We start from the raw sequence: 57,671 nt of genomic DNA on the forward strand, positions 1-57,671 counted from the left end.
AATAGTTTAATTCTATATGTTGATTAGTCTTTCTATTCAGTTTTCAGAGATCTAGGAAAGCCCTTTTTGGGCTTTTTTATTTATCTTTTTAGTACAATATATGAATATGAAACAAATCACTAAACAAAGCAAAAACTATCATATTAAAGACATCACTAAGGCTTTGCAATTGCTACTTTTTTATTTTTTGATTGTAGCTATCTTTGCTTTATTTATGATGATGGGAAAATATATAAACAACGATCTATACTTCAAGAATAAGTTAGTTATTTCGTATTGATTAATTGCTGTAATATTAGTTAGTCTTTGTTGTGCAACTTATGATTTTATAAATTATAAAAAAGGTTGAGTAGCAATTAAAATATTTGCTTGGTTTAGTCTTGTTTTGTATATTTTAGCCTCGGTAATATTTGTCATTATTGTTTAAGAAAAGGCTAAAAAATCGTTTTGTAAAAAAATCGTTTTTTGTTATAATTAATAAGCAACTACGACTGTGATACATAAGGTTGTAATACTCCGAGCTTAGTTGTTCTTCTCGGAGATTAGTTTTTATGTGGAGTCAGTTCAAAATTAATGAACAAGGAGAACAAATGAAATTACAAATCAAAGTTAAATCATTCGAACATGCTTTAGTTGACCAAGCTAGTGTGAAAATTGTTGAATTAGCTAAAAGCGAGAAAGCTAATGTAAGTGGACCAATTCCATTGCCAACAAGAAAAGAAATCATCACTATCTTGCGTTCAGTTCACGTTAACAAAAAATCACGTGAACAGTTCGAATCAAGAACTCACAAACGTTTAATCATTATTGATAACGTAAGTGAAAAACTAGCTGATAGATTCAAATCTTTAGAATTGCCAGCTGGAGTTGAATTAAGTATCAAATCTGTTAAGTAATTAACAGTTTGTTTTTATTTTATATATGCGCCCGTGCGTACATATAAATATCAATTTCAATAACAAAATGAAAGGATCAAGATGAAAGGAATCTTAGGAAGAAAAGTTGGGATGACTCAATTATTCACAGCTGAAGGTAATGCAATTCCTGTTACTGTGATTGAAGTTAAACCAAATGTTGTTACTAAAGTTCTAACAGCTGATAAAGACGGTTATGTTGCTGTGCAATTAGCTGTTGAAGACAAAAAACAATCAAGAATCAAAAAACCTGAAGTTAATAGATTCGCTGCAGCCAACACAACACCTAAGCGCTTCGTAAAAGAAATTCGTAACATGTCAGGTTACGAATTAGGGCAAATGGTTGATGTAACTATTTTTGAAGCAGGAGAAGTCGTTGACGTACAAGCAACTTCTAAAGGAAAAGGGTTTGCAGGAACCATTAAACGTCACAATCAAAAAATCGGACCTAAGTCTCACGGGGGAGGGGGAGGAAGCAAACCTATCCGTCAAACTGGATCAATCGGGGACATTTCTGGAAACCGTGTTGTTAAAGGAATGACCATGCCAGGTCACTTAGGAAACGTTAAAACTACTGTACAAAACTTAGAAGTTGTTGCTACTGATAAAGAAAACAACTTAATCATTATTAAAGGTTCAGTACCAGGACCAAACAAAGGATTTGTAACAGTTAAACAAAATGCAAAACATATTGCTAAAAGACCAGCTATTGAATTAGTTGATCTAAAAGTTGCAATTGCTAAAAATGAACTATTCGAAGAAGCTAAAAAATATGGTGTGGTATTAGAATCATCAATGTCACTAGATGAAATGAAACAACTATTAGAAGAAGCAAAACAAAAAGCTGAAGAAGCTAAAGAACAAGAACAAGAGGTTTAATAATGGCAGAAAACAAAAAAGCTACAACTAAAAAAGAAGCTAAACCAGCTGTTGATGTTGTTAAAACACAATCTCAAAGTCTAAAATTTGCTTCAGATAAATTACCACAAAGATTATTCGGATTAGAAGAAGTTCACGCACAAGCAATTTTCGACACTATTTTAAGTGATCGTGCTTCAAGAAGATTTTCAACTCACAAAGTTAAAAATCGTGGAGAAGTTTCAGGGACAGGTAAAAAACCTTGAAGACAAAAAGGAACTGGTCGTGCACGTGCAGGATCAATGCGTTCACCAATTTGAGTAGGTGGGGGAAGAGCATTTGGACCTACCACAGCTAAAAACTACTCATTAAAAGTAAACAAAAAAGTTCGTGCTCTAGCAGTTAAAAGTGCTTTAAGCCAATTAGCTCAAGCACAACAAGTTTTTGTTCACGAATACAAACTTGCAAAACCTTCAACTAAAGAACTAGTTAGTCAATTAAAGGCAACAGGTCTAGCTGATGTTAAAAACGTTTTATTAGTAACTAGTGATGAAAATGTTTTCCTATCAGCAAGAAACTTACAAAACGTAGTTACTGTTAAAGTAAGCTCACTAAGCGTTGAAAGACTATTAGCAGCTGATGTGATGGTAATTAGTGAAAACGATGTAAAAGTATTAGAAGGGTTGGTTAAATAATGAACGTTAATGATGTAATTAAATATCCAATTTTAACTGAAAAAAGCTACAACCAAATGTCAGACAATATTTACACATTTGCAGTAGATCGTCGTACAAACAAAGTTGAAGTAAGAAAAGCTGTTGAATTCATTTTTGACGTTAAAGTAGCAAGTGTTAACATTCTAACAGTTGCTGCCAAACCAAAAAGACTAGGACGTTTTGCAGGATACACAAACAAATACAAAAAAGCTTTAGTATATCTACAAGATGGATACAGCATCAATTTCTTCCCAGAAGAATCTAAAGCTGAAGAAAAAGAAGAAACTGCAGCACAAACAGAAGTTGCAGAAAACAAAAAAGACGCTAAAGCAGTAGAAGCAAAAGTTGCTGAAAAATTAGCTAAAAAAGCTGCTAAATAATTTATCTTGCTAACCATAAGATAAGTTTTAAAACAGAATTAATCACCTAAAAGACAAAATCTCATTATTTTTAGGTCAATCATTAAAGGAGAATACGATGGCTATTAAACATTACAAGCCAACCTCTAATGGTCGTAGACACATGACATCGTTAGATTACAAGAAAAATCTAACTGGTCATGCTCCTGAAAAATCTCTACTAGTTACTTTAAAAAAACATGCTGGTAGAAATAATCGGGGAGTTATAACAACTCGTCACCACGGAGGTGGAACTAAACGTAAATATCGTATTATCGATTTCAAACGTAACAAAGATGGAATCGAAGGAATTGTTAAAACAATCGAATACGATCCAAACCGTAGTGCAAACATTTCATTAGTTGTTTATCGTGATGGAGAAAAACGTTACATCCTTCACCCTAAAGGACTAAGTGTTGGAAGTGTTGTTGTTTCAGGAGACAGTGCTGACATTAAAGTTGGAAACAGCTTGGCACTAAAAAACATTCCTGAAGGTACATTCGTTCACAACATCGAATTACAGCCTAAACAAGGGGGAATTATTGCCCGTAGTGCTGGAACAAGCGCCCAAATTTTAGGTAAAGATGAAGAAGGTAAATATATTATTCTAAGACTAAAAAGTGGTGAAGTACGTAAAGTTCTTGGAGAATGTCGTGCAACTATTGGAGTTGTCGGAAATGAAGAACACTTATTAGTAAATATCGGAAAAGCAGGACGTAACCGTCACCTTGGAATTCGTCCAACAGTACGTGGGTCAGCAATGAACCCTAACGATCACCCACATGGAGGGGGAGAAGGGCGTCAACCAATCGGACGTAAAGCTCCACTTACACCATGAGGTAAAAAAGCTCTTGGAGTTAAAACTCGTTCAACTAAGAAAGCTTCAAACAAGTTGATTATAAGAAGAAGAAAGGCAAGTAAATAATGGCTAGATCACTAAAAAAAGGTCCATTTGTTGATGACCATTTAATGAAAAAAGTTGTTGCTATTCTAGAAAACAAAGCACCAAAACGTCCAATTAAAACTTGAAGTCGTCGTTCAACAATCTTCCCAGAATTTGTTGGATTAACATTCCAAGTTCACAATGGAAAAGTTTTCAACGATGTTTTCGTAACAGCTGACATGGTCGGACATAAATTAGGAGAATTCTCACCAACCCGTACATACACAGGACATGGTGCAGATAAAGGGAAGAAGAAATAATGAAATCAGCAAACGCAAGTGTTAAAACACAAAGAATTTCTGCTCGTAAAGCCCGTCTAGTTGCTGACTTAATTCGTAACAAATCAACTCAAGAAGCTATCGCTATTCTAAAAACTACTAATAAAAAAGCTACTTACATTCTTTTAAAACTTCTAAAAAGTGCTATCGCTAATGCAACCAACAACCACGGTCTAAATGCTGATAAGTTATACATTTCAAAACTACTTGTAAATGAAGGTCCAACTTTAAAACGTTACCAACCTCACTCACAAGGTAGAGCATATCCAATCTTAAAGAGAACAAGCCACTTCTTTATCGAAGTAAGTGAATATTAATTAAGGAGAGTTTACTATGGGACAAAAAGTTAATCCAAATGGTTTTAGATACGGAATTACTAAAGACCACAACTCAACTTGATATGCTGACAAAGCACAATATGCTGCTAACTTATTACAAGACCAAGCAATTTACCGTTTCTTCAATAAATTAGTTCGTAACTACCAAATTGGAAATGTACAAATTAAAAGAGACAACAAAGAACACATTTCAGTATTATTGCACACAGCAAAACCAGGTGTTGTTTTAGGGACAAACGGAGACAACATTAAACAACTTACTGCTGATTTGAAAAAAGCGTTAAGAAATAAAAATTTAAATGTCAACATTGAAGTTGTTGAACTTAAAAAACCAGATTTAAATGCTAAATTACTAGCAGAACAAATCGCTGTTAAATTAGAAAACCGTGGAAGCTTTAGACTAGCTCAAAAACAAGCTATCAAGGCTGCTATGAAAGCTGGAGCTAAAGGTGTTAAAACTGCAGTTTCAGGACGTCTAAATGGAGTTGACATGGCTCGTAAAGAGGGATACAACGAAGGTGAAATGAAACTTCACACCCTTCGTCAAGATGTTGACTATGCAACAGCAACAGCTCGTACAACATATGGAGCACTAGGAATTAAAGTTTGAGTATCATTGGGAGAAAAATTAGAAAAAGGAGCTAACGATGTTACAACCAAAAAGAACTAAACACCGTAAAATGTTCCGTATCCGTCACGACAAAACCAAAGCATTTCGTGGAAACAAAGTAAGTTTTGGAGAATACGGATTGCAAGCTAAAACTTCTGCTTGAGTTTCAGCTCGTCAAATTGAAGCAGCCCGTATCGCTATTACCCGTAAAATGGGACGTGAAGGACAAGTTTGAATTAGAATTTTCCCACATATGTCAAAAACTTCTAAACCTATTGGAGTTCGTATGGGATCAGGAAAAGGATCTCCAGATCAATGACTAGCAGTTGTTAAAGAAGACACAATGATGTTTGAAGTTAAAGGTGTTAAAGAAGAAATTGCTCTAGAAGCACTACGTCTAGGTGGACACAAACTACCAGTTAAAGTAAAAATTGTTAAACGTGAAGAAACAGAAGGAGAAAACTAATGGAATTCAAAGATTTTCAAGCTAAAAGTGTTGAAGAACTAGAAAAATTAGTAGCTGACTACAAAGCTAACTTATTCACTCTTCGTTTCAAATCAAAAACTGGACAATTAGAACAAAACCACAAAATCAGAGAAGTTAAAAAAGATATCGCAAGAGCACTAACAGCATTAAATGAAAAAAAATCAAAGGAAGTTAAATAATGGAAAGATCAAACAACCGTAAAGTTTTAACTGGAAAAGTTGTTTCAACCAAAAATGATAAAACCATTATCGTTTTAGTAGAAACATATGTAAAACACCCAATTTACCAAAAACGTTTCAAAAAATCAAAACGTTTTGCAGTACATGATGAAAACAACCAAGCAAATTTAAATGATGTAGTTAGAATTCAAGAAACTCGTCCACTTTCAAAAACCAAACATTTCCGTCTAGTTGCAATTAAAGAAAAAGCTCTAGTGGGAGAAAACTAATGTTACAAGAATTATCAAGAGTTGTAGTAGCTGATAACTCAGGTGCTAAAGAAGTCGGAATTATTCGTAACTTAGGAGGAAGTGTTAAGAAATTTGCAAACATTGGTGATGTTGTTATCTGTTCTGTTAAAAAAGCTCTTCCAAACGGAATCGTTAAAGAAGGACAAATCGTTAAAGCTGTTGTTGTAAGAACTAAATACGGAATTCAACGTAAAAACGGTTCAAACATTCGTTTTGATGATAATGCTGTAGTAATCATTAAAGAAGATAAAAACCCACGTGGAACTCGTGTTTTCGGACCAGTAGCGCGTGAACTTCGTGATAAAGGATACTTAAAAATCGTTTCATTAGCACCGGAGGTACTATAATGGCTAGTCAAAAAATTCGTAAAAATGACACAGTTGTAGTTATCAGTGGAGCTCAAAAAGGTAAAGTATCAACCGTTCTAGCAATCGATCCAGTTAAACAATTAGTTACTTTAAAAGACGTTAACAAGAAAACTAAACACCACAAACCAAGCCAACAAAAAAATGAAGGTGGAATTGAAATTAAAGAATTCCCTATCCACATTTCAAATGTTGCTATTCTAGTTAAAAAAGGAACAGCAACAACCCCAGCAACATATTCAAGAGTAGGATTTAAAGTTGATAAAAACGGTAAAAAAGAAAGAATTGTTGTGAAAACTCAAAAAGCTATCTAATTAAGGAGACATTATGAATAAATTACAAAAACACTATAATGATGTAACCAAAGCTGAACTTAAACAACAATTCAACTACAAATCAGATATGCAAATCCCACGTATTGAAAAAATCGTTTTAAACATGACTGCTGGAAATGAAGTTTCAAACTCAAAAGCAATTGAAGAAGTTATGAATGAACTTGCTTTAATCGCAGGACAAAAACCATACCAAACCACAGCTAAAAAATCATTAGCTTCTTGAAAATTACGTGCTGGTATGCCAATGGGAGGAAAAGTTACTTTAAGAAGAGAAAGAATGTGATCATTCTTAGCAAAACTAATTGAAGTAGCACTACCTCGGGTACGTGATTTCCACGGTACAAATCCAAAAAGCTTCGATGGTAATGGAAACTATGCAATCGGAGTTAAAGAAGAAATTATCTTCCCAGAAATTAGTTTCGATAAAATCCGTAAACTAAAAGGACTAGATGTTCTAATCGTTACAAGTGCTAAAAATGACAAAGAAGCTTACGCTTTACTAAAAAGTTTAGGAATGCCTTTTGCGAAGGCTGAATAAGGAGTAATTAATGGCAAAAAAATCATTAAAAGTTAAAGCTAAAAAGACTCCAAAATTCTCAACCCGTTTCTATACACGTTGTGAATTATGTGGACGTCCACATGCAGTTTTAAGAAAATACAAAATCTGTAGAATTTGCTTCCGTACATTAGCTCACGAAGGTAAATTACCAGGAATTAAGAAAGCGAGTTGATAATATATGGCTATTATTATTGATCCAATTGCGGACATGTTTGTTCGTATCAAAAACGCTAATGCTCGTAAACACCGTGAAGTAGTTGTTCCTCACTCAAACAAAAAAGTAAAAATCCTTGAAATCTTTAAAAACGAAGGATACATTGCTGATTTTAAAGAAGTTGAAAAAGATAACCATAAAGCAATTTCAATTTCACTAAAATACAAGGGATACACCGGTTCACAACCAGTTATTAGTGGACTTAAAAAAGTTTCAAAACCAGGACTAAAAGTTTATGCATCAGCTAAAAACTTACCTAAAGTTCTTTCAGGATTTGGAACTGCAATTATTTCAACATCACAAGGACTAATGACCGATAAAGAAGCAAGAAAGGCAAATGTTGGTGGTGAAGTTATCGCCTACATTTGATAGGAATTAAGAATGTCTCGTGTCGGAAAAAGAGTTTTAAATATCCCAGCAAACGTTGAAGTTAAAATCGAAAAATCATTCGTTGAAGTTAAAGGACCAAAAGGAACACTAAGCTTTCAATTCTCAGATTTAATTGAAATTAAAAACGAAAACAACCAAATTACTACACACCGCCTAAACGAAGAAAAAAGCACCAAACAATTACACGGAACAACCAACTCTTTAATTAGTGGAATGCTAAAAGGAGTTAGTGAAGGATTTAAAAAAGAAATCGAAATTAAAGGGGTTGGATATAAAGCAACTCAAAAAGGTAACCAAATTGAAGTTATCGCCGGTTACTCACACCCAGTTTTAGTAGACATTCCTGCTAACTTAAAAGTAAGTCTACCAAAACCAACAAACATTGTTATTGAAGGAATTGATAAACAAGCTGTTGGTCAATTCGCAGCAGTTCTACGTGACATTCGTCGTCCAAGCGTTTACTCAGGAAAAGGAATTATGTACAAAGACGAAGTTATTCGTCGTAAAGAAGGAAAAAAAGCTTCTAAATAATCGAAGCTAGAAAGGTTAGACAAATATGCAAAAATCAAGAAATGACAGACGTAAAGTAAAACACTTAAAAATCCGTCAACACTTAAGTGGAACAGCTTCAGTTCCTCGTGTATCTGTTTACAAATCTTTACATAATTTCTATGCACAATTAATTAATGACGAAAACCACACCACACTAGCAGCTGCTTCAACCAAAGATTTACCACAACATGCTAATAATATTGATGCGGTAAAACAAGTAGCAAAATTATTTGCTAAAAAATTACACGAACTAAAAGTTGAACAAGTTGTTTATGACCGTTCAGGATACATTTACCACGGAAAAGTTGCTGCTTTTGCTGATTCACTAAGAGAAGAAGGGATTAAATTCTAATGGCAAACGAAAATAAAAACGTAAAAGAAATCACCGAAACAAATGCAGAAGCAAGAAAAACTAGAGTAGTTAAAAAAGCACGTCCAAACAACGCTGATGAAACTAAAGCAGTTCGTAAACCAAGAAATACTGAAAATAATCAAGAAGAAAGAAGACGTCCAAATCGTCAAAATTCTAATCGTGAATTAAATTCAGAATTCGAAGAAAAAGTTATTGACATCGCCAGAGTTACTGTCGTTGTTAAAGGGGGGAGAAGATTTAGCTTCTCAGCCTATGTAGTAGTTGGAAACAAAAAAGGAAAAGTGGGATTTGGACACGGTAAAGCAAACGAAGTTCAAGACGCTATTAAAAAAGCTGTTAAAGATGCACACAAAAACATCTTTGAAGTTCCTGTTGTAAACGGAACAGTTCCACATGAAATTCAAGCTAAATTCTTAGCTTCAAAAGTACAACTACGTCCTGCCTCAAAAGGAACAGGATTCAAAGCTTCAAATACCGTTCGTAGTGTTATGGAATTAGCCGGATATACTGATGTTTCAACAAAATCATTAGGATCAAGAACCAAACAAAACGTTGCTCACGCTGTAGTTAAGGCTTTAAAACAACTAAGAACCGCTCAACAAGTAGCTGAGCTTAGAGACATTAAAGTAGAAGATTTACAATAATTAAGGAGATTTTATGAAACAAACATTAAGCAATTTATCATACACTCCTGGTTCTCGTAAAGAAAAACACCGTGTAGGACGTGGACACGCTGCTGGAAAAGGAAAACAAGCAGGACGTGGACAAAGTGGTCAAACTAAACGTAACACAGTAAGACTAGGATTTGAAGGGGGACAAAACCCATTATTCAGAAGAATTCCAAAACGTGGATTCAAAAATGTTAACCACGTGGAATACCAAGTTGTTAACTTAGATCAATTACAAGAATATTACCAAGCAAATGAAGTTGTAAGTTTTGAATCTTTATTCAATAAAGGTCTAATCAAAAAATACGATATGCCAGTTAAAATTCTTGGAAGAGGAGAACTATCAAAAGCTTTAGTAGTTGAAGATGTTCACGCTCTAAGTCAATCAGCTAGCGAAGCAATTGTTGCAGCTGGAGGAAAAATCGAGGTTAAATAATGGCCTTAACAAAGAAAAAAACAAGCACTAACAATCGCAAACAAAACCAAGTGCGTTTCGATGCGAAGTGAGTGAAATTTAAAAATAGTTACACCGAGTTTTGAAAAAACCATGATCTTGTAAAAAAGATTTTGTATACTATTTTTCTTTTAACAATCTTTGTTGCAGCGGGAACTATTACTGTTCCAGGAATTAATTTAGTTAACCGAGATCAACTAAATGGTGGAGACTTTTTAGGAATCTTGAATCTAGTTGGTGGTGGAGGACTAAGAAACTTTAGCATTATGGCTTTAGGAATTAGCCCCTTCATTACTGCTAGTTTGATTATGATGATTTTACAAACTAAGCTCTTTCCACCAATCTATCGTCTAAGTCAAGCAGGACCACAAGGGAGAATAAAAATTAATATTATTACTCGTTTTGTAACGCTTGGCTTTGCAATTATTCAGGCTATTGTTTTAACAAGAGCCTTAAAAAACCCAACAAGTGGGTTCGGAATCAGAATTGTTGATAGTTTGAATACTAATGCTTATGCATTCTTCTTGCTACCTTTAATTCTGATTGCTGGTAGCCTCTTTGCCTTATTTTTAGGTGAAGAAATTACTAACAAGGGTGTAGGAAATGGAACAAGTTTAATCATTTTTGCTGGAATCGCTTCGAATTTGATTCCAACATTCAGAAATGCTTTCGAGTTTTTAGTTCCTTCATTCAAACAATCTAGTGCTACACTAAAAGAATTACTAAACTTTGGTGTTTATGTTCTTGGCTACTTATTAGTTGTAATGATAGTCGGTATCTTCTATCTAGCAGAAAGACACATTCCTATTCAACAAGTTGGAGCAGGGCTTTCAAGAAATGAAAAAGAACTTTCATATTTACCTTTAAAAGCCAATCCAGCTGGAATTATGTCAGTAATTTTTGCTTTAATGTTTCTAAGTTTACCAACTATGATTGCTGGATTATTCAATCCCGCAACGAGTGCTTTTTATCACTGAGTTTATACTAATTTACAACTAACCCAACCAATCGGTTTCTTCTTATTTGTTGTAATAACCTTTGCTTTCACACTTCTATTTGGTTTACAACAATCTAAAATTGACAAAATTAGTGAAGATTTTGCCAAAAATTCAACCTTCATCCCCGGTGTTAGACCAGGGGAACAAACCGAAGATTATTTAATTGCCAAAATTCTTAATTTAAGTTATTTTTCAAGCATTTATTTAATCTTAATTGGGGCTATGCGTTACATCGAAGAAATTTTAGGAATGCCACAATCAATAGCGTTCGGTGGAACTGGATTAATGATTTTAGTTTCAGTAACTATTGAAACAATCCAACAAATTCAAGCGCGTTACAAGTCTCAAGAACTTGCTCGTAAACGTAAAAAAATATTATATTCACAACAAAATGGTGAAGAAGGTGATTTATTGTGATAAAAGACTGAAACAATGTTAACCTAATATTCTTAGGTGCTCCGGGAGCAGGTAAGGGAACCATTGCGGAAAAATTATCCCTTCAAGATAATTTTGCCCACCTATCAACCGGTGCAATGTTTCGTGAAGAAATTAATGCCAAAACGCCATTAGGTTTACAAGTTGTTGAATTGACCAGCAATGGCCTATATGTTAGTGATGAAATTACTAATCAATTAGTTAAAAACAAGTTGGAAAAATTGACACTTGCAAAACGCCACTATATTTTAGACGGTTACCCTCGAACCGTTGACCAGGTCAATTTTCTTGACAATTTAGACTTTACTAAAATTGACTGAGCAATCTTGTTAGAAATCGATTCAGAAAGTGTTATCAAGAGACTAAGCGAAAGAAGAGTATGTCAAAAATGCTCGCGTACTTATCACTTGTCTTACAATCCTTCAAAAGATAACATTCACTGTGACGATGATGGTGAGAAATTAGTTCAAAGAAAAGATGACCAAAGCGATGTTGTTTTAAGAAGATTAAATGTTTATGAACAGCAAACAAAACCACTAATTGATTTCTACGCATCAAAAGGAATTTTAATTAGTATCAATGCCGACCAAGAAATTGAAAAAGTTTATCAAGACGTGGTTGATGCATTGAAACAAAAGGCTGCAAATGAATATTAAAATTAAAAATAAGCAACAAATTGATGATTTAAAAAAATCATGTGCTATCCTGGCAGAAGTTAAATACTTAGTTTATGACTTTATAAGACCAGGTGTTTCTTTAAAAGAAATTGATAGCATCGCTTTTAAAGAAATCATTGCTCGTAAAGCAAAACCTGCCTTTTTAGGCCAATATGGGTTCCCTAATACTTGTTGTATAAGTGTTAACGAAGAATTAATTCATGGAATTCCAAGCGACAGAGTTTTACAAGAGGGAGACTTAGTCAAAGTTGATATGGGTGTTATTTGAAATGGCATGTACAGTGATTCGGCTTTTACTAAGTATGTGGGTTCAAACCCAGGTGAAGAAGATAAAAAACTAATTAAAGTCGCCAAAGATGCTTTTTATGCCGGTTTTAATGAAGTCAAAGTCGGTAATCGAATTGGAGACATTTCAGCTGCTATTTATAAAGTTATCAAAGCAAATGGAATGTTTACTCCAGAAGAATTTAGCGGTCACGGTATAGGTACTGAGTTACACGAAGATCCCTTTGTGCCAAACATCGGCCTAAAAGGAACAGGACCACTAATTCGCAATGGTATGGCAATTTGTATTGAACCCATGATTTTGCAAGGTTCAGCAAATGTTAAAACCTTAAAAGATGATTGAACCATAGTGAGTCGCAATAATAAAAAGACAAGTCACTATGAACAAACAATTCTTATTGAAAATGATCAGGCAATCATTTTAACAGGAGACAAAATTTAAATGGCAAAAGATGCAATTAAAATGACTGGTAAAGTAACCAAAGTCCACTCATCAAAAGCCTATGTTGTAATGCTTGATAATGGTCTAGAAATTCAAGCTACAATTTCTGGAAAAATGGCTTTATACAATATTCGTATTATTCCAGGAGATGGTGTTGACGTGGAAATGAGTCCTTATGATTTAACTAAAGGACGAATCGTTTATCGTCATAAATAGCGAAAGGAAAAACGATGAAAGTTCGTGCTTCAATCAAACGTATTTGCAAAGATTGCAAAGTTATTAAAAGAAATGGTACAAACCGTATTATTTGTATTATTCCAAAACACAAACAAAGACAAGGATAGTAAATTATGGCTAGAGTTTTAAACGTTGAAATTCCTAACAATAAACGTGTAGTTATTTCTTTAACATACATTTATGGAATAGGAAAAAGTTTGGCACAAGAAATTTTACAAAAAGCTGATATCGATGAAAATATCCGGGTAAAAGATCTTTCTGAAGACCAACTTACAAAAATTCGTGACATTGCTAAAGAATACACAACTGAAGGTGATTTACGTCGTGAAGTTTCTTTAAACATCAAACGTTTAATGGAAATTAAATCATACCGTGGAATCAGACACCGTAAAGGATTACCAGTTCGTGGACAATGTACACAAAAGAATGCTCGTACAAGAAAGGGACCTCGTAAAACAGTTGCAGGTAAGAAAGGTAAATAATAATGGCTAAAAAACAAAAAAAAGTTATTACTAGCGGTATCGCCCACATTCACTCAACTTACCAAAACACTATTGTTTCATTTAGTGATGACAAAGGTAATGTTTTCGCGTGATCTTCATCAGGAGCAATTGGTTACAAAGGAACCAAGAAAAAAACCCCTTATGCAGCTGGTTTAGCAGCTGCTGCAGCCCTAGAAAAAGCTAAAGAATTTGGACTTAAAGAAGTAAAAATCTTAGTTAAAGGGGTAGGAGCTGGAAAATCAACAGCTCGTAAACAAATCGAAACTTCTGGTTTAATCATTAAAGAAGTTAAAGATGTAACACCAGTTCCACACAACGGAACCCGTCCACCTAAGAAAATTTTAAAAAGAAAGTAGAGCTTAAGTAATTATGGAAAAAATGGCAAAAATGAATTATTCAGAATTAAACAGTGAAAGAGTTGATGAATTTAGTTCAACATTTAGCTTAAAACCACTTTCAAGAGGTTTCGCTAATACACTGGGTACAGCGCTTCGTCGCACATTGCTATCATCAATTACTTCTTGCACTCCATTCGCAATCAAAATCAATAAAGTCGAACATGAATTTTCTACAATCGACGGTATCAGAGAAGATGTTGTTACACTATTACAAAATTTGACTAAAATTCGTTTCACATACAATGAAGAACTATTTAACAAAAATCAAATTGTTAAAGTAAGCTTCCGTTCAAACAAAATTGGTGAAGTTTATGCTCGTGATATCGAGTTTCCAAGCGGTCTAGAAATTGTTAACAAAGATTGCTACATTGCTGACATCCAAAAAGATGGAGATCTAGAATTTGATATGTTCTTACGTGCCGGAAGAGGATTTGTTGATTTCGAAGACAACAAAGCTTACATCCAAACATTAGAACAACGTCTAGATTCAAAAATCAAATCAGGACAATATTTAGCAGTTGACAGTGATTTCAGTCCTGTTAAAAAAATTAGCTTCCAAACTATTGAACTTAACTCTTCAAGTGCTTTAGTGGAAGAAGAATTACTAATGAGAGTAGAAACTGACGGAACAGTTGAAGCTCGCGAAGCATTAAGTCAAGCATCTAAAATCTTAATTGCTCACTTGCAAGTAATTGGAAATGTCCAAAACATTGAACAAATTGATCTTTTTGAAGATGAAAAAATCGAAAAACCAGTGGACGATAAATTAATTCTTCCAATTGAAAAATTAGACTTAACTATTCGTTCAGTTAATGCTTTACACCGTGCTGGATACAACACCATCGATGATTTAGTTAAATTAAGTGAAGATGAATTAGGTAACATTAAAAATCTAGGTAAAAAATCAGTCGACGATATTATTAAGAAAATTCAAATGTGAAAAGAATCAACCAATAAAGGAGATGAATAATGGCAAATCCTGTTCAAGTTTTTAGACGTAATTCAAAATGAACACGTCACTGACAACGTTCACTAGTAACAGATGTTTTAGTAAACGGAAAAGTTGAAACAACTTTACCACGTGCAAAACAATTACGTCGTAAGGTGGAAAAAGTTATTACCTTGGCTAAGAAAAATACTTTAGCAAGTCGTCGTCAAGCAGCAGCTTACTTAAGAGATGTTCAAATGAAAGATGGACGTGATGCTGTGCAATACTTATTTGAAGTTTTAGGACCTCGTTACGCAGAACGTAATGGTGGATATACTCGTATTATCAAAACTGGACCTCGTCGTGGAGACGGTGCTCCAATGGCAATGATTTCTTTAGTTTAATTACTAGCAAATTAAATTAGAAGCAATAAAGGAGATTAGAATATGGCTATAGTTCCAAAACGTAAAACTTCAAAACAAAGAAAACACCTACGTCGTGCACACCACGCTTTAGATGTTAAAGCACAATCAAGCTGTTCAAACTGTTTAGCACCAGTTTTATCACATACAATCTGTAATGAATGTGGTTTCTACAAAGGTGCTAAAGTAGCAAACTTCAAAGCTAAAGCTGACAAATAATTAATTTAATTAAAACCTTTGCTTCGGCAGAGGTTTTTTTATTTTTGGTTACAATTAAAGTAAAGGATTTATTATGCGTTTAATAATTTTTGCCAATATCAACCAGGACAACATCAGTATTGAAGATTTTATTCATTTCGAAAAATCATTCGCCAAAAAAGATAATCAAGTAGTTAAATTTATCAGTTGTGGAAATAGCGAAATGCCCGATAGTCGAATTAAAAATCATTTTGACTGAGCAGTACGTGGTCCAAAAGATATTAATAGCAAGTTGGATAACTTTTTAACTGTTACTTTAAATTTTGCCAACAATATTCAGAAAAGAGTATACCTAACCTACCAACCATCAGGAGCAAAAGAAGTTGATTACAACTCAGAGCTCTCAGTTGCAACTAAGGTAGAAGAGTATTTAGCCAGCAAAAATCTTGAAATTGACAACAACATTTTTATTCACGGTTTTGGAAGATACCCGTTATTAGTACAAAATGAAAAATTTACCACAATCTGCCCTGGAGCATTTATTGACCCACTTTTTGGTAGCGCCGAAACATATCTAAGTCTAGATTTAGACAACAATAGTGGTAAAATTACAAAATTTGAATTCAAAAAAGCAGGACTTTTAAACCACTATTACGAAATGCATAATCTTCACACTTATACGCTTGAAGATGTTACCAAGAAGCAAAAATAACCATTTTTACATAAATACCTATTATTAAGGTATTTTTTTTATTACTTTTCTTAACCAAAATCAAAATATTTTTGATATAGGTGGAAACAAATGTATTATAATATGGGTGATAGTGGGAGGAAATGGGAATGTATGGTAAATATGACCGAACATTAGACGAAAAAAACCGTTTAGTTGTACCTTCTAAGTTTCGTAATGAGTTAGGAAACACTTTTTTCATAACTTACGGACTAGATAGTTCAATCACTGTTCGTAGTCAAGAACAATTTGAGTTATTACAACAAAAATTGAATCAAACCAATATGCTAGATAAAAATGCCCGTAATTTTGCTCGTTACATATTCGCTAATACCGAAGAAGTAACATTAGACAAGTCAGGTCGTTTAAGTCTACCCCTACGTTTCATTACTCGTGCCGCTATCAAAAAAGATGTTGTGTTCATTGGTATGGGTCAATATTCAGAAATTTTCGCTAAGGAAGTTTATGAAGCGACCGAAGGTTCAATGGATGATGATGAGAACTTTGACAAACTAGCCCAAACATTATTTGAAAGTGGAGTTAGCTTATAACCCACATTCCTGTGCTTCTTTATGAAAGTATTGAAGCTCTTGACATAAAACCAAATGGAATTTATGTTGATGTTACTTTGGGAAGGGGTGGTCATAGTGAAGAAATCTTAAAAAAATTAACAACTGGCCATTTATATTGTTTCGATAAAGATAAACAAGCAATTTTAGAAGCAAACGAGCGCTTGAAAAAAGTATCAAATAAATTCACCTTGATACATAGTGATTTTGCTTCTTTAAAAGAACAATTGCGAACTTATGGCGTTACAAAAATAGATGGATTGATTGCAGACTTAGGAATTTCAAGTCCGCAAATTGATGATGCTAGTCGCGGCTTTAGCTATTCAAAAGATGCTAAATTAGATATGCGAATGAATCAAGAGCAAGAAATAAGTGCTTGAGATATTGTTAACCAAACTAGTGAAGAACAATTGGCAAAGATTTTGCAAAAAAACGCTGATGTTAAGCTTTTTTCAAAAGTTGCGAATGCCATTTGCAAATCTCGTCCAATCGATAGTACTTTGCAATTGTGTGAGGTTATTAAAAATGCTTATCCTGCTGCAATATTGCGTCAAAAAAATCCTTATCGCGCCATTTTTCAGGCAATAAGAATTGAAGTTAATCAGGAATTTGAGGCAATTGAAAAAATGTTGCCACAAGCTGTTGAATTACTAACTAAAAATGGTAAATTGGCAGTTATCAGTTTTCATTCTTTAGAAGACAGAATAGTTAAGAACTACTTTAAATCGTTAAAAATAAATAGCGATACTTACAAACTTCCGGTGCAAATTACCGAAGGTTATAAATTTAAAAAAATTACTGTCACCGAACAAGAAGCGACTGAAAATTATCGCTCACGTTCAGCAACATTACGAGTATTGGAGAAATTAATTTAAGTTATGGAAAGAAAAGTTTTGGTTTTTTTAAAACTGAAAAGCAAAAACTTTGAAGTTAGTGCCTTAGAGTGCATTAACAATAACTTTTATACACTTTTCCAAAAAGATATTGAATTCAAACAGGCTTTAGCGCAAGTTAAAAATGCATTTGAAGAAATTCAAAGAATTGTTAATGTTAAAAAAACAATTAACAATGTTATTTGTGTTTTTGATAAGCCAGAAAGTCTAAAAACTCAAGTTATAAATTACCAAGCAAATTATCACGGCCAAAAATTTGATGCTCTTTGTCTAAAAGAAATCGAAAATCATTTTGCTAACAATTTAGGAAATGATTATCTAATTTCAAAAAGAGACTTAAAAGTAGCTGCTAATGTTGACAACAACTTCCAAGAATATAAAAATTTAAAACAGTTAATCAATAAAAATGTAAACCAATTAATGCTAGAATCTCGTTTAAGTTTTATTGATAGCGAGGCTTTTGAAATGATGCAAGCTTTAGTTAAAAAGTTGAATTTAAAAGTCGAAAAATTCTTGTCGCAAAACGAAGTTAATGCCATTTATTTAGCAAGCAACGTTTATAGTTCTCAAAAACAAATTAGCGTTACTCTAGGAAAAGAACATTTAGAATTAAGCCTTATTCAAAAAGATAATTTAATCAATTACAAAGCAATTAATTTTGGTCTAGCAAATTTAGTAAAACAAATTGCTAAAAAACACAACTTAAGTTTTCAAGAAGCACAAAATATTTTAGTAAGTTATCCAAAAATGGTAAAAGATGCATACCAAAGTTTAACTTATAGAAATAATTTAAAAACGTATCAACTATATTCATTAATTAATAATTTTTGAGAAACAATTTATCAAGAAATCAAAGCTTTTAGTCAAGAAAATGACTTAATTGGTGTTAATGTGGTTATTAACAAATCCAATTTAATCAATTTAGAAAACATGATGCAGTTTTTTAAAACAATTTCCGAAGACTTTACATTTTCTTTAAACAAACAAAGCTTTGTAGACAAAAATCTAAAACTAAACAATTCAGCAATAATCAATTACTTATGCTTTAACGATTACGAACAAGATATTACTAACACCTTTATTATTGATACAAACGTTATTAGAGATGTTAAAATTAAAACTAGTATTTTCAATCGTATTCGCATGTTATTTAATTAATAAATATAAGGAGCATTATGGATCAAAAAGAACTTTCAGCAATTGCCAAAATTAAAGTTATTGGAGTTGGTGGAGCAGGTAATAATTCAATTAAAAGTTTAATCGATGTGGTTAAAATTGAAGGGGTTGAATATATTGCTGTTAACACTGATAAACAAGCTTTAAAAGATATTGCCGATCAATCTATCTGCTTGCAAATCGGGCACGCAAGTGGTAGAGGTGCTGGTGCCAATCCCGAAGTTGGTCGCCAAGCTGCCATTGATAGTAAAGAAGAAATTCGTGAAAGAATTAAAAATGCTGAATTAGTAATTATTGCTGCAGGAATGGGTGGAGGAACCGGAACTGGTGCTTCACCTGAAATAGCAAAATTAGCTAAAGAATCAGGAGCTCTAACTTTAGCAGTTGTTACAACTCCTTTCGGTTTTGAAGGAACCAAAAGAAGACAAACAGCTGACAAAGGTTTAGAAGAACTGAGAAAAAATGTTGATGGTTATGTTGTTGTTTCGAACGAAAAATTGTTAGAAGAATATGGAAATATTCCTATTGATGAATCTTGAAAATATTCAAACAGAGTTTTAAAACAATTAATTCGCTCAATTATTGATATTACAGTTTTACCTTCATACATCAACCTAGACTTTGAAGATTTAAACACCCTAATTCGTTCTAACCCAGGAGAATTTGTGGTTGGAATCGGACAGGCAACTGGAACAGATAAAGCGCAAAAAGCTGTTGCAGCTGCTCTAAAAAGTCCAATTTTAGAATCAAGTATACTAGGTGCAACAGAATGTATAGTTCAAATTTCAATCGGTAAAAAAGGTACTTTAAACGACGTTAACAACGTAAACGAAACAATGAAAGAAATCATTGGAAGTGACGTTAATATGATTTTCGGTTACAATTCACAATCACAAAGTGATAAAGAAACTGATGATTCAATTATTGTTACAATTATTGCTGCCGGTGTCGAAAATAAAAAACAATCAAGTCATGAAATTTCAGAAGAAATTAATGAAAGAATTAAGAGTTCAAATATTCAGTTCGAATCAGATAAAACAAGAGAAATTATTTTAAGTAAAGACTCGCATTCAATGCTAAATGAATTTAACAAAATCGAAGATGAACACAGTTTTGAAAATGAGCTATCAGATGTCTTTGGTGAATAGTGATGTTTCGAAGCTACAAATGCAAAAGATAATCATTTTAACAAGAACCTAACAAGGTTCTTGTTTTTCAATTTATATCTTATTTTGAGTACTTTTTCAGTCTTACTAGCAATTAAGTATAATTTAAGCGATGACAAAGAAATTTATTGATGAATGACTAAAACAAGTTACTCTAGAACCCTATGATGAATATCGACATGGTTCGCTAAAAGGAATTTATTTAATAAGAATTCAAAACTTACTTTATGTTGGTCAAACTGGTGAAAATTTTAAATCACGTTTTGCTTCTCATAGAAGAGAATTTTTAAAAGCCTCAAAGAATTGAAAAAGCATGAAAGAATCAGGAAAAACTAACATGTATACCAAGTGTTTTGAATACTACAGTAGATCACACAAAGATCCTGACTGATTGATTAAAAGAACTAAGTATTTCATTCTTGAGTCTCACGGTGTTGCAATTTTTGAACAATTAAATTGAAGCGAACACCACTACATAAAATTACTGAAAACCCAGATATATGGATTGAATCAACTCTCAATTGTTGCACATGAGAAACATCATCTAAGAAGAAAAGCAACCAATTGAGATGAGAAAGCACAAAAATATTGAGAAAAAGATAAACAAGAATTTCGTGCCTGACAAAGAGAGGTGGTGCAAGAATTGGAACAAAAAGACAAGAAACTACTAAAACTTTTACTCAGAACTAATGAGCGCTCCGCTGAAAGAGTTATTGGCGAGATTGAAGGTCACAAAGCATTTTGATTCATTTTATTAATAGTGCTAGTAGTGGCAGTCGTGTGTTGTATAATATTAGCATTAACTTTGAAAAAATAAAATAAATATTTTATTTAGAAAGGAATTAGATGGCAAAAATTGTAGTAGGAATGAGTGGTGGAGTAGATTCTAGTGTTGCAGCATATTTATTAAAAAAACAAGGCCACGAAGTTGTTGGTCTTTTTATGCGTAATTGGGACAGTATGTTGAACAATGATTTTTTAGGAAATGATGATATTTCACAAGATATTTGTCCCCAAGAACAAGACTATCAGGATGCTCTTGCTGTGGCTAAAAAACTTGATATTCCACTACATAGAGTAGATTTTGTTAAAGAGTATTGAGACAATGTTTTTTCTTACTTAATTCGTGAATATGAAGCAGGAAGAACACCTAATCCAGACATTTTCTGTAACAAATACATTAAATTTAATGCTTTTGCTGAATATGCTTTCCAGACACTAAAATCTGACTATATTGCAATGGGTCATTATGCCAAAAGTGTAGGTGATCAATTGTTTAGAGCCAAGGATAATTCCAAAGATCAAACTTACTTTTTAGCCCAACTTTCTAATTCACAAATTGCTAAGTCATTATTCCCACTGGCAGATTATCTAAAAAGTGAAATTCGCCAAATTGCTCACGATCTAGATTTAATCACTGCTGATAAAAAAGATTCAACCGGAATTTGTTTTATTGGTGAAAGAAGATTCAGTGACTTTTTAGAAAATTATATTCCTGCCCAACCTGGAAATATTATTGATATCGAAACAAAGAAAATTGTCGGTAAACACAAAGGGGCAATGTACTACACAATCGGACAAAGAAAAGGACTGAACCTTGGTGGTTTTGAAAAGCCTTACTTTGTAGTAGGACACAATATTGCTAAAAAAGAAATTTATGTTGCCAATGAAGATAATAAAGAATACTTACTAAGCGACAAAATGATTGCAAATGATTTTAATCAAATTGCTCACGAGTGAAATAGTGATAATTTAACAGCTAAATTTAGGTATCGTCAAGAAGACATTAAATGTCGAATTAAAGTTTTAGCAAACAATCAAATTGAAGTAATTTACGATGCCACTGAAGCAGTAACACCAGGACAGCAAGTTGTTATTTACGACGGTCAAAAAGTTGTTGGTGGTGCAATAATTGATAAGATTTATTATCAAGACAAATTAAAAACATTTTTATATGAGGACTAATTATGTTAACAAGCAAACAAATAAGACAAATGTGATTAGACTTTTTCGCTTCAAAAAACCACATGGTAGTTGAATCAAAAAGCCTTATTCCAGTTAATGATCCTTCACTTTTATGAATTAATAGTGGAGTAGCAACTTTAAAAGATTATTTTAGCGGTAAAAAAATTCCCCCATTCCCAAGACTAACTAATGCGCAAAAATCTATTCGTACTAATGATATTGAAAACGTTGGAATCACAACTCGTCACCACACATTTTTTGAAATGTTAGGTAATTTTAGTATCGGTGATTATTTTAAAAATGAAGCGATAGCTTTTGCATATGAATTTGTATTTGATGTTCTGAAATTTGAAAAAGAACGCATTTATATTACTTTTTACGAAGAAGATATGGATACTTACCGTCGTTGAGTGGAACTGGGTGTGGATCCAAACCACATGATAAAAGGGACAAAAGAAACTAACTTTTGAGATATCGGTCAAGGTCCTTGCGGTCCTTGTACTGAGATTTATTACGATAGAGGTCCTAAATATGACAGTCGTGGTGTGGAATTAATTAAAGATGACATTGAAAATGATAGATTTATTGAAATTTGAAACGTCGTTTTCAGTCAATTTAATAATGATGGAGAAAATAATTACACCGAATTAAAACATAAAAACATTGATACTGGAGCAGGATTCGAACGTTTATGTGCCATTATTCAAGATGTGCCAACTAATTTTGATACTGATTTATTCCAAACAATTATTCATGAAATTGAAAAATACACACCTTACCGTTACGATATAAATAATTACTTCACAAAAGAAAAACAACAAGCAATCATTAACAGTCAATTTAAGATTATTGCAGATCATATGCGGGCAAGTGTTAATGCTATTAACGACGGAGTGAAACCTTCGAATGTTGGAAGAGGTTACATTATTCGTCGTCTAATTCGTCGCTCATATCGTTCAGGATTGAAGCTAAAAATTGAAGGTAGCGCCTTTTTATACAAATTAGTCCAAGCTGTTAAAGATTCATTAATTTACGACATTGATGTTGAAACGGTTTCGAAAGTAATTTACGACGAAGAAATGTTATTTTCAAAAACTATTAATCAAGGTGAAAAATTACTTGAAAAAGAAATAGAAAAAGAAGGAAATATTTCAACCGAAATTGCTTTCAAAATGTTTGATACTTATGGATTCCCAATTGAATTAACTAGCGAAATTTTGGCTGAAAAAGGTTTAAAAATTGATATTAGAGAATTCAATAAATACCTAGAAATGCACCGGGAAAAATCTCGTTCACAAGTAGCAAGCGGGATGCAAAAAGTTATTGCTTCATTAGATTTAATAACAAAATTAGAATCTGAATTCACAGGATATAGCGAAACTCAACATAACAAAGCTAAAATTCTTTACTTACTAAATGAATTTGAAGAAATCGAGCAAACCAATAACAGTGAAGATGTAAGTTATGTAATTTTAGATAAAACTCCATTCTACGCAACCAGTGGAGGACAATTCCACGACTGAGGAAAAATAGTTCAAGATGGTGAAGAAATTGAAATTTTGGACGTTTTCAAAGATAAACACTGAAACCATGTTCACAAAGTTAAAGGAAAAATTCAAAAAGACTTGCCTGTCGACTGTTTTGTCGATGTAGAAAAAAGACAAGGATACATGCGTGGGCACTCAGCAACACACATTATGTTCCATGCTTTAAGAGAAACATTTAATGATGAAAAGATCGAACAACTAGGTTCAAGCATTATGCCTGAATACTTCACATTCGATTTCCCTGCTGATAAAAAACCAACTAAAGAGCAAATTCAAAGTATCGAAGCTAAAATGAAAGCATACATTGCTCGTGATGTTAAACGTGAATATAAGATTATGTCAGTCAAAGAAGCAGAAGCATTCGGTGCATACATGACTATTGAAGAAAGTGATTATCATGACCAAAGCCATGTTCGTGTAGTTGTTTTTGATGGAATTACTAAAGATTTATGTGGTGGAACACATGCTCCAAGCACTGGATTTTTAGAAGATTTTAAAATTATTTCTGTTGACTCAAAAGGAACTGGAATTTATCGTTTAAGAGTTATAACATCAACTAAATTAGTTAAAGAATACTATGAACAAAAAATTCAAGAACAAATTGAATTACTAAATGCATTAAAAGCAAAAAACATTGAACTTGATGCAAATTATCAATATGAGTTGAGTCTTTTTGATACAACTAGTTACACAAACGATCAATTACATGCTTACTTAGAACAATTGGAAAACGAAGAAGATAAACTAAGAAATGACTTCAAAGAACTACACAAACAAAAGCAAAATGCGAGTCTTGACTTGAGTGGTGTTGAACTTAAAGTTTCTTCAAATGGAACTCAATATCTAATCTTGCAAGCAGATGAAGCAAGCCTAGTTAAAAAGACAGCTATCGAATTAAGAGAAAAATACCAGGAAGCACTAATTATTGCCTACAGTCTAAATGAAGGTAAAGTATTTGTAACTGTTGCATCTAAACAAAAACCTTCAAATTTAATCCTTAAAACCATTCTTGACAAAAATAATGGTAAAGGTGGTGGAAATGCAATAGCAGCGCAAGGAAGTTTTGAAACCGAAAAAGATAGCACACAACTAGAAGAAATGTTTTTATCAATTATTAACAATGCGTAAATTAGCTTTCGATTTAGGAACAAAAACTTGTGGTTTTGCAATTACTGATTCGGATTGCATCATTGCTAGTGGTTTGGAAAATTTTCGCTTTGAAGAAAATAATTTTCAAGCAGTTATAAAACGCGTGCAATTGTATTTAGAGCAATATAAAAACGATATTGATGTTTTTGTATTGGGTTATCCATTAAGAAAAGACAATTCTAAATCAGAACGAAGTATTATGGTTGAAGAATTTAAAACATTACTAGAACAAAATTTCAGTCAAAAAGTTATTTTAGTAAACGAGCACTCATCAACAATCGGAGCTGAATCAATCTTAATCAATGCCGGTTATTCAAGAAAAAAACGCAAAGGAGTTAAAGATAAATTAGCAGCTCAGTTAATTTTAGAAGATTATCTGACCTACTATTTTAAAAATTAATATGGCCAAAATTTATTTAAGTGACCCAGAAAGAAAAATTACTATCATGAGTGATGATAATCAAAGTCAGGATGCTATAGTTTTATTTGAATATAGTGAAAATGGAGACGAATATCTATTTGTTGTTACTGATGATGAAAAAAACGAAGCAATAGTGTTTAAACGTTCAGAAGGAAAATTGGTAGCTTTACCAGATGATGAATTTGCCATCATGGAAGAAGTTTTAAACCAATTTTTAGAAGAAAACGAAATTTATGAATAAAGAATGAGCTTCTTGAAAAACTCCACTTTTAATTAGTGTTTTTGTTGTTATTGTAATTGCCGCTGTTGCTTACTTCATTTTGCATCGTTCAGTAATAAAACTTAGAAAAAAATACGAAACCAAAATGCGTGAGGAAGCATTTGCTGAAGCTGCTACCTTCAGTCCAGATTTCGAAAAACATTTGATTGCTTTACAACAAAAAACTGAAAATTGAAAAGCTAATGATCTATTGAGTGCGTTCTTAGTTAACACAACCTTTATTAATCAATTTAAAGACGTTTATCTTGAAGATAATGTGGATGATTTTGTAGCACAAATATTGTTACGTAACAATCCTGGCTTGAATGTTGATATGCTTAAACCAAAATCTGAAGGTTTTGTTGATATTGACTCACAAAATACAGTAAACAAAGTGGACTCATTGCAAAAAGACTATGATTTATTACTCTTGTTGAGTAGTCTTGATGATGATTATGAAAAACAATTGCTAAAATTAAATTATGCAAAACAAAGTGGTATGACAGTTTTAATTTATAATTCTTATACCAAGAGACAAGTTAAGCATATTTGTGAACTTTTAGAACAACGCCACTACCGCTTTGAAAAAGTTGGTTATCGTTCTGTTTCACTATTGTTGATAGTAAAAGATGACAAAAGCAAAACTACTTTAAAAAAATAAAGAGGATAAAATGGAAGAAAAAGATATTATTTACTTATCAAAAGAACGTTTAGACGAATATGTTGCTGAATTAGATTATTTACGTAATGTAGTTCGTCCACAAGTTATTGACGAAATTAAAGAAGCACGTGGACAAGGTGACCTTTCAGAAAATGCTGAATATGATGCAGCCCGTGATAAACAAGCCCAAATTGAATCAAGAATTAACGAAATTCAACACATTATAGAAAATCACGTTTTAATTGACACAAAAAACAAAAAAACCACTGTTTCAATTGGTTCTACAGTAACAATCGAAAACAAAAAAAATGGTGAAAGAAAAGTTTTAACCATTGTAGGTTCTCTTGATGCTGATCCTTTTGCAAAGAAAATTTCAAACCAAAGCCCACTAGCAAAAGCAGTTTTAGGTAAAAAAGTTAACGAAGAAACTGAAGTTGACGCGCCCGAAAAATACATCGTAAAAATCATTAATATCGAATAAAAAAACAAATCACTTCGGTGATTTTTTTGTCAAAATTTTGACAAAAGTGGTAGTCAAAAATTATTCATTTTTTTATTTCAAAGTCCCAATTTTTACTCTAAAATAGAAACATAAAAAACGGGAGGACACATTATGATTATTGGTATCAGTGGAATGATTTCAAGTGGAAAATCATCACTATCGGACAAACTACAAAAACACTATGAAAACGCCAAATTACTACACGAATTTGACGAGAATGATGAAGTATTCAACACATTTTTAAAATGACTATACGAGAAAAAACCAGATTTAACGATTGGTTTTCAATCTTACATAGTTGAAAGTCACTCAACAAAATTCAATCAAATGATGAAGGATTATTTAGCAAGTAATCCTAATATGCAAAAAGATCACATTTTCTTAGACCGTTTTAGTCTAGAACATTACATTTTTGCAAAAATCATTTTGCAACAAAAAGGTGAAAGATATCTAAAAGCATATGATGCTTTATTCGAACACTTAATTACTGAAGATGAACTACCTGATATAGCAATTTATTTAGACATCAACTTTGATACATTCCAAAAAAGAATTTTTCAAAGAGGTCGGGCAAGTGAAGTTGATAACTGAGAAGCAAACTATGACTATTTCAAACACTTGCATGCTAATTACTACTCAACATTTTTGGAATTATGTAAAAAATACAATCTAAAACATGTTGTTATTGATACAAATAATATGACTGAAGAACAAGTCATGCAAAAAGCAATCGAAATTATTGACAATTACGCCAAGGATTTTAAAAAATAATGATTGATAAACGCATTGAAAAAGTTCTTTTTACTCAAAGTCAACTTGAAACGCGAATTACTGAATTGAGTGATTGAGTAAATAGTCAGTATCAAGATTCCAAAGACTTGATTATTGTGTCAATTTTAAAGGGTGCAATACCTTTTGTTGCTCAGTTAATCAAAACTATTAGTGTTGATTTTATTCTCGATTTTATGACAATTTCTTCATATCATGGTTCAACTAAGAGTTCAGGTAGTGTAAAAGTAGTTTTAGACTTGGCTTTTGATATTGAAAACAAAGACGTTTTGATTGTTGAAGATATTGTTGACACAGGACGTACAATTTCAAAAGTAGTTGCTATGCTAAAACAACGTAATCCTAAGAGTTTAAAAGTTTTAAGCTTACTTGATAAACCAATTGGTCGTGAAAGTGAATTTAAAGTCGATAAAAGTGGTTTTGAAATAGGCAATGAATTTGTTGTTGGATTTGGTTTTGACTATCAAGAAAAAATGCGTAACCTTCCATATATTGGAACTCTCAAAAAAGAATTAATAAAATAAAAAGCTCACTTGTTTAATGCAAGGAGCTTTTTGATTATTTTAAGTATTTGTTTAAGTAGATAACTCCACTAATTAGGGCAATAATTGCTCCTATTATTAACGGAATATTGAATAATAAAATATTTAAGCCTGTTGGTGCAAATATTGCAAATGATAATACAATCAATGCTAAAGAAATAACAATAGTTTTAACTTTGCCTCAAACTGAAGCAGATACTTCTTTATTTTTACTAATAGCTCAAATTCTTGCGCCGTCTACAAAAATGTCACGAACAATAATAACAAGTACTAAAGGAATATATGTAAGCCCTGCTGATGCTAAAAATAGAAGCATACACACTGTTATTGCTTTATCGGCTATAGGATCAAAAATCTTTCCGAACGTTGATACAACTTTTCATTTTCTTGCTAAAAAACCATCTAGAAAATCTGTGATCATACAGAAAATAAAGATAGCAACGTTGGTGAAGTAAATTGGTATTCATTTCGTTGAATGCATGGCGTTAGCGTATCTAAGAACAATCATTAAAACTATGAAAGGAACTATTAAAAACAAACGACAAAGGGTTAAAAAATTAGGAATTTTTGTTTTTATATTATTGTTTTCCATCATTTGCCTCTTCAAGTTCTAAATCTTCATCGTCATAAAATTTTTCTCTAATACTTTGTTTAGCATTTTGACGATATGTTTTCAGCACATCATCATCAATCAGTTCAGTCTGCAATTGTTTAAAATAGTTCATTTCTTCCTGACATTTTTTGTGTCAAGTATTCAATGAAGTGTTATTTAGAGTAACCAAAGCTTTTACAAAATATTGATATTTTTCACTTTCTTTAAAATCTTTAAAGTCTTCTCTTTCATATAAAACTTGTAAAAGTTTAGCAGCTCCATTTTTTAGTTCAGACATTTTTCTTTGTCCAACACTAACTTGGAATTTGTCTAATTCTTCAAGTGAGTAATCAATAATTTCATTGATAGTTACAACATATTCACGATAAACTTCTTTGTTTACTTCGATTCTTTTGATACGTTTTCTTACTTCCCGTTTTTTATCAACAAAGTGCTTAATAATTTTGAAAATAATGTAACCTACCAAAATAACTAGAATACCACCCAAAATTGCATAAGTCACTCATGACATTGCGCTAGTTGGTCGTTGCTGAGTGTTTGTTGCTTCAGCAAAATTGATTAGTAATTGATTGTTCTGCATGTTAGTTCCTTTTATTAATGAATTAATAACTTCTAAAATTATAACATAAGCAATCTTAGTCTTTTTTAGCCTAAGCTAGCTTGATTCCCACATTTTTCTCATCCCTTGACTCAACAAAATCGATATAGTAAAATTAAAGTGAGTAGATAAAATAAAAGCACCCGAAGGTGCCTGCTCTTAAACCCGGTTTTGTATCAATGTAAATTGATGTCGATTATTTATCTAAGAATATTGATATTCTTCTCGGTTTTGGTTCAATTCCCTTAACCAAGCTCCCTTACCATAATTTAGGTTTCTAGCTTGCGGAGTTTAACCTTTGCACTCTTACCCTAACGGGCAGACTTAGTTTCTGTGTCACTAGTCGTCAGCATCAAATGCTGCCTGAATTTATTAGATTCAGCACAAACACTACTTTCATCGCAGAAAGTGCTAGCCGGGATTTTCCTCTACATTTTTTACAAATGCAGCAATCGACGAGCCATTAAGAATTATAAATTAATTTTTGAAAAAAAGAATATCTACTCGATTTAAAAACTCGCAGCAAAATTTACTTAAATAAGTAGATGAAAAAGTTTAAAAAGATTAAAAACGTTCTAATTTTCATTGCCCTAGGCAGTGTTTTGGTTGCTTCCTTATTGAGTATTAATCATTTGAAAAACCAGTCAACTCTAAAATCTAAGAAAAGGAACAATGACAAGCATTACAACGAATTTTTTCAAATCACTGTCAGTGGCGCAATAGAATTACCTGGAACATACTACTTCGAAAAAGATGCAACTTTGAGAACCGTTTTGAAAAAAGTCGGAATAATGAAGCAAGCTGATTGATCAAAAATTGATCTAAGTATGCATCTAAAAGACAAAATGAATGTTGAAATCCCTTTTAAGCCGGACTTTAAATTGCCTGTGAGTTTTTTTAATACAATCGAGAAGTTTAAAATCCTTAACATTGCACCTAAACAAGCTAAGAGTCTTTTCAATTATTTCAAAGAAAACACTTATTATCAATGAGAAGATATTGCCAAACTTGATCAAATTGGTGAAATTACTATTGCCAAATTGCGCGAGCATTTAATTTTGTAAAGCATGGTTGAGTAAGTCTCTTGACTGTGATTTTAGGTTATTATTTTTTTCAAAATTACAACTTTTATTTACTTCCAATTATTATTCTTTTAATAGCATCAAAAATAGCAAGTTTAGGTTTTTGAAAATCCATTTTGATATTATCTTGTTTGTTATTGTTAGCACTATTAATTTCTAATCTCGCGTGACAAAATGCCCAGCACTTTAGTGTTATTGTCAGGCCAAAAATAATATTCAGAAGAGGTCTTGTTTTCCAGTTTTTAAACAAAACTTTTTTAGTTCAAAACGTAAATTATATTAAGCCTCAAAACTATTATTTTATACAAGGTTGTATTGAAAAAAATTTGAATGAAAACACTCAATCTTTTCTAGACCAACTAAAAATTGATTTTGTACTTAAAACCAGTACTTTTTCAGTCTTTAATAATAATAAAATTTACAATTTTTTAATTCACAACATTGAAAGAAACGATGTTGTTTCCCAAACGTTTCTTAAGCTTTTATTACTTGGTATTAAAGATAAAAATGACATTGTGGTTCAGCACATTTATAAGTTGAATATTAGTCATATTTTTGTGGTTAGCGGATTTCATTTTGGACTAGTAGGATTTGGTTTAATGACAATGTTTAAAAAGTTAAAAATCAATAACCACATTTGTTACTTTTCAACATTTGTAATTTTGTTTTTATTGTTGTGTTTACTGAATTTTTCAATCAGTGGTTTAAGGTGCTTTGTTTACTTTGTAATTCTTTATCTTTTGGATTGCAAAAAACCAAACAAATCAAATAAAGTTTTAGCTTTTTATTTAACGCTCTTTATTAATTTTGTTTACATGCCTACTCTTTTTTACAACATTGGTGCAATAGCTAGTTATAGCTTAACTTTTATGTGTTTGAATGTCGCAACAAAAGACACACGATTGAAGTTTATTCAAATTAATCTACTTGCTTATATTCTCAGTCTCGTTTTATTTTCATCAATAATGAAACGAATAAATGTTTTGGCTTTATTTTATCAATTGCTCTTTAGCGCAATAATTCCATTCATTTATCTGAATTCACTTCTTTTCTTTTGGTCACCATATACTAATTATTTGATCTTTAATTCTTTGAATTGAATTTTGAATTTCTTAACATCATTACCTTCCACTATTCCTATCCTTAGTTTTGGTACAACGTCGTTTCTATATTTCTACTTATTTTGCCTACCTTGATTTTATTTTCAAAAGCAACAAAAAGTAAAATCAAAATGAGAATTCACAACTCTTAAATACACTTAATCAATATTGGTGAAAATCTGTGCATTTTTTCGACTGGATAACCTTTCTTTCTATAAGAAAAAGTCGACTTTTTACAATATCACTTTTCAGCAAAAAAGTTAATGGGTATAATTAGAATTATGAATTTTGTTTATGGTGACGAAAAATTTTTCGTCGAATTTTATATTAAAAAGTTTATAAAGGCAAACAAGGATGTTTTTGACCGTCGTAAGTTTGATGAATCTTCTGATTTGGAAGATATTTTTGATGCACTTTCTTCAGTTGATATTTTCGATGAAAAAAGATTGGTAATTATTGAAAATTTAGTGCTATTTAAAGACTTAAAAAATCAAAAAAAAGACATCGACAAATTTATTGAGGTTCTTGATAATTTATCGCCAACAGTTGAAGTTTTGATTTCTTTATATAGTGAACAAGAAGCTAAAATTAGTCAATCAAAAATATTCAAATATCTAACAAAAAAAGCAAATGTCAAAAAAGTTAATAAACTAAAAGCATATGAAATGAATGCTTTTATCAAGAAATATGTCGAAGATAACAAGGGTTCTATTACTCCTGATGCAATAAACGATATCGTTGCTCGTTATGGTTCGAATTTATTCTTAATTTGCCAAGATTTAGATAAATACTTAGTTAACAAAGAACAACCAATAACTCTTAAAACAATGGAAAATGATGAAATAATGTTTTCTGAAAATCCTGAATTTGCATTTGGTGATGCCTTTCTAAAATGTGTAAGCAATGAAAAACTATACGAAAAATTTGAAGAGCAAATGCTTATGGGGACTCCTTTTGCATTACTTAACACTTGAGTAGTAAATATCTTAGAACAAGCAATAAAAATCCACGTTTTAAGGCAAAATAAGCTGTCAGATTCAGAAATTATAATGATTCTGAAATTACATGCCTTTCGTTTCAAATTAATCAATAACTTTTTAAATTTTCATAAAATCGAACAAATTCAAAGCTGAATGTCACAAGTAAGCCAACTTGATTTAGATTTAAAAGAAGGTTTTTTATCTGAAGAAGTTTGTTTAAGCAAGTTTATAACTGTTTTAATGGAGTAAAAATGAATAATGATTTTTTGAATAAAAAATACCCAAAATTAAATTTCTATGAGCTAAAAGTTGACAAATTTTTAGACACAAATAATTCTGGTTTTGGAGATTATCAAGGAGTAGAAAGAAAAATTGAATATTTTGAAAAAATGAATTTTAATGTCATTTTGTTCAACAATATCCTTGACTACTACCAGGAATTAGACAACATCAATGAAATCCATAATCGCTATGGATCTCTTTATGACTTGCGAAGAATGGTGAAATTATTAGCAGAGAAAAATATTGCTTCAGCTGTCACAATAGACATTAAAAAAATTCAACAAACTTACACGAACTTTAAACGTGCTAATCAATTTTATGACAACAACAAAACACTTGAAGAACAAAAAGAATTATCAAGTTTAGAACGTTATGTATCTTTCGAACATGTTCGTGAAAACAAAATTGATCTAAACTCGAACATCTTAAGCTATTATGAAACAATCCTGAAATTCTATGGACGTTTAGGATTTAAGTATATTTTTATTGAAAATGCTGAAGTTTTACAAGTACAAAAAAGCGACACTTTTTCTTCTGAATTGATTCAAAAATTGAAAGAAATTTACATCATGACAAAACGTTATGATGGTGAGATTAAATTAGTCTTATCAGCCGACAATGTATCTCATAAATTCATAAAAAAACTTCTTTCAGCTGATGCTACTATTTGCGATTATGTGTTTCTAAATTACTTTGCTTTAATTGGAAGAGACAAAAATTATAAAAACTACCTGATGCGAACTTTCCGGCCAGCAAAATTATTTAAAGAAATCAAAAAATACTCAAAATTGCATCAATTTATTATTTCACTTGCATCAGATAAAACAGGAAGAATTAATTCACGTTGGGGTGATGAAAATGCTTACAAATTTGAGTCTGCTAAGTCACTGGCCTTGTTGTTGTTCTCTAGTGCTAACTCAACATCAACTTATTATGGTGATGAACTTGGAATGTTAAAAGCAAAGATTTCTGATAATTCACAGTACAAAATTGCTAATTTTAATGAAATTAAACGTAATCTTGAATCAAAAAATATTAGTAACGAAAAGTTTTTAAAATCAATATCCTATCAACACCCAATTAGTACTAATGGGGTAATGAGCTGATCTAATCAACTTAATGCTGGATTTTCACAACAAAGAGAAATTAGTTTTACAAAACCAGAAAACTTTAAGGAAATTAACTTTACTTCAGAAGCAAACAATAAAAATTCACCGCTTAATTTCTATCGCTTCTTACTAAGTCTTGTTAATGATGATGATTGAGGTGATTTAATGAAGTATGGTTCAACTCATTTTAGAATCTCACTAAATCGCAAAATTTTAAAAGTTATCCGTAAACACCAAAATCAAAAAATGATATTTGTTGTTAATTTAAGCAAAAAACCTCGTCACTACAAGGTAGGTAAAAAATGACAAATTTTTGCTTCTAGCTACTCAGATAAAACCTACACCACAATACCAGAGCAACTAGATGCTTTCGAAAGTTTAATCCTAGTTAAAAAAGACGATGACATTGAGAAATTTAATGCTGAAAAATAAGCTAAAAACTTATGTTAATTATTAATTAAAATGTGATAAAATTGAAAAGCAATATATGAAGACAATAACTGCGAAAGCTTAATTTGTTATCGAGTATAGAAGTTTTGATGTATTGTATCCAAATCTTAAAAGGAGACAAAATGAGCGACTTAAGAAATGCTAAAGTTTTGGTAGTTGACGAAATTACTAATGCTTTAAAAAATTCTCATGCTCTAGTTGTTGCACGTTACCAAGGATTAAACGTTGAACAATTACAAACATTGAGAAAAGAAGCTAAAGCTCTAGGTGTAACTTTAAAAGTTTACAAAAACCGTTTAGTAAAACAAGCTACTCCTGCTTTAGGTCACGAAGCTCTTAACGACTACTTAACAGGTGCTAACATTTATGCATTTTCAAATAACGATGATATGTCAGCAGCTAAAGTTATCGCTAAGTTTGCTAAAGAATTCCCTCAACTAGAAGTTGTGGCTGGAATTTATGAAAACCGGGTAATTGATGCCCAAGAAGTTCAAGTAGTTGCTTCTCTACCAAGCTACGAAGAAGCACTTATGTTACTTGGAAACTCACTACTTGCACCATTGAGAAATCTTTCAATTGGTCTAGATATGTTAGTAAAAGAAAACAAATTACAAGGATAGGATAGGTAAAAACTATGGCAAAATTAACAAAAGAAGAATTTATCTCTGCATTAAAAGAAATGAACATTAAAGAAGTTATGGAACTAGTTGAAGGACTAAAAGAAGAATTCGGAATTGACCCTTCAGCAGTTGCAGTAGCAGCAGCCGCTCCAGCAGCTGGTGCAGCAGAAGAAAAAACAGAATTCAATGTTACTCTAAAATCAGCTGGAGACCAAAAAGTTAACGTTATTAAAGCTGTTAAAGAAGCAACAGGATTAGGACTAATGGAAGCTAAAAAATTAGTTGAATCAGCTCCTGCAGTTGTTAAAGAAAACGTTAAAAAAGATGAAGCTGAAGAAATCAAAGCTAAACTTGTTGCTGCTGGTGCAGAAGTTTCAATCGATTAATAATTTTCTATAAACATTAAATGGCTCTATGCCATTTTTGTTGTTTTATTAAGGCACTTTTATTTTTCGCCTAAAAACACCAAAACCACTCAAAACTGAATAAATTTTGTATACAAAAAACATTTTTTAAACAAAAAATTTGGCTTAAGCCAAGCATTATTTCTGAGGAGTTAAATATGGAACAAAACCACCAAAAATTTATTGAAAGAAAATTCGGGCCGATTACCACTCGGCGTGATTATTCAAAATCTCCTAAAGTTTTTAAAACCCCAGACTTTTTAAAAATGCAACGTGATTCTTTTGAACAATTCATTGACCAAGGAATTGAAGAAGAACTAAACTCAGTTTACCCTATCGAAGTTCCTAACAAAGTAAGAATTGAATATAAGAAAAACTCACGTGTTTTTGAAAAACCAAGTAAATCAGAATTCGAATCAATAAAAACCGCTAAGCAAAAAGGTTCTTCATACGTTGGAAAATTAAAAGCAACTCTTCGTCAAACTAACACAACAACTGGTGAGACTGAAGACTATGAAGTTGTTTTTGGAGAAATTCCAATTATGACTGATGGTGGAACATTCATTATCAACGGAAGTGAAAAAGTTATTGTTAGCCAATTAATTCGTTCAACCGGAGCATATTTCGGAGTAGGAGTTCGGAACAAACAAGCTAACGACCTGTTCAACAAACTTGAAATCTTCCCACACGTTGGTTCATGATTAGAAATTAGCCACAAAGTTACTGGAGTTAGTGTTGACTCAGTAAAAATTAAGATTGACAAAAACAAAGGAATTTACTTAACTACATTTTTAAAAGCATTAGGATTAACTGAAGCATCAATTACTAATTTGTTTGGTACAAATGATGTTTTAGCTGAAACTTTAAGAAAAGACAAGGTAAAAGAGGATGACCGTGAAGAAGCTATAAGACTTTCACAGGAACAAATTTACCGTATCATCCGTCGTGGGGATAGAATGACTGATGATAGTGTTAGAAATCTATTACCAAATGTACTATTCAACGAAAAACGTTATGATCTAGCAATCACTGGACGTTTTACTATTAACCGTAAACTAAGTGTTATCGATCGTATCGTAAACTCATATTTAGCTCAAGATTTAATCAAAACTGATGAAGACGGAGTAGTAAGTGTAGTTTATAAAAAGGGAACATTCATTACTCCTGATCTAGCAACCAAAATTAATGATGATTTTAAAAATGGAAACATTGATTTAACAAGATTACCAGATATTAGTGAAACAATCTATGCAAATCAATTAAGTACCCCAACAAAATCATTAGCAAACAAACTAAATGTTTCAATGGTTCGTATTTGACCTACTGAAAAAGCAATGGAATTAAATAGTGAACCTGTTTTAGTTATCGGAAATGATCAAAGTTCAGAAGATAAACACTTAATCATTCCTGACATTATTGCTGCTGTTTCATACTACTTTAATTTATTAGAAGGAGTAGGAACTAGTGATGATAATGACTCGCTTGTAAATAAGAGAATTGTTACAATTGGAGAATTATTACAAAACCAATTCAGAATTGGATTACTAAGACTTGAAAAAGTTTCACGTGAAAAGATTTCTGGAAAAGACATTGAAAAAATTACTGCTAAAAATGTAACAAACAACAAGCCTATTTACAACCAAATGAAGACATTCTTCAACTCATCAAAACTTTCACAATTCATGGATCAAGTTAACCCACTAGGAGAAATTTCGAATAAACGTCGGGTAACCAGTTTGGGACCTAGAGGACTTAACCGTGATACAGCACAATTCGATGTTCGTGACGTTCACTCAACTCACTATGGACGTATTTGTCCGATTGAAACACCTGAAGGACCAAACATCGGACTTATCTTAAATATGGCTTCATATGCCAACATTGATAAACACGGATTCATTCAAACTCCATACTTTAAAGTAAATAACGGAGTTGTTGATTTTAACGATGTTCGTTACTTATCAGCAATTGAAGAAGTAAATTACTCATTTGCCCAATCATCAATTAATATCGATGAAAATGGAAAAATTTTAGATCCTAAAGTTGTTGTTCGTAAAAACAATGACTATATTGAAGTTGATGCTAAAGATGTTAACTACCTAGGAGTTAGTTCACGTCAAATGACATCAATCGCTGCTTCAGCTATTCCATTCTTGGAAAATGACGATGCTAACCGGGCACTAATGGGATCAAACATGCAACGTCAAGCAGTTCCATTAATTAAACCTGAAGCGCCATTAGTTGCAACTGGAGTTGAAGCAGATATTGCTAAATACTCAGCTGCTAACATTCGTTCAAACCACGATGGAGTTGTAACTTTCGTTGATGCTTCAAGAATTGACATCAAACCAAACGGACAAAAACAAGCAATCAAATACTGATTACGTACTTTTGAGCGTTCAAACCAAGGAACAGTTATTCACCAAAGACCAATCGTTAAAGTTGGACAAGAAATTGCTAAAGGTGATTTACTAACTGATGGACCAAGTATGGAAAATGGGGAATTAGCTCTAGGTAAAAACGTACTTGTTGGATTCAGTACCTGATTTGGATACAACTATGAAGATGCTGTTATTCTTAACGAAAGATTAGTTAAAGATGACGTTTATACATCAATTCATATTGAAGAACAAACCATTCAATTCCGTCGTTCAAAAGCTGGAGACGACATTCTAACCAGTGAAATCCCTAACGTTTCTAACCGTTCAAAACGTTTCTTGACTGAAGAAGGAATTGTTAGAGTTGGATCAGAAGTTAGTGCTGGAGACATTCTTGTAGGACGTGTTTCACCAAAAGCTGAAGAAAACCCAAGTCCTGAAGAAAAACTAATGGCTGCTATCTTTGGGCAAAAAACATCAACTCACAAAGATACATCACTAAAAGTTAAACACGGACACGCAGGAACAGTTGTTGCTGTTGATGTTCTAAGTCGCGAAAATGGTGATTCGCTAGAAGATGGAATCGAAAAAATCGTTAAGGTCTCAATTGCACAAAAACGTAAAATCAAAGTCGGGGACAAAATGGCCGGACGGCACGGAAATAAAGGGGTTGTTTCAATCGTTTTACCAGAAGAAGATATGCCATATCTAGAAGACGGAACACCACTTGATATTCTTCTTAACCCACAAGGGGTTCCTTCACGGATGAACATTGGACAAGTTCTTGAATTGCACTTAGGACTGGCTGCAAGAAAATTGAATACTAAATTTGTTTCACCAATTTTTGATGGAATTAGTTACCAAGAAATCAAGAAAATCCAGCAAGAAGCAGGAATTGATCCAAGTGGAAAGATGACTGTCTACAGCGGACAAACCGGAGAACCATTTGATAACCCTATTTCAGTTGGAATCATGTACTACTTGAAGCTATACCACATGGTTGATGACAAGATGCATGCTCGTAGTGTTGGTCCTTACTCATTAATTACTCAACAACCTCTTGGAGGAAAGAGTCAAAATGGGGGACAACGTTTCGGAGAAATGGAAACTTGAGCTATCGAATCGTATGGAGCAACAAACGTATTGCAAGAATTATTGACATACAAATCAGATAACATTATTGGACGTAACCAACTTTACAATGCTCTTGCTACAGGTTCAAAACTACCACAACCAGGTACTCCAGAATCATTCAGCGTTCTAAGTTATGAACTAAGAGGATTAGGAATTAAATTAGAAGTTAGTGAGCAAGAAAAAAATAAACATGTTGGTGAACAATTACCACTAGAAGCGCAAGGAGAATACTAATTATGGCAAAAAATTACAAAGGTAATCATGACTCAATTTCACATATTTCACTTGCACTTGCAACTAGTGAAGATGTTCGAAACTGAAGTAATGGTGAAGTAACAAAACCTGAAACTATTAACTATAAAAGTTACAAACCAGAACGCCACGGATTATTTGATGAATTAATTTTCGGACCAATGATTGACTTCCGTTGTCCAATCTGTGGTCACAAATACAAAAAAATTAATGAAGGACAAAACTGTTCAAAAACTGACTTGTGTAAACTAGAAAAACCAGTCATCTTGCAAAAAATGGCTCGTCGTAACCACATGGGTCACATTGAACTATCCGCTCCTGTTGTTCACTTTTGATACTACAAAGTTGACCACTCAATTTTGGCAAAATTGTTAGGTTTAAGAGTTGAAAATACTAGTGAATATGTTCGTCGTGCGGATTATGAAAACTTAATTTACTACAAATCACACATTGTTTTAGAATCAGACGGACTGAAAAGCCTACCAAAAAACAAAATCATTGAAGTTAATAACGCTGGACCTATCTACCGTGATGCTTTACAAGAATTAGCATATCGTTTTGAAGAAGGTAGTGAAGAACGTTTAGATATTGAAGAAGCAATCGAAAACTTGATTGAAAAAGGGGAATCAAAAATCGGTCAAGACTATGGGATTGACTTCTATGAATTCAATGACATTATTCAAGAGTACTCAAATGCTAAAATCACTACCGGTTCAAAAGCTATTGAGTATTTACTAAAAAACATTAATCTAGAACAAGAACAAAGTGAAGTTGAAGCAGCAATTAGAGAAATCAATCACGAAGAATACACAAATGGAGTAATTTCTTCAACTCAAAAAACTAATCGTGAAAAACTTTACAAACGTTTACAAGTAATTAATTCATTCATTGAAAGTGGTCAATCACCAACCTCAATGTTGATTTACAATCTACCAGTTATCCCTGTTGACTTGCGTCCATTGATTCAATTAGATGGAGGACGTCACTCAACTAGTGACGTTAACGAACTATATCGTCGTATTATCATCAGAAATAACCGTTTAAAACAATGAATTGAAAAAGAAGCACCTAACTTGATTATCCAAAACGAATTACGGATGATTCAAGAAGCAGTTGATGCTTTAATTGACAATGCTCGCCGTAGCCCGAGCCCAGTCCTTTCAAAAGATAACCGTCCATTTAAGTCAATTAGTGATGCGCTAACTGGTAAAAAAGGACGTTTTAGACAAAACTTGTTGGGAAAACGTGTTGACTACTCGGGTCGTAGTGTTATTGTTGTTGGTCCGAATCTAAAAATGCACCAATGTGGTATCCCACGTGAAATGGCTGCGAAACTATTTGAACCATGAATTATTAACGTTTTAATTGAAAAAGAAATCGCTTCAACCATTAAACAAGCCAAAAAAATGATTGAAGATCAAAACCCAGTAATCTGACCACATGTTGCTGAAGTAATTAAAGGAAGATTAGTGCTTCTTAACCGGGCACCAACCCTTCACCGTCTAAGTATTCAAGCATTTGAGCCAGTTTTAGTTCGGGGGAAAGCTATTAGATTACACCCACTAGTATGTACTGCCTTCAATGCTGACTTCGACGGGGACCAAATGGCTGTCCATGTTCCAGTTAGTGATGAAGCATTACTAGAAGCTCGTGAACTAATGCTTGCTAATAAAAACATTCTAGGTCCTAAAGATGGAGAACCTATCATCAACCCTTCACAAGATATGATTTTAGGTCTTTACTACTTAACTTTAGAAAAGCCAGGATCTAAAGGAGAAGGAAGAATTTTCCGTGACTTTGAACACATGATGCGTGCTTATGAAGCTAAAAGAGTAGACTTACATGCTCGTGTTGCTATGCCAATCGAAGCAATTAAAGATAAATCTGAATCAATTTACAATCCTGAAGACAAATACATCATTTCTTCAGTTGGAAAATTCATCTTTAACTCAGTATTCCCACGCTCATTCCCATTCATTCACCACGCTGATTTTGGAACAACAAATGAAGAAATCAAACAAAACTCAAGACGTTTTGTTCTAAGAAGTGGTCAAGATATTGAAAGTTACATTAAATATGAGTTAGGAATTCAAAAAGCATTTACCAAGAAAAACATTGCCAAAATTGTTCGTTTAGTATTCGATCGTTATGTTTCAGTTGTTTCAATTAAAGATATTGCAACAGTGATTGATAAATTAACTCCTGAAAATTACAAACAAACCTTATCAGAATACATTCAATTGCTAGATTACAATGGTAAAAACATTAATGCTTTACACGCTAATGAATTAGCACAACTAACAGAAAAACACTTTGAACACTGCTTTAATAAAGCAAAAACAGACGCAAACGGTAACTACTACAGCTATTTATCAAGTGCTGAAAAAGCTCGTATTTTAGATGGTGTTTGATTTGATTACACAAACAAAGTAGCTTCAATTCTAGACAAAATTAAAGCTCTAGGATTTGAGTACTCAACAAAGAGTGGTATTAGTATTGCTATTAGTGACATCATCGGAACTGACAAAAAATCGGATTTCATTGATGAAGGGGATAAATATATCAACGAACTAAAAGAATTCTATAACTCTGGAGAATTAACTGATGACGACCGTTATAACTTAACTATCCGTAAATGAACTGAAGTTAAGGATAAAATTCAAAGTCAACTAAGTGAAGTTATTAAACAAAATACTTATAACCCAGTTATTATGATGATTGACTCAGGGGCTCGGGGAACAATTAATAACTACGTTCAATTAGCAGGTATGCGGGGACTAATGGCAAACAACACCAAAACCCTAAAAGCCGATGCTAAAAACGACCGGGTAGTTCGTTCAACTGTTGAAGTTCCTGTTAAATCTTCATTCCTTGAAGGACTAACAGCATACGAATTCTATTCATCAACTCACGGGGCTCGTAAAGGACTAACCGATACTGCTCTTAACACCTCAAAATCTGGATATCTAACCCGTCGTTTAGTTGACGTTGCACAAAACATTGTTGTTAAAGAAGAAGACTGTGGATCAGATTACGGATTCTTAATTAGAGACATTACTGACACAAAAACAAAGCAAACAATCGTGTCAATGTTAGACCGTATTGAAGGTCGTTTCTCTAACCAAGATGTTTATGATAATAACAACAAATTATTAATTGCTAAAAACCAACTTATTACTCCTGCTGATGTAGCTAAATTACGTAAAGCTGAAATTAAAGAAATTGAAATTCGTTCAATTTTTGGATGTAATACACGTAATGGTGTATGTAAACACTGTTTTGGAAAAGACTTAGCAACAAACCGTCTTGTAAACATCGGAGAAGCAGTTGGAATTATTGCTGCTCAAAGTATCGGGGAACCAGGAACTCAGCTAACCATGCGTACCTTCCACTCTGGAGGGGTTGCTGGGGTTGAAGATATTACTGGTGGATTTACCCGTCTAACTGAATTAATCGATGCTTATGAACAACCTTGAGGAACTCCGGCTGTTATTTCTCCTATTGAAGGACAAGTAGTTGGAATTGAAACTCAAGAAGGAAAAGAAGGACACTATCTAGTTAAAATTGAATACACTAACAGTAACAAAGAATCACAAATTCTTACTCAACACGTTGAAACTAAGAAAAAACTACGTGTTGAAGTTGGTGACAATGTTCGTATCGGGCAAAAAATCTCAGAAGGTCCAATTATTCTTAAAGACTTACTACAAATTGCCGATGCTCATGCCGTACAGAATTACTTGCTAAAAGAAATTCAAAGAATTTATCGTTCACAAGGAATTGCAATTAGTGATAAATATATCGAAATCATTGTTCGTCAAATGATGTCTAAAGTTGTAATTACTGATCCAGGAGATTCTAAATTCTTTGCTGGAGCAATTGTTGACATTTTTGACTACCAAAGTGAAAGTGGAAAATTATTATCACAAAACAAACGTCCTCCATATGGAAATATCATCATTAAAGGAGCAAAACAAACTCCTTTACTAAGTGATTCATTCTTAGCAGCTGCTTCATACCAAGAAACTACAAAGATTTTAGTTCATGCAGCAATTTCTAACCAAGTAGATCCATTAGAAGGACTAAAAGAAAACATCATTGTTGGTAAGAAAATTCCTGCTGGAACAAACTTCTTACCAGTAGAAGAAAATTCAAAATACAACATTCGTTCATTTGCTAGCTATTTCAAAAACGATGACGAAATGAATTTAGATTTACAAACAGTAAATAAAGATTTAGAAGAAGAATTAACTCAAATTCACCAAGAAAGAGAAATTGAAAATATTTACGAATATTTCGATGATTCAAGTACTGATGAAGATAGCTATGAAATCGATGAAGAATAATTAAATAGCCCAATTTTTGGGCTGTTTTTTTATCTTTTTTGCCCCAAACACCAAAGCACTAAAAGCAAAACATTTTAAACTTGTCTAAGACTGAAAAAGTACTCAAAATAAGCATTTTTTTGGATTTTAAAAATTCAGCAAAATCTCATTTTTATATTGACTAAAAACCTTTAAAAGTTGAATAATGTATAATTATTTAACAATGAATACAAATTACGAATCAAAAGACTTAAAAGTACTTAGAGGTTTAGAACCAGTCAGAAAAAGACCAGGAATGTATATTGGTTCTACAGATATCAATGGACTACATCACTTAGTTTGAGAAATTATTGATAACTCAATTGACGAGGCTTTAGCGGGTTTTGCGACCGAAATTACCGTTACTCTTCATAAAGATCAATCAATCAGTGTTGAAGATAATGGAAGAGGAATTCCTGTTGATTATCGTGAAGAGTTCAAAAAGACTGGAGTTGAGTTGGTTTTCACAGAACTTCATGCCGGAGGAAAATTTGACGACTCAGTCTATAAAACCAGTGGAGGACTACACGGAGTAGGTTCAACTGTAGTTAATGCCCTTAGTTCACGCTTGGTTGCAACCATTTATAAAAACAAAAATATTTATCAAACTGAATTTAAACAAGACGAAATAGTTCAAAGAACAAAAATCATTGGCCCAACCACAAAACAAGGAACCCTTGTTCATTTTTGACCTGATCCTACAATTTTCAAAAAAGTTAAGTTTAATCCCCAAACAATCATTGAAAAAATTCGTGAATCGTGTTTTTTGATTTCAAAATTACAAATTACGTTCATTGATGAAAATACTGAAACCAGTGAAACTTTTAAATATGAGGATGGTTTAAAAGAATATGTTCGCTTTGTTAATGAAAACAAAGACTTAATAACTGACATCATCTTTTTTAAATCACAATTTAAAGGAATTGACGTTGAAATTGCTATCCAATATACTGATAGCTACTCGGAAACTATTGTTTCATTTGTTAATAACATTAAAACTAAAGATGGAGGAACCCACGAAACTGCTTTCAAAACTGCATTAACTAAAACAATTAACGAATATGCACAAGAAAAAGGTTTTGCTAAAGGTAAAACTAGTTATGATGGAAGTGATGTTCGTGAAGGTTTAACGGCAATTATTAGTCTAAAAGTTCCTGAAGCTATTTTGGAATTCGTGGGACAAACTAAAGATAAATTAGGAACTCCAGAAGGACGTGAAGCAGTAGATGAAGCATTAAGTTCTAATTTAAAAATTTTCCTAAACGAAAATAAGCAAGAATCAGAAAAAATTCTTAACAAAATCAAGAAAGCATTCGACGCCAGAACTGCTGCCCGTAACGCTCGTAATGAAGTAAGAAAAGTAAAAGATAAATTACAAAACAAAAAGATTATCAGCGGAAAATTAACTCCTGCCCAATCAAAAAATTCGACTGAAAAAGAACTGTTCTTAGTCGAAGGAGATTCGGCTGGTGGGAGTGCTAAACAAGGTCGTGATGCTAAAATTCAAGCTATTTTGCCACTAAAAGGTAAAGTTGTTAACTCAGAAAAAGAAAAATTACTTGACATTCTAAAAAATGAAGAACTAGCCACAATAATTAACATTTTAGGAGCTGGAATTGGAGAAGATTTCAATCTTAAAAATCTCCAATATAACAAAATAATCATTATGACTGACGCCGACACTGATGGAGCACATATCCAAATTCTTTTACTCACATTCTTCTTTAGACACATGAAACCATTAATTGAAAATGGTCATGTCTACATCGCTTTACCACCTTTATACAAAATTAGTGGAAAATCTAAAACATACGATCCAGTAACTTATGCCTGAAGTGATGAAGAATTGCGTCAAATACTAGCTGAATTTTCTTCTTATACAGTGCAACGCTATAAAGGGTTAGGGGAAATGAATGCTGATCAGTTATGGGAAACTACTATGAATCCAAAAACAAGAACTTTAATTCAAGTAAGTTTAGAAGATGTAGTTTTAGCTGAAAAAAGAGTTTCAACTTTTATGGGTAAAAATGCTGAAGCAAGAAAACGCTGAATTGAAAATAACATTGACTTTTCTCTAGAAGATGACTATAAAATCGATTAAGGAGTTTTATGGCTAAAAATCGTGATGAAATTATTGAAAAAATCATCAATGAAAGCTTAGACATCATCATGTCTAATGGTTTTAATCGTTATTCAAAATATGTTATTCAACAAAGAGCATTGCCCGATGCAAGAGACGGATTAAAACCAGTTCAAAGAAGAATTCTTTATTCAATGTGAGAAATGTCACTAACAAATGACAAACCTTTCAAAAAATCAGCCAGAGTAGTAGGAGATGTTATTGGTCGTTTTCATCCACACGGAGATAGTTCAATTTATGAAGCACTAATCAGGATGTCACAAGAGTGAAAAATGGCTTTACCATTAATTGAAATGCATGGTAATAAAGGTTCGATTGATGATGATCCAGCCGCTGCTATGCGTTATACTGAAACAAGACTGGAAAAAATCGCCAATCCTTTAATGGGCGAAATCGATAAAAAAATTGTTTCTTTTGCACCTAACTTTGATGACACTGAATATGAACCAACTGTTTTGCCGACTTATTTTCCTAATTTACTAGCCAACGGAGCTAAAGGAATTGCTGAAGGGTATGCAACCGAAATACCGCCTCACAATTTAAATGAATTACTTGATGCTTGTGTCAAAATCATTCAAAATCCACACATTTCAAATGAAAAATTGTTACAAATCATTCAAGGTCCTGATTTTCCAACTGGTGGAATTATTAGTGATATTGATGGCTTCAAAGAAGCATTTGAAACCGGAAAAGGAAGAGTTGAAATTTATGCTAAACATCGTTTAGTTTATGACAAAAATAATAATGTTGAAGCAATTGAAATTCTAGAAATTCCTTATGGAGTAGTTAAGGTTGAATTAATTAAGCAAATTGATAATCTTATTTTTAATAAAACTATCAATGGAATCAAAGAAGTTCGTGACCAGTCTTCAAGAAATGGAATTAGTATCTATATTGAGTTAGAAACCGAATCAAATGCACAAGCAATTCTTAACTATTTGTTTGAAAAGACTGATCTTAAAAAATATTTCAATTACAACATGGTGGCAATTTGCGATAATGCGCCAAAACTTTTAGGTATTAGACAACTTCTTGATATCTTCTTAAAACACTTATTTAGCTGTAAAACAGACGCTTTAAAATATGATTTTGAAAAAATTTCGCGTCGTCTAGAAATTGTTGAAGGATTGATTAGAGTTAGTGAAATAAGTGATGCAGTAATCAAGCTGATTCGTGAGTCAGACAACAGCAAAAAAGGTGTAATTGAAGCCTTGATGCGTGAGTTTAAATTTACTGAATTACAAGCAACAGCTATTGCCGAATTGCGTTTATATAAATTGTCTAGAATGGATCAATTAGAGTATCAAAAAGAACGCCAGGAACTTCAAGAACAAATTAATCGCCTAGACTTACTTCTAACTAATGAGCAAGAATTCAAAAAATTCTTAATTGATCTTTTACAAGACATTAAGAAAACATATGCTTTACCACGAAGAAGTGAAATTTCGCATGTCAAGATTGAAACAGAAATAAACACAAAAGCACTGGCAAAAAATGAAGATTTCTATGTTTTTGTATCAAATGATGGTTATATAAAACGTTTAAGCAGCAAAATTTTTAATGCTAACTCTTTTGATACTTACAATTTAAAAGAAAACGATTTTGTTATTTTTGGACAAGAAATTAACTCACTATCACAATTATTATTTTTCACATCACAAGGTAATTATTTTGTTATCAATGGTTTCGACCTAAAAGAAAACGGTTGAAAAGAACTAGGTACCCACGCAAGTGACTATGCTCGTTTAGAAGGTAGCGAAAAAATTGTTGCTATTTATAATCTCAAAAATGCCCGTCAAAATAATAATGTCTTACTAGTTTCAAAATATGGAGTAGCAAAGCAAATTAACCTTGAAGAATTGAGTCAACAAACTAATCGTAAATTCCTTGCTATCAAACTAAAAGATGAAAGTGATGAATTAGTTGCAGCTCAAATTGTGAGTCCACAAAGCAATATTTTTGTCTTGCTTTCCGACGGACTATACCAATATTTTGAAAATAGTCAAATACCTCTATATAGTCTTAAAGCAAGTGGAGTGCAAATGACTAAACTAAACGATAATTATGTTGCCAAAGTGCTAGTAATGAACGAAAATGACAAGTTATTGTTAGCAACTTCACAAGGACAATTCAAAAAAGTATTGGCTAAAAATATTGTCGATGTTAAAAGAGTCAATGTACCAAAAGTTTTCTACTACATCCTAAAAAACAAACCAATTGTAATTCAAGATATTGCTACTTATGAATCAGGAATTGAGTTCTGATACACATCGCAAGAAAATAAATTGCAAAGATGATTAGTTGAAGATATTCCCGCTTCACAGCCAAAAGAAAGTTTTGGTGCTGTCAAAATTAATGATTTAAACGTTGGTAGATTTATTAAAAATGTATTTATTAGTCCAGATAAAAATTCCCAAACTAAAATTCTTGATGAATCTGAAAATGATAATTTAGATGTAGATGTTATGGAAACATTCATTTTTGATGAGCCTTTATCAAGTGAAGAAATAGCAAGTGAACAAAAAGAAGAAAACGAGCCAAAACACCAAAAATCAAATCAGGATAATGTCGGAATAATAGATTGATTTAATGTTGATGCCTTAATTGAAAAAGCCAACAATCTCGAAAAAAACAACAAAAAAAATTAGTATAATTTTTAAATAAATTAACAACATTAGGAGGAAAAATGCGTATTGAAATCAGACAAAGAAACAAAGTTAGAGCTGAAAAAAGAGCTAAAAAACTAGCTAAAGAACGTGCTCGTGACCAAAGAAGAGCTGCACGTGCTGCTGAAAATAAATAGATAAATGCACACTACAAAAATTGATCTAAGTAAGATATTTAAAGTTAATTGAATTAGTATCTTAGCTATCAATATCAGCTTGTTTTTTATATTAATATTCGAACCAATGGCTGTTTTGGGAATTTTTGCACCAATAATCGCAATTTTTGCGTACTCGGTGTTAGGTTCATTTCTAGCCTTTGAAACACTAAAAGTGAAAAAAACTACCGTTTGAAGAAAAACGGAATCACTTATCGCTAATTTATTCTTAGTATTTTTAATTAGCTTTTTCGTTATCAAACTTGTTAACTTAGTATTACAAGCCATACTTTTTGACAAACTAGATAAATGACTTTTAGCAACACAAATTTTTAGTACCTTTGCTTTTGTCGTAATGATCTTAGTATTGGCAATTTTGATTTGATACTTTGTTAAAAAAGTGCGCGAAAATCGTCGTCCAACAGTTTGAGATGTAACAGATAAGTTAAAAATTATCGATCTTATTTACTATCCAACTACATTCTTGATGTTATTCTTAGCAGTAATCTTGAAACCAATAATGTTTTTTACTAATGGTTTTTGATTATCATATCAGATTGTAATTTTACCAGTTTTGTTAAGTTTAATTGTTGCTAATAATGTTTGATACGCAATAGTAAATTACAAAAATTTTCATTCAAAGAATAAATCAAAATTGGATGTAAAAACCTTTTTAAAATAGGCACAAAAAGCCTATTTTTTATATCCTGGCTAGTTTATAAACTAGCGTTTTAATCTATAATTAAAAGAATATGGAGAAAGCAATGAAAAACAAGACATTTTACATTACAACACCTATTTATTATCCTAATGGAAATTTACATATCGGTCATTTTTACACAACAACGATTGCTAAAACCTTGGCAAATTACAAAAAAATGCAAGGATATGACACATTTTTTGTAACTGGTATCGATGAACACGGTCAAAAAATTCAAAAAAGTGCTCAAGCTCAAGGTATTGAGCCTCAAGCCTTTGTTGATTTACAAGCTGAACAATTCAAAAAGTTATGAAAAGATAGTCAAATCGAATACGATTTTTTCTCAAGAACTACTGCCCCAAATCACCAAAACGCAATTCGTAAGATTTTTGCAAAAATGCTAGAAAAAGGTTTAATACGTTTAGGAAAATATAAAGGGTTATATTCAATAAGTGATGAAGAATACCTTACACCTTCACAAGCACTTGAAATTGATGGTAAATTCTATCACCCATCTTCAAAACATGAATTAGTTGAAATCGAAGAAGAAACTTACTTTTTTGAAATGTCAAAATTCAGTACTTGAATCGAGGCTTTTTACCAAGAAAATCCTAACTTTATGACTTCAAATAAGGTTAAAAATGAACTTTTAAATAATTTCATTCAAAAAGGTTTAGAAGACTTGAGCGTAACAAGAATTACTTTTGATTGAGGAATAAGTGTTGTTACTCCTTCACAGTTTAAACACGTTATCTATGTGTGATTAGATGCTTTATTTAACTATTTAACTGCACTTGGATATTTAACAGATGATGAGACAAACTATGTTAAATACTGACAAAACGGTAATGAAATTGTCCATGTTGTAGGTAAAGAAATTACTCGTTTTCACTGCATTTATTGACCTATCTTTTTGAAAAGTTTAGATTTAAGATTGCCAACTTGCATCTTGACTCATGGTTGAATTGTTACTCCTGAAGGAAAAATGTCAAAATCTAAAGGTAACACTGTAGATCCTTACTTTTTAATTGAAAACTATGGTGTCGAAGAAACAAAATATTTCTTCATGTCGCAAATTAATATCAATAACGATGGAGTGTTTGAACTAAACAACTTCATTAATACACTAAATGCTGATCTTGCTAACAACTTTGGTAACTTATTAAACCGTACAGTAGCAATGCTAAATCAGTCTTTTGACAATGGTATTGTTTACAAAAAGCAATCATTAGAGTCTATTGATTTAGAAATGTATGAACAAATTGCATCAAGTTTTGTTGAATACCAAGAACATTTTGATAATTTTGAGTCTGATAAAGCACTAAAAGCTGCAATTGCACTTTCAAAAGAATTAAATTTATATATTGACAAGACTACACCTTGAAAACTAAAAGACAATTTAGAACGTTTAAATGATGTGTTGTGTGCACTTTTAAATGGAGTGTATGCAGTTAATGTTATGTTGAGTGTTGTTTTAAACAATAAAAGTCAGAAAATCAACAAATTTTTAGCTCAGAACGAGTTAAGTTTTGAAAAAATATATGATTTTAGCAAGTTTGACAACAAAAAATGCTTAGTTAGCGAAATCTTGTTCACTAGAATCAAAACTAACTAAGTTGTTGCTAGCAAGTCTAGCAACTTTTTTATTGCTTGTATACTCTTAAAAAGAGTATAACTTGTATAATATTAATCATGATAAAAATTAAAGACTTGTATTATAAATATCCTGAAAGTGATTCTTTCGCTTTACAAGGAGTAAATTTAGAAATTAAAACTGGCCACTATGTGGGTATTTTAGGACACAATGGAAGTGGAAAGAGTACTCTTTCGAAACTAATAAGTGCAATTTATAAAGCTACTGAAGGTCAAATTTACATTGACGATATTTTGTACTCAAAAGAAAACTTGCAAAAGATTCGTTCAAAAATCGGAATTGTTTTTCAAAACCCAGACAACCAATTTATTGGAGCGACAGTTGAAGATGATATTGCTTTTGGTTTAGAAAACAAACTAGTTCCGCGTGAACAAATGAAAGAAAAGATTGAAAAATACACAACTTTGGTTTCAATGCAGGATAGTTTAGATCGTGAGCCACAAAATTTAAGTGGTGGACAAAAACAAAGAGTTGCCATTGCTTCAACTCTTGCTCTTGATCCTGATGTTATTATTTTTGACGAAGTAACTTCAATGCTTGATCCTAAAGGAAAACATGAAATTTTGAAAATTATTCATAATTTGCATCGTGAAACTAATAAAACTTTAATTTCTGTTACTCATGATATGGATGAAGCGATATTGTGCGATGAATTGTTAGTTTTTAGCGGTGGAAAACTAATTGCCTCAGGAAGTCCAAAAGATATCTTAAATAACAAAGAAATTGTGGAAATTGCAAAAATTGACTCACCTTTTATCTACAAGCTTAGTGAGTTAGTTGATGGCGTAGAACCAACTTATAACGAACAGGAGTTAATTGAAGCAATATGCAAATAAAAGTTGACAATATTTCAAAAGAATTTGATAAAAAATTACCTACTCACATTCAAGTTTTAAAAGATATTAGCGTAGATATTTCTGAAGGTGAAATTATTTCTATCATCGGACATACAGGAAGTGGAAAAACTACTTTTATCGAACACCTTAATGCATTACTAATTCCAGATAGTGGAAAAATTACTTTTAAAGATGTTACAAGTCTTAAAAAATCAAAAAAGAATTTGTTTGCTAAATTTAGAAAAACAAAAACAAGTCCTGAACCAGAAGATGTTGAACTGGTAACAATGGATATTGAAATTGTTAATACTAAACGCAAAATTAAAAACATTAAAGCACTGAGAAAACAAGTTGGAGTAGTGTTCCAATTTGCTGAATATCAATTGTTCGAAAAAACTATTGAAAAAGATATTATTTTTGGCTCTGTTTCAATGGGTATGGATGTTAATAAAGCAAAAGAATTAGCGAAAAAATACATCAAAATTGTTGGACTGCCTGAAAGTTATTTGACTCGTTCACCTTTTAATTTAAGTGGTGGACAAAAACGTCGTGTTGCCCTTGCTGGAATTTTGGCAATGGAACCGAAATTCTTAATTCTTGATGAACCAACTGCTGGACTAGATCCAGCTGGGGTTGAACAAATGTTGCAACTTTTCTATGACTTACATGTTAAAGAAAACAAAACAATCATTATTGTTACTCATGATTTAGATAATGCTTTACGTTGAACTAAAAGAACCATTTTGTTTAAGAATGGTGAAATTATTCGTGATGGTGACACCTACAGCATTCTAAATGATGAACAATGTTTAGTTGAAAACAATTTGCGTTCAACACAATTGCTAACTTTTGTTCGTAAATTAGAACAAAGAGGAGTAAGAGTTGGAAAAGTAACTAATGTTAATGAATTAGCTCAAGCAATTAACAACTGAAAACAAAGACAAAGACAATTGAAAGGAGAATAAATGAATGCCATTATAGGAAAATATGTCAATCTTAATACTCCTATCCACAAAATGGATCCGAGATTGAAATTTATTGCAAACATTTTATTCATCATTTTATTCTTCTTAGTCGATCATTTTGTTACTCTTGGGATTTTGTTAGTTTTCATTGCTTGTGTTTATTTACTGGCTACTCATTCAGTACGCTCATTAATTAAAAAGATTCGTTTACCAATTTATATCGGTCTAGTCTTAGCGCTAATCAACTTTTTTACCATTAAAGGGGCAGGTATAAATTATGTTCCTTTGAGTGGTGAGAGTAATGTTGATGCTTATGTAAATTACAATGGTTTGATTTTGGTAAATGACACATATTGAGCACCAGGTGGACCTAATAGTGCTTTCCAAATTACTCGTTTCTCACTAATGCGAGCAGCAAGTATCACAGCAAGAATTTATGGAATCATTCTTTCAACTACAATCCTAACTTTTACAACTAAACCAGTCCTACTTACAAAGGCAATTAATGACTTACTTTATCCTTTGAAGTTATTAAAATTTCCAAGTGAAATTATTACAATGATAATTAACATCGCTTTACGTTTTATTCCTACTTTATTAGATGAAGCGGGCAGAATCATGAAAGCTCAATCTTCACGGGGAGTTGACTTTAAAAACGGAAGAACAAAAGAGAAAATTAAGTCAATGTTAACCTTAATTATTCCTTTATTCGTTTCTTCTTTTGCCAAAGCAAACGACTTGAGTGATGCGATGACAGTTAGAGGTTATAATCCTTACCAAAAAAGAACACACTATCGTTTGATTAAACCAGTTTGAATTGACTTTTTAGCAGTTGTAATTTTAATGGGTATTTCAACTATGGTTATTTTCTTCCAAGTACAGTCGCAATCATTACCACATTGATGATTACAAACTTTTGTTAAGGTATAATGATGACAAAAAAAGAAAAAGATATTCGCCTGGAAATATTAGAATTACAACAACAAATTCAAATTTGAAACAACGCCTATTTTGATAATGATGATCCATTAGTAAGCGATGCTGAGTATGATGTTGCTTTAGTTAAACTTAAAGAACTGGAAACTCAGTTCGCTTATTTATTAACTGAACAAGAACTAAAAAACAGTCCCACAAATCGCATTGGGGCTTCAGTATCAAATGCTTTTACTAAATTTCAGCATGCAAAACCTATGCTTTCATTGCAAAAAGCGTATGAAAAAGATGAACTAAAGCGTTGAATTGAAAATGTTGAAAAGGCTAATTCGCAATCAACTTTTTTCATTGAACCTAAAATTGATGGTCTTTCGATTTCTTTACATTATGAAAATGGAAAATTAATTCGAGCAGTAACTCGTGGAGATGGAACAGTTGGTGAAGATGTTACTCACAATTTATTGGTAAACGAAGAAATTCCTTTACAAATTGATTACTTACAGCCATTAGAAGTTCGTGGTGAAGTTTACTTAAAACTTTCACAATTCGAACAAATCAATAAACAATTAGCACAAGAAAATAAAAAGCTTCTTGTTAACCCTAGAAATGGGGCAAGTGGAACACTGCGTCAATTAGATAGTCAAATTACGAAACAAAGAAAATTATCAGTATATTGCTATGCTATAAATGATGCAACCAAGCACAATCTTCATACCATTGATGAAGTTCGTGATTTTTTACACACACACAACTTTCCAGTCACAAAAGAAGGTAAAAAAGTTTACAATCTGGAAGAAATTTTGGCTTGAATTAATGAATTTAAAGAAGTCAAAAAGACTTTAGATTATGAAACTGATGGTGTAGTTATAAAGGTAAATGAGTTTAATGTGTACGACTTATTAGGTCAAACTCAAAAATTCCCTCGCTGAGCGATTGCTTTTAAGTATGAACCTGATGTTGCCACAACTGTTATTTTAGATATCTTCACTACAGTAGGAAGAACCGGTTTTATTACCTATAATGCTAAACTTGAACCAGTCTTTTTATCAGGATCGACTATCAGTGCTGCAACTTTACATAACTATGATTACATTAATAAGTTAAAAATTGACATCGGTGACTTAGTTTATATTAAAAAAGCTGGTGAAATTATTCCTAAAGTCATTGGAACAGTGAAGCAAAAAGGTTCGACCAGTTACAAAAAACAAAAATATTGTCCTAAGTGTGGTTCGCCACTAGAAGATAGCGAAACCTTAATCGATCAATTTTGTACTAATGATATGTGTCCTGAGGTTAGACTAAGAAAATTGATTCATTTTGCTTCAAAAGGAGCAATGAATATTGACTTTTTAGGTGAAAAAACAGTCGAAATGTTATTTAATAAAAATCTTGTTACTGATTATCATGATTTTTACTCTTTAAAAGATCATTACGATGAATTGATTCAAATTGAAGGATATGGGAAAAAGAGTGTTGACCAAATTCTAGCAAGTATCGAAAATAGTCGCCAAAATTCTTTAGCAAGACTGTTGCATGGTATTTCTATTAAACACATTGGTGAAAAAAATGCTTACTTTATTGCTTCAGAAGTGCAAAAATTCAGTAACTTTTTGACTTTTGATTTTGATAAGCTGATTAATTTTGATGAAATTGGACAAAAAACGGTTGATTCGTTAAAGAATTTTGTTGCTAATGAAAAAAATGTTGCAATGGTTAACAATTTACTTGCCTGCGGACTAGATTTAGAACATCAAAAAAATATTAAGTCTTTAGAATTAGCGAATTTAGTTTTTGTTATTACTGGAACTCTAAGTCAAAGTAGGAAAGAAATTGAAAAAATGCTAATTAGTAGGGGAGCTAAAGTAACAAATACTGTAACAAAATCAACATCATATTTAGTCGTTGGTGAGAATCCAGGTTCTAAGTACGAAAAAGCTCAGCAATTAGGTACTAAAATCATTTCCGAACAAGATCTAATAAATGAATTTCTAAACTAATAAAAATTACTGATTTTAAGCAACCAGTGGGTTGCTTTTTTGTCATTTTTTTTCAAAAACAGAGGATCGCATAGCAACAAGACGTTGCTATTTTGCCGAACACAAAAACACTTAAAATGTAGTTTTTTTAACCTATAGGTTAATTTTTTTTGAAAAAAGTCAAAAAAATAGACCTTTTCCAAAAAAAAAAAAAAAAAAGTGGTAACTTTTTTGTGACTAATTTTTTACAAAAAATTAGCCTACAAAACTAGGAGTACACTATGGATAACAAGAAAGAAATAGAAAGAGCTGAATTACATAAAGCGATCTGAAAAATTGCCAATGACTTGCGCGGTCAATTAGATGGATGAGAATTCAAAAACTTTGTATTTGGAACAATGTTTTATCGTTACATTTCAGAGCACATCACAAACTGATGGAATAAAAATGAACAAGACAGCGATCCAAATTTTGATTATGCTAACTATGATGATAAACTTGCAGATGAAGAATTTAAAGAAGCATCTATTGAAGAAATTGGTTTTTACATAAAACCTTCGCATCTTTTTGCAAATGTTCGTAAAAACGAAAGACAAAATGAAAATTTAAATACCTTAATTGAAAACATTTTCAGAAGTATTGAGGATTCATCAAAGGGAACAAGCAGCGAAGAAGATTTCAAAGGTCTTTTTGATGATTTTACTGTTAACATCCCAAGACTCGGTAAAACAGTTGTAGAAAAAAATGCCAAGATCATCAAGTTGTTAGATGGTATTGGAGACATGAGACTCGGAGAATTTTCGGAAAATACCATCGATGCATTTGGGGATGCATATGAATTTTTAATGGGAATGTATGCATCACAAGCAGGAAAAAGTGGTGGTGAATACTATACACCACAAGAAGTTAGTCAACTTCTAGTAAAACTAGCAATCAAGAACAAAAAGAAAATCAACAAAATATATGACATGTGTTGTGGTTCTGGTTCACTTTTATTACAAGCAATTAAATTGCTAGGTATTGACAAAGTTAATGGCTTCTACGGTCAGGAAGTCAATCTAACAACATACAACTTATGTAGAATCAATATGTTTTTACACGATGTTCCATTCAACCAATTCCACATTGCATTAGGAGACACACTTAAAGGGTCTGCATTAAAAGATAAAGGTCCCTTTGATGTTATCGTTTCTAATCCCCCTTACTCAATTAAATGAGATGGAGATAAAGATATAACACTAATCCAGGATGAACGTTATGCCCCTGCTGGAGTACTTGCTCCTAAATCAAAAGCTGACTTAGCATTCGTAATGCATGCGGTTCACTACTTATCTTCTGATGGAGTAGCAGCACTAGTTTCATTTCCTGGAATTTTGCATCGTTCTGGAGCAGAACAAAAAATCAGAAAATATTTAGTAGAAGAAAACTTGGTTGATGCAGTCATTCAATTACCACAAAACCTATTTTTTGGAACATCTATTACTACATCAATCTTAGTTTTGAATAAGGCTAAAAGGGATACAAATATTCAGTTTATTGATGCAACCAATGAATTTGTAAAAGTTACAACTAAAAACAAGTTGAGTCAAGCAAATATTGACAAAATTTTCAATACTTATTCAAATAAAGAAGTTATAGAACACTTTTCGAATATTGTTCCACAATCTCAAGTTATAGATAAAAAGTACAATCTTTCAGTTTCTAATTATGTTGAACCAAGAGACACAAAAGAACCGATCAATATACAAGTTTTAAACAAAGAAATAGCTGAAATTGTTGCTAAACAAGAAAAGTTGAGAGAAGAAATCAACAAAATCATTGACGAAATAGAAAGATTTAGCTAATTTTATCAAGTATGAACAAAGATTTTTTAGAGACAACATACGGCAACATTATTCAGCATGAATATCCTGAACCATACATGTTAAAAAGTAAAAAAGCAGAAAAAAATGGAACTACTCCTGTTCTAACGCCGGGAAAAACTTTTTTGCTTGGTTACACAAATGAGGACTTTGGTATTTATCAAGCGTCAAAAGATGATCCTGTAATAATTTTCGATGAGTTTACTACTAATACACAGTGAGTTGATTTTGATTTTAAGGTAATATCGTCGGCTATTAAAATTTTAAAATTGCGTGAAGATTTCAAAGAAAAAGTGATATTAAAGTTTATTTACTACATGATGAAGAGCAAAGTTTTTATTCCAGAAGGACATTCTAGGCATTGAAAAAACAAATTTTCAATCCAAAAAATTAAGATACCATCAATTGACGTACAAAAAATCATAGTAGAAAAGTTAGATGTATTTCAATCATCTACAGCGGAGCTGACAGCGGAGCTGACAGCGGAGCTGAATAAGAGATTAAAACAATATGATTACTATAGAGATTTACTATTATCTAATGATAATGGTGTTTTTAGCGTTGTAAATCAATACAATCTTGATGAAATCTGTGATTTTAAAAAA

64 protein-coding genes, 1 other RNA gene and 1 pseudogene (1 of these 66 running past the window's edge) are annotated in these 57,671 nt (G+C 32.1%); 63 read left to right on the forward strand and 3 right to left on the reverse strand.

Annotation, left to right across the window (positions count from 1 at the left end):
- Window positions 1-100 precede the first annotated feature (100 nt).
- The 45 genes and pseudogenes from ACWXVV_RS01545 (at window position 101) to hpt (ending at window position 27,795) form a co-directional block, all read left to right on the forward strand.
- The gene (locus ACWXVV_RS01545) at window positions 101-427 is read left to right on the forward strand and encodes a hypothetical protein (RefSeq protein WP_455984736.1); all 327 of its coding nucleotides are present in this window, start codon (window positions 101-103) and stop codon (window positions 425-427) included.
- Between the two features lie 124 nt (window positions 428-551).
- The gene (gene rpsJ / locus ACWXVV_RS01550; protein ID WP_456012461.1) at window positions 552-896 is read left to right on the forward strand and encodes a 30S ribosomal protein S10; all 345 of its coding nucleotides are present in this window, start codon (window positions 552-554) and stop codon (window positions 894-896) included.
- An 81-nt stretch (window positions 897-977) separates the two neighbouring features.
- Window positions 978-1,652: pseudogene (rplC, locus tag ACWXVV_RS01555) on the forward strand (50S ribosomal protein L3); the annotation flags it as partial.
- Between the two features lie 143 nt (window positions 1,653-1,795).
- The gene (gene rplD / locus ACWXVV_RS01560; protein ID WP_438341309.1) at window positions 1,796-2,467 is read left to right on the forward strand and encodes a 50S ribosomal protein L4; all 672 of its coding nucleotides are present in this window, start codon (window positions 1,796-1,798) and stop codon (window positions 2,465-2,467) included.
- On the forward strand, window positions 2,467-2,868 hold the full coding sequence (gene rplW, locus ACWXVV_RS01565; protein ID WP_438341308.1) for a 50S ribosomal protein L23: 402 nt from the start codon (window positions 2,467-2,469) through the stop codon (window positions 2,866-2,868). Before rplD ends, rplW begins: the two co-directional genes overlap by 1 nt.
- A 97-nt stretch (window positions 2,869-2,965) precedes the next feature.
- Window positions 2,966-3,811 carry a 50S ribosomal protein L2 gene (rplB, locus tag ACWXVV_RS01570; RefSeq protein ID WP_438341307.1) on the forward strand — a complete coding sequence of 282 codons (846 nt, stop codon included), beginning with the start codon at window positions 2,966-2,968 and terminating at the stop codon, window positions 3,809-3,811.
- Window positions 3,811-4,089, forward strand: coding sequence for a 30S ribosomal protein S19 (gene rpsS, locus ACWXVV_RS01575; protein ID WP_455967809.1), 279 nt, complete (start codon window positions 3,811-3,813; stop codon window positions 4,087-4,089). The genes rplB and rpsS overlap by 1 nt, the downstream gene beginning before the upstream one ends.
- Window positions 4,089-4,424, forward strand: coding sequence for a 50S ribosomal protein L22 (gene rplV, locus ACWXVV_RS01580; protein WP_438341305.1), 336 nt, complete (start codon window positions 4,089-4,091; stop codon window positions 4,422-4,424). The genes rpsS and rplV overlap by 1 nt, the downstream gene beginning before the upstream one ends.
- Before the next feature lie 16 nt (window positions 4,425-4,440).
- Window positions 4,441-5,115: a 30S ribosomal protein S3 gene (gene rpsC / locus ACWXVV_RS01585; protein WP_438341304.1), complete on the forward strand. Its 675-nt coding sequence runs from the start codon at window positions 4,441-4,443 to the stop codon at window positions 5,113-5,115.
- Window positions 5,093-5,521, forward strand: coding sequence for a 50S ribosomal protein L16 (gene rplP, locus ACWXVV_RS01590; protein WP_438341303.1), 429 nt, complete (start codon window positions 5,093-5,095; stop codon window positions 5,519-5,521). The genes rpsC and rplP overlap by 23 nt, the downstream gene beginning before the upstream one ends.
- On the forward strand, window positions 5,521-5,721 hold the full coding sequence (gene rpmC / locus ACWXVV_RS01595) for a 50S ribosomal protein L29 (protein ID WP_438341302.1): 201 nt from the start codon (window positions 5,521-5,523) through the stop codon (window positions 5,719-5,721). The genes rplP and rpmC overlap by 1 nt, the downstream gene beginning before the upstream one ends.
- Window positions 5,721-5,990 (forward strand): 30S ribosomal protein S17, encoded by a 270-nt coding sequence (gene rpsQ / locus ACWXVV_RS01600; RefSeq protein ID WP_438341301.1) that lies wholly within the window; start codon window positions 5,721-5,723, stop codon window positions 5,988-5,990. The genes rpmC and rpsQ overlap by 1 nt, the downstream gene beginning before the upstream one ends.
- The gene (gene rplN / locus ACWXVV_RS01605; RefSeq protein ID WP_438341300.1) at window positions 5,990-6,358 is read left to right on the forward strand and encodes a 50S ribosomal protein L14; all 369 of its coding nucleotides are present in this window, start codon (window positions 5,990-5,992) and stop codon (window positions 6,356-6,358) included. Before rpsQ ends, rplN begins: the two co-directional genes overlap by 1 nt.
- On the forward strand, window positions 6,358-6,690 hold the full coding sequence (rplX, locus tag ACWXVV_RS01610; protein ID WP_438341299.1) for a 50S ribosomal protein L24: 333 nt from the start codon (window positions 6,358-6,360) through the stop codon (window positions 6,688-6,690). Before rplN ends, rplX begins: the two co-directional genes overlap by 1 nt.
- A gap of 10 nt (window positions 6,691-6,700) precedes the next feature.
- Complete coding sequence (gene rplE / locus ACWXVV_RS01615; RefSeq protein ID WP_438341801.1) at window positions 6,701-7,249, forward strand: 50S ribosomal protein L5; 549 nt, start codon at window positions 6,701-6,703, stop codon at window positions 7,247-7,249.
- Between the two features lie 10 nt (window positions 7,250-7,259).
- Entirely contained in the window at window positions 7,260-7,445 is a 186-nt protein-coding gene (locus ACWXVV_RS01620) for a type Z 30S ribosomal protein S14 (RefSeq protein WP_438341298.1), read from the forward strand.
- A gap of 9 nt (window positions 7,446-7,454) precedes the next feature.
- Complete coding sequence (rpsH, locus tag ACWXVV_RS01625; protein WP_438341800.1) at window positions 7,455-7,856, forward strand: 30S ribosomal protein S8; 402 nt, start codon at window positions 7,455-7,457, stop codon at window positions 7,854-7,856.
- Window positions 7,857-7,865: 9 nt separating this feature from the next.
- Entirely contained in the window at window positions 7,866-8,405 is a 540-nt protein-coding gene (gene rplF / locus ACWXVV_RS01630; RefSeq protein ID WP_438341297.1) for a 50S ribosomal protein L6, read from the forward strand.
- A gap of 25 nt (window positions 8,406-8,430) precedes the next feature.
- Window positions 8,431-8,778 carry a 50S ribosomal protein L18 gene (gene rplR / locus ACWXVV_RS01635; RefSeq protein WP_438341296.1) on the forward strand — a complete coding sequence of 116 codons (348 nt, stop codon included), beginning with the start codon at window positions 8,431-8,433 and terminating at the stop codon, window positions 8,776-8,778.
- Entirely contained in the window at window positions 8,778-9,443 is a 666-nt protein-coding gene (gene rpsE / locus ACWXVV_RS01640; RefSeq protein ID WP_455967815.1) for a 30S ribosomal protein S5, read from the forward strand. Before rplR ends, rpsE begins: the two co-directional genes overlap by 1 nt.
- A 13-nt stretch (window positions 9,444-9,456) precedes the next feature.
- A complete protein-coding gene (gene rplO / locus ACWXVV_RS01645; protein ID WP_438341294.1) occupies window positions 9,457-9,903 on the forward strand; it encodes a 50S ribosomal protein L15 in 447 nt (148 codons plus the stop codon).
- Complete coding sequence (gene secY / locus ACWXVV_RS01650) at window positions 9,903-11,339, forward strand: preprotein translocase subunit SecY (RefSeq protein WP_455979020.1); 1,437 nt, start codon at window positions 9,903-9,905, stop codon at window positions 11,337-11,339. The genes rplO and secY overlap by 1 nt, the downstream gene beginning before the upstream one ends.
- Window positions 11,333-12,010 (forward strand): adenylate kinase family protein, encoded by a 678-nt coding sequence (locus ACWXVV_RS01655; protein WP_455979019.1) that lies wholly within the window; start codon window positions 11,333-11,335, stop codon window positions 12,008-12,010. The genes secY and ACWXVV_RS01655 overlap by 7 nt, the downstream gene beginning before the upstream one ends.
- Window positions 12,000-12,758, forward strand: a complete 759-nt coding sequence (gene map, locus ACWXVV_RS01660; RefSeq protein ID WP_455979018.1) for a type I methionyl aminopeptidase — start codon at window positions 12,000-12,002, stop codon at window positions 12,756-12,758. The genes ACWXVV_RS01655 and map overlap by 11 nt, the downstream gene beginning before the upstream one ends.
- On the forward strand, window positions 12,759-12,974 hold the full coding sequence (infA, locus tag ACWXVV_RS01665) for a translation initiation factor IF-1 (RefSeq protein WP_438341290.1): 216 nt from the start codon (window positions 12,759-12,761) through the stop codon (window positions 12,972-12,974).
- Between the two features lie 14 nt (window positions 12,975-12,988).
- Window positions 12,989-13,102, forward strand: a complete 114-nt coding sequence (rpmJ, locus tag ACWXVV_RS01670) for a 50S ribosomal protein L36 (RefSeq protein WP_438341289.1) — start codon at window positions 12,989-12,991, stop codon at window positions 13,100-13,102.
- Window positions 13,103-13,108: 6 nt separating this feature from the next.
- Entirely contained in the window at window positions 13,109-13,477 is a 369-nt protein-coding gene (rpsM, locus tag ACWXVV_RS01675; RefSeq protein WP_438341288.1) for a 30S ribosomal protein S13, read from the forward strand.
- Between the two features lie 2 nt (window positions 13,478-13,479).
- Complete coding sequence (gene rpsK, locus ACWXVV_RS01680; protein WP_438341287.1) at window positions 13,480-13,854, forward strand: 30S ribosomal protein S11; 375 nt, start codon at window positions 13,480-13,482, stop codon at window positions 13,852-13,854.
- 13 nt (window positions 13,855-13,867) lie between these two features.
- Window positions 13,868-14,866 (forward strand): DNA-directed RNA polymerase subunit alpha, encoded by a 999-nt coding sequence (locus ACWXVV_RS01685; protein WP_456012462.1) that lies wholly within the window; start codon window positions 13,868-13,870, stop codon window positions 14,864-14,866.
- The gene (gene rplQ, locus ACWXVV_RS01690; RefSeq protein ID WP_438341285.1) at window positions 14,866-15,228 is read left to right on the forward strand and encodes a 50S ribosomal protein L17; all 363 of its coding nucleotides are present in this window, start codon (window positions 14,866-14,868) and stop codon (window positions 15,226-15,228) included. Before ACWXVV_RS01685 ends, rplQ begins: the two co-directional genes overlap by 1 nt.
- A gap of 42 nt (window positions 15,229-15,270) precedes the next feature.
- Window positions 15,271-15,465 carry a 50S ribosomal protein L32 gene (gene rpmF / locus ACWXVV_RS01695; protein WP_438341284.1) on the forward strand — a complete coding sequence of 65 codons (195 nt, stop codon included), beginning with the start codon at window positions 15,271-15,273 and terminating at the stop codon, window positions 15,463-15,465.
- Between the two features lie 73 nt (window positions 15,466-15,538).
- Window positions 15,539-16,156, forward strand: a complete 618-nt coding sequence (locus ACWXVV_RS01700) for a hypothetical protein (protein ID WP_455967820.1) — start codon at window positions 15,539-15,541, stop codon at window positions 16,154-16,156.
- Window positions 16,157-16,284: 128 nt separating this feature from the next.
- Window positions 16,285-16,725 (forward strand): division/cell wall cluster transcriptional repressor MraZ, encoded by a 441-nt coding sequence (locus ACWXVV_RS01705; RefSeq protein WP_438341282.1) that lies wholly within the window; start codon window positions 16,285-16,287, stop codon window positions 16,723-16,725.
- A gap of 11 nt (window positions 16,726-16,736) precedes the next feature.
- Window positions 16,737-17,618, forward strand: a complete 882-nt coding sequence (gene rsmH, locus ACWXVV_RS01710; RefSeq protein ID WP_455984733.1) for a 16S rRNA (cytosine(1402)-N(4))-methyltransferase RsmH — start codon at window positions 16,737-16,739, stop codon at window positions 17,616-17,618.
- Between the two features lie 3 nt (window positions 17,619-17,621).
- Window positions 17,622-18,794 (forward strand): hypothetical protein, encoded by a 1,173-nt coding sequence (locus ACWXVV_RS01715; RefSeq protein WP_455979016.1) that lies wholly within the window; start codon window positions 17,622-17,624, stop codon window positions 18,792-18,794.
- Between the two features lie 17 nt (window positions 18,795-18,811).
- Window positions 18,812-19,960, forward strand: a complete 1,149-nt coding sequence (ftsZ, locus tag ACWXVV_RS01720) for a cell division protein FtsZ (protein ID WP_438341279.1) — start codon at window positions 18,812-18,814, stop codon at window positions 19,958-19,960.
- 130 nt (window positions 19,961-20,090) lie between these two features.
- Entirely contained in the window at window positions 20,091-20,795 is a 705-nt protein-coding gene (locus ACWXVV_RS01725; RefSeq protein ID WP_455984732.1) for a hypothetical protein, read from the forward strand.
- A 29-nt stretch (window positions 20,796-20,824) separates the two neighbouring features.
- Window positions 20,825-21,943 (forward strand): tRNA 2-thiouridine(34) synthase MnmA, encoded by a 1,119-nt coding sequence (gene mnmA, locus ACWXVV_RS01730; RefSeq protein WP_438341277.1) that lies wholly within the window; start codon window positions 20,825-20,827, stop codon window positions 21,941-21,943.
- Window positions 21,944-21,945: 2 nt separating this feature from the next.
- On the forward strand, window positions 21,946-24,618 hold the full coding sequence (gene alaS / locus ACWXVV_RS01735) for an alanine--tRNA ligase (RefSeq protein ID WP_438341276.1): 2,673 nt from the start codon (window positions 21,946-21,948) through the stop codon (window positions 24,616-24,618).
- Window positions 24,611-25,039, forward strand: coding sequence for a Holliday junction resolvase RuvX (ruvX, locus tag ACWXVV_RS01740; protein ID WP_438341275.1), 429 nt, complete (start codon window positions 24,611-24,613; stop codon window positions 25,037-25,039). Before alaS ends, ruvX begins: the two co-directional genes overlap by 8 nt.
- 1 nt (window position 25,040) lies before the next feature.
- The gene (locus ACWXVV_RS01745) at window positions 25,041-25,301 is read left to right on the forward strand and encodes a hypothetical protein (protein WP_438341274.1); all 261 of its coding nucleotides are present in this window, start codon (window positions 25,041-25,043) and stop codon (window positions 25,299-25,301) included.
- The gene (locus ACWXVV_RS01750; RefSeq protein WP_438341273.1) at window positions 25,294-25,980 is read left to right on the forward strand and encodes a BC85_0335 family putative methyltransferase; all 687 of its coding nucleotides are present in this window, start codon (window positions 25,294-25,296) and stop codon (window positions 25,978-25,980) included. The genes ACWXVV_RS01745 and ACWXVV_RS01750 overlap by 8 nt, the downstream gene beginning before the upstream one ends.
- Window positions 25,981-25,990: 10 nt before the next feature.
- On the forward strand, window positions 25,991-26,461 hold the full coding sequence (greA, locus tag ACWXVV_RS01755; protein ID WP_438341272.1) for a transcription elongation factor GreA: 471 nt from the start codon (window positions 25,991-25,993) through the stop codon (window positions 26,459-26,461).
- A 132-nt stretch (window positions 26,462-26,593) separates the two neighbouring features.
- Window positions 26,594-27,253, forward strand: coding sequence for a deoxynucleoside kinase (locus tag ACWXVV_RS01760; RefSeq protein ID WP_438341271.1), 660 nt, complete (start codon window positions 26,594-26,596; stop codon window positions 27,251-27,253).
- Window positions 27,253-27,795, forward strand: a complete 543-nt coding sequence (gene hpt / locus ACWXVV_RS01765; protein ID WP_438341270.1) for a hypoxanthine phosphoribosyltransferase — start codon at window positions 27,253-27,255, stop codon at window positions 27,793-27,795. Before ACWXVV_RS01760 ends, hpt begins: the two co-directional genes overlap by 1 nt.
- A gap of 34 nt (window positions 27,796-27,829) precedes the next feature.
- On the opposite strand, the gene pgsA is transcribed toward hpt, so the two are convergent.
- From pgsA to rnpB, 3 genes are all read right to left on the reverse strand, one after another.
- Window positions 27,830-28,405 carry a CDP-diacylglycerol--glycerol-3-phosphate 3-phosphatidyltransferase gene (pgsA, locus tag ACWXVV_RS01770; protein ID WP_455967829.1) on the reverse strand — a complete coding sequence of 192 codons (576 nt, stop codon included), beginning with the start codon at window positions 28,403-28,405 and terminating at the stop codon, window positions 27,830-27,832.
- On the reverse strand, window positions 28,392-29,006 hold the full coding sequence (locus tag ACWXVV_RS01775; RefSeq protein ID WP_438341268.1) for an MHJ_0274 family protein: 615 nt from the start codon (window positions 29,004-29,006) through the stop codon (window positions 28,392-28,394). Before ACWXVV_RS01775 ends, pgsA begins: the two co-directional genes overlap by 14 nt.
- 173 nt (window positions 29,007-29,179) lie before the next feature.
- Window positions 29,180-29,488: RNase P RNA component class B (gene rnpB, locus ACWXVV_RS01780), an RNA gene on the reverse strand.
- Window positions 29,489-29,569: 81 nt separating this feature from the next.
- On the opposite strand from rnpB, the gene ACWXVV_RS01785 reads away from it, so the two are divergent.
- The 18 genes from ACWXVV_RS01785 to ACWXVV_RS01870 all read left to right on the forward strand — a co-directional run.
- Window positions 29,570-30,088, forward strand: coding sequence for an MAG0490 family ComEA-like DNA-binding protein (locus ACWXVV_RS01785; RefSeq protein ID WP_438341267.1), 519 nt, complete (start codon window positions 29,570-29,572; stop codon window positions 30,086-30,088).
- A 344-nt stretch (window positions 30,089-30,432) separates the two neighbouring features.
- Window positions 30,433-31,368, forward strand: a complete 936-nt coding sequence (locus ACWXVV_RS01790) for a ComEC/Rec2 family competence protein (RefSeq protein ID WP_438341266.1) — start codon at window positions 30,433-30,435, stop codon at window positions 31,366-31,368.
- 119 nt (window positions 31,369-31,487) lie between these two features.
- The gene (gene holA / locus ACWXVV_RS01795) at window positions 31,488-32,435 is read left to right on the forward strand and encodes a DNA polymerase III subunit delta (protein ID WP_438341265.1); all 948 of its coding nucleotides are present in this window, start codon (window positions 31,488-31,490) and stop codon (window positions 32,433-32,435) included.
- Window positions 32,436-32,437: 2 nt separating this feature from the next.
- Window positions 32,438-34,009 carry an alpha-amylase family glycosyl hydrolase gene (locus tag ACWXVV_RS01800; protein WP_456012463.1) on the forward strand — a complete coding sequence of 524 codons (1,572 nt, stop codon included), beginning with the start codon at window positions 32,438-32,440 and terminating at the stop codon, window positions 34,007-34,009.
- A gap of 140 nt (window positions 34,010-34,149) precedes the next feature.
- Window positions 34,150-34,647 (forward strand): 50S ribosomal protein L10, encoded by a 498-nt coding sequence (rplJ, locus tag ACWXVV_RS01805; protein WP_455967835.1) that lies wholly within the window; start codon window positions 34,150-34,152, stop codon window positions 34,645-34,647.
- A gap of 14 nt (window positions 34,648-34,661) precedes the next feature.
- The gene (rplL, locus tag ACWXVV_RS01810; RefSeq protein ID WP_455979005.1) at window positions 34,662-35,033 is read left to right on the forward strand and encodes a 50S ribosomal protein L7/L12; all 372 of its coding nucleotides are present in this window, start codon (window positions 34,662-34,664) and stop codon (window positions 35,031-35,033) included.
- A gap of 176 nt (window positions 35,034-35,209) precedes the next feature.
- Entirely contained in the window at window positions 35,210-38,797 is a 3,588-nt protein-coding gene (gene rpoB, locus ACWXVV_RS01815) for a DNA-directed RNA polymerase subunit beta (protein ID WP_455967838.1), read from the forward strand.
- Between the two features lie 2 nt (window positions 38,798-38,799).
- Window positions 38,800-43,161: a DNA-directed RNA polymerase subunit beta' gene (gene rpoC, locus ACWXVV_RS01820; protein ID WP_438341260.1), complete on the forward strand. Its 4,362-nt coding sequence runs from the start codon at window positions 38,800-38,802 to the stop codon at window positions 43,159-43,161.
- 184 nt (window positions 43,162-43,345) lie between these two features.
- The gene (parE, locus tag ACWXVV_RS01825; RefSeq protein ID WP_455967841.1) at window positions 43,346-45,280 is read left to right on the forward strand and encodes a DNA topoisomerase IV subunit B; all 1,935 of its coding nucleotides are present in this window, start codon (window positions 43,346-43,348) and stop codon (window positions 45,278-45,280) included.
- Window positions 45,281-45,288: 8 nt separating this feature from the next.
- Window positions 45,289-47,967, forward strand: a complete 2,679-nt coding sequence (gene parC / locus ACWXVV_RS01830; RefSeq protein ID WP_455984730.1) for a DNA topoisomerase IV subunit A — start codon at window positions 45,289-45,291, stop codon at window positions 47,965-47,967.
- Between the two features lie 159 nt (window positions 47,968-48,126).
- Window positions 48,127-48,822 (forward strand): hypothetical protein, encoded by a 696-nt coding sequence (locus tag ACWXVV_RS01835; protein ID WP_455984729.1) that lies wholly within the window; start codon window positions 48,127-48,129, stop codon window positions 48,820-48,822.
- Between the two features lie 82 nt (window positions 48,823-48,904).
- A complete protein-coding gene (gene metG / locus ACWXVV_RS01840; protein ID WP_455984728.1) occupies window positions 48,905-50,455 on the forward strand; it encodes a methionine--tRNA ligase in 1,551 nt (516 codons plus the stop codon).
- Window positions 50,456-50,532: 77 nt separating this feature from the next.
- Entirely contained in the window at window positions 50,533-51,330 is a 798-nt protein-coding gene (locus ACWXVV_RS01845; protein WP_455984727.1) for an energy-coupling factor transporter ATPase, read from the forward strand.
- The gene (locus ACWXVV_RS01850) at window positions 51,321-52,295 is read left to right on the forward strand and encodes an ATP-binding cassette domain-containing protein (protein WP_455984726.1); all 975 of its coding nucleotides are present in this window, start codon (window positions 51,321-51,323) and stop codon (window positions 52,293-52,295) included. Before ACWXVV_RS01845 ends, ACWXVV_RS01850 begins: the two co-directional genes overlap by 10 nt.
- A complete protein-coding gene (locus tag ACWXVV_RS01855) occupies window positions 52,296-53,225 on the forward strand; it encodes an energy-coupling factor transporter transmembrane component T family protein (protein WP_455978999.1) in 930 nt (309 codons plus the stop codon).
- Between the two features lie 2 nt (window positions 53,226-53,227).
- Complete coding sequence (ligA, locus tag ACWXVV_RS01860) at window positions 53,228-55,225, forward strand: NAD-dependent DNA ligase LigA (protein ID WP_455984725.1); 1,998 nt, start codon at window positions 53,228-53,230, stop codon at window positions 55,223-55,225.
- Between the two features lie 260 nt (window positions 55,226-55,485).
- On the forward strand, window positions 55,486-57,048 hold the full coding sequence (locus tag ACWXVV_RS01865; RefSeq protein ID WP_455984724.1) for a type I restriction-modification system subunit M: 1,563 nt from the start codon (window positions 55,486-55,488) through the stop codon (window positions 57,046-57,048).
- Window positions 57,049-57,059: 11 nt separating this feature from the next.
- A protein-coding gene (locus tag ACWXVV_RS01870) for a restriction endonuclease subunit S (RefSeq protein ID WP_456012464.1) crosses the window boundary here: on the forward strand, window positions 57,060-57,671 show its 5' portion. The gene runs 543 nt beyond the window's last position; 612 of the gene's 1,155 nt are visible here — the first part of the coding sequence; it begins with the start codon at window positions 57,060-57,062; the stop codon falls past the right edge of the window.

It is taken from the genome of Mycoplasma sp. 3392, from assembly GCF_053851755.1.